The organism is Sporosarcina sp. ZBG7A, assembly GCF_000813425.1.
Taxonomy (GTDB): Bacteria; Bacillota; Bacilli; order Bacillales_A; family Planococcaceae; genus Sporosarcina.
Genome location: NZ_JWIB01000007.1, coordinates 115,343 through 173,013, shown reverse-complemented (window position 1 = coordinate 173,013; position 57,671 = coordinate 115,343). Strand labels below are relative to the sequence as shown.

Sequence of the window (57,671 nt, the reverse complement as noted above, 5' to 3'; positions counted from 1 at the left end):
AGGATTCCAACCTGGTGGCACAATGTTACGGGAAAAAGGACTTCGTGTAGAATCGCTGGCAATTATCGAATCACTTGAAGACCTACAAATCACTTTCAAGGAGGCTGTCGAATAATGAAAACGACGCTTCTAGGAATTCAACATCTGTTAGCAATGTATGCAGGTGCAGTTCTAGTTCCACTAATCGTAGGTGGCGCGATTGGACTTACACCTAAACAGCTTACGTATCTCGTTTCTGTCGATATTTTGATGTGTGGTGTCGCAACCCTTCTACAAATTATGACAAATCGTTATTTCGGTATTGGACTTCCTGTTGTGCTCGGTTGTACGTTCACAGCTGTATACCCTATGATTGATATCGGGACAAAATTTGGATTATCTGCAATTTATGGATCGGTCATTGCATCCGGAGTTATTATTGTGCTCATAAGCGGATTCTTTGGTAAGCTCGTCAAGTTTTTCCCACCAGTCGTAACAGGTTCAGTTGTTACAATTATCGGAATCACACTAATCCCAGTTGCGATTAATAACATGGGTGGTGGTCAGGGGGCAGCTGATTTTGGCTCAACTACTAATATCCTGTTGTCTTTCGGAACACTTGCATTCATCGTTCTCGTATACCGCTTTTCCACAGGTTTTTTACGGGCGATAGCTATCTTAATTGGCCTGGTTGGTGGAACTATCGCAGCAATGTTCATGGGTGTAGTTGACTTCTCAGCTGTGGGTGAAGCATCCATGTTTCACGTAGCGCAACCGTTTTTCATCGCAACACCAACATTCCATTGGCAGCCGATTTTAATCATGACAATTGTTGCGATGGTATCTCTCGTCGAGTCAACAGGAGTATATTTTGCACTCGGGGATATTTGTGAAAAAGACATAAAATCTAAAGATCTTGCAAAAGGGTATCGTTCAGAGGGTCTTGCATCTGTTCTTGGAGGAATCTTCAACGCATTTCCATATACGACTTTTTCTCAAAATGTTGGTCTTATTCAAATGTCCGGTGTGAAATCTAGAAAAGTTCTCGTAATTACAGCAGGCATGCTGATTGGTCTGGGTTTCATGCCGAAAGTCGCTGCACTCGCTACTGTTATTCCTAACGCTGTTCTTGGTGGAGCAATGGTTGCAATGTTCGGAATGGTCGTATCACAAGGGATCAAAATGCTCAGCACTGTTGTTGTTAAATCACAAGATAATGCAATGATTGTTGCCTGTTCAGTCGGAATAGGGCTTGGTGTATCCGTTGTACCGGAATTGTTCGCAAAACTTCCTGAAGGTGTACAACTCCTTACAAGTAACGGAATCGTAGCAGGTAGCATAACGGCGATTGCGCTAAATATTATCTTTAATATGCTACCGAGTCGAAAGCGTAAAGAAGCAGTTGTGTTAACTGAACAAGAAGCATAAAAAAGAGTGGGGGCTAGTTTTTAGCTTCCCACTCTTTTTTGATTCAGTGTCCGAGTCAAATTCGATGTTGGTCGTATTTGTGTAACTCAAGAAGGTTAGTCAGCTCATCAAGAGTTGCATCACTCACATGTGTCTCATAAGCGTGAACAGAATCCATCAACTGGTCGTGTGTGCGTGCTCCAACCAATGTAGTCGCGACAGCATCTTTCTGAAGACAAAAGTGAATCGCAGCCGCATGGAGATTTGTCGCATTTGCTGTCAATTTATGTACAGCCTCACTTAGTGCAGGTTGCTTATAATTAACAAACGAGTCAGTCTGCGCAGCCCGTTGCTCACCCTCAACTGTCAGAAGACCTTTCGCTAATGTCCCTCTCACGATGACAGAAGCATTGTGTTCTTCGATCATTGAAAACCATTCTTCAGGACGCCGATCGAGCATATTGTATTGCATCATCACAGAAACAGCGCTACTGTTCTTCAGAAATCGTTGAATGACATTCGGGCGGATTGATGAGATCCCATATTGGCGGATTATACCCTCGTCTTTTAAGCGTTCAAACGCTTCAATCACTTCTTCAGCATTATCATCCATAGTTCCACCGTGTAACTGATACAGATCGATATAATCCGTACTAAGTCTTCTAAGACTCTCTTTGACACCTTCCATGATGTGTTCTTTTGAAGCATCCCAATGCCATGTTTTTCCGTCTGGGTTCATCTTATTCCCAACCTTTGTGGCTAGGATGATGTCGCCTCTGCGATTGTGGATCGCATGTCCAACAACTTCTTCATTTGCACCACCTTCATACAAATCTGCAGTATCAAAGAATGTGATGCCTGCATCTAAAGCGGCAGCCACGATATCGTCTACTTCGTTGCGATTAGTGGGTAGTGACATGCATCCTAGACCCAGCTCTGAAACAGCTAGACCACTTTTACCAAGTTCTCTTGTATTCATCCAAACACCTCCATTACCCCCATGGTATACTGGACGAAACAAGAAGGAAAGTGGGGAACCTTATGAAGAAATTTGAAGAACGAACATTGTCTAGTGAGACTCTATATACGGGCAAGATTATTGAACTACGTGTAGACGAAGTTGAACTGCCTGACGGCAAACATGCACAGCGAGAGCTGATCAAACACCCCGGAGCAGTTGCGATTATCGCCATTACAGAACAAGGAGAACTCATTCTAGTTGAACAATTCAGGAAAGCCCTTGAACGGTCAATCATTGAAATTCCTGCTGGTAAAATAGAACCGGGAGAAGATCCTGAAAAAACTGCAATCCGTGAGCTTGAAGAAGAAACAGGCTACCGAGCGAACGAATTTACATATATCCAGTCTTTTGCAACTTCTCCGGGATTTGCAGATGAAATCATTCATCTCTATTTAGCGAGATCATTGGAAAAAGTGGATAACCCTGCAGCAGGCGATGAGGACGAGTTCATCAACCTTCTGGAGTGTACGATTGAAGAAGCAGAGGGAATGATGAAAGATGGAAGGATCTATGATGCGAAAACAGCCTTTGCTGTGCTCTATATAAAAGAACTCCTGAAAAATTGAACTAATTATAGCCGGACAAGCATAGAGTAGTACAAACTATTCGGAGGTGCTTGTCTATGGTTCGTTCGTTATCGTTTTTGCAGTTGTTTGTAATTCTCGCCGTAGGTTACATAGGTGGCGTGTTACTCTATCGAGGTATTCCGGATGCTGATTTCTCATTTTTAGTTCAGCTTTATGATAGTCGTGCGGCACAAAACAGCTCCACCTCTTTACTGATTCAACTAGCAACTGTTCTTTCTTTTTACGTAGTGGCGATGATTTTGTCATTATCTAAGAGAACTAGGTGGTTCGTAATGCTAGTCGGGGCGCTGAAGGCGGCTTTATTTGGACTCGCTTCTGCGCATATTCTTGCGGGTGGAGTGAATATGCTCGCTTACTCAGGATGGTGGTTCCCATTTAAATTACTAGGAACGTTTCTTGTTTTATTATTCTGTTGGACCCTTTCACCACCATTTTTCACTCGCAAATCGGTCAAACGTTCTAACAATACCAAACTTCCCCTTATGATTGTTTGTGCAGGATTGGTGCTTTTCTTCGCAGATAAAGCTGTTTACAATCTCTTAGGAGGTTAAAAGCGCTATAGGGCGGTTTCCTTTCTATTGTCATAACGAATGACGATTTGCTATAATAGAATCATTCTTGAGGGGGGCGTCCTATGGAAAGCCGAATTGAACGCATAAAAAAACAATTACATGGGGCCAGCTATAAATTGACGCCTCAACGGGAAGCTACAGTCATGGTGCTTCTGGAAAACGAGGCAGACCATTTAAGCGCAGAAGATGTGTTTCTCCTTGTTAAAGAAAAAGCCCCAGAAATTGGTCTAGCTACTGTTTACAGAACACTAGAATTGTTAACTGAATTGAAAGTCGTAAACAAAATTAATTTTGGAGATGGCGTTGCGCGCTATGATTTACGTAAAGAAGGCGCTGCAAGATTCCACCATCATCTAATATGTATTGAATGCGGAGCAGTCGATGAAATTCAAGAAGATCTTCTCGGTGAGGTAGAAAAAGTCGTTGAAAAACGATTTGGATTTACAGTCAAAGATCATTGGCTCACCTTCCACGGAATTTGCAAACGTTGCAAATCTGAAGGAGATACAAAGGGAAAGTGAGAGGGGGCGGCAGCATGCTGTCCTCTTTTAACGTTTATGTTGGAAAGGGAGGGAAGGAGTCTGTGTCTGCAGCATAGTGCTGTTTTAACAGATATCCGCAGCATATGACAGACTTGCAATTCGCTCTGCAAGATTACTTGCACTTTTTAAAAGTCGAGCGGCAGCTAGCAGATAATACGATCTCTTCTTACAAACGTGACTTAACCGCATATACGAGCTGGCTAGGCACTAATATAGAACCATCAGACACAATCGACCAACAACAAATAACAAGCTACTTATTTCAGTTGAAAGAACAAGGGAAATCTTCAAGAACAATTTCAAGACACATCTCATCCATCCGTTCCTTTCATCAGTTTATGCTAAGGGACAAAGTTACAGACACGGATCCAACGGTTCACTTGGAGTTACCTAAACTGGAAAAGAAATTACCGCGGGTTCTTTCCGTATCTGATATAGACAAGCTCATTAAGGTGGTCGGCACCCTGACACCTCAACGTATTAGGGACACCGCCATCCTTGAATTGTTATACGGAACAGGAATGAGGGTAAGTGAACTAATAGGGATGAATGCAGACGATATCAATTTGACGATGGGATTTGTTCGCGTTTTCGGTAAAGGAAGTAAGGAACGAATTATTCCTTTAGGCAACACAGCAGTGAAAGCGTGTACAAGCTATCTTGAAGACGTAAGACCGGAGTTCGTTTCTTCTATATCAGGGAAAGATGCGCTCTTCTTGAATACCAGAGGAGGACGCTTAACACGTCAAAGCATTTGGAGTCTTTTACAAGAGGTTTCCAAAAATGCGGGATTGACTCAAAAGTTAACGCCACACATGTTGCGCCACTCGTTTGCAACACATCTTGTTGAAAACGGAGCTGATCTAAGGGCTGTACAGGAAATGCTCGGCCATGCTGATATTTCAACGACCCAAATTTACACGCATGTCAGTCGAACACGACTAAAAGACGTATATAGTCAGTTCCATCCAAGAGCATAATCATATTATTTTAGGAGGCAATTCAATTGAGTACACAATCATTTAAAAGAATTCACTTAATCGTTCTAGATTCAGTCGGGATTGGTGAAGCTCCGGACGCCCATTTGTTTGGGGATGAAGGCGCCGACACACTCGGTCATATTGGGGAACATATGGAAAACGGTCTACATATGCCAAACTTAGCACGAATGGGTTTGTCTAATATTAAAAAAATTCAAGGCATTCCTGAAGAACAGTCACCTATCGGATTATACGGTAAAATGCAAGAAGCTTCTGTTGGTAAAGATACGATGACAGGACATTGGGAAATGATGGGTCTTAATATAGATCAACCTTTTAAAGTATATCCAAATGGATTTCCCTCTGAACTAATTGAAGAACTGGAAAAACGAACGGGTCGAAAAGTCATTTGTAACGAACCGGCAAGTGGTACTGCAGTTATTGAAGAGTACGGAAAAGAGCATATGGAAACTGGAGCGCTTATTGTTTATACATCTGCGGATCCAGTCCTTCAAATTGCTGCACATGAAGAAATCATACCGATTGAAGAGCAATATCGTATTTGTGAAATAGCTCGTGAACTTACACTAGAGCCAGAATTTCTAGTCGGTCGTGTCATCGCAAGACCGTTCATCGGAGAGCCGGGAAGCTTTGCCCGTACTACAAATCGTCATGATTATGCGCTTAAACCGTTTTCTCCTACCGTCATGAATGCATTACAAGATAGTGGACGAGATGTAGTAGCTGTAGGGAAAATTTCGGACATTTTTAATAATGAAGGCGTCACAAAAGCTGTCCGCACAAAGAGCAATATGGATGGTGTGGATAAGTTACTCATTGAGATGGACACAGATTTTGAAGGGTTAAGTTTTACAAACCTTGTTGACTTCGACGCGCTGTTCGGTCACCGTCGTGATCCTGAAGGCTACGGACTTGCATTGCAAGAATTTGATGCGCGGATGCCTGAAATAATGAGTCGTTTGAAACCAGATGATTTATTGATCATCACTGCAGATCACGGAAACGATCCAATTCATGAAGGTACGGATCATACACGAGAGTTTGTTCCATTGCTTGTATATTCACCTCGTTTTACAAGTGGGGGCACTCTTCCGCTTCGGAACACGTTTGCAGATATCGGGGCAACGATTGCAGAGAATTTTGAAGCAACAGCACCTGAATTCGGTGAGAGCTTTTTACAATCACTAAACGAAAAGGTACGGTGATAAAATGAGAATGGTCGATGTAATTCAGAAAAAAAGAGATGGCGAGAATTTGTCAGAAGAAGAAATTCGTTTCTTCGTAAATGGATATACGGACGGCTCGATCAGTGATTATCAAGCGAGCGCATTTCTAATGGCGATTTATTTTTCTGATATGGACGCTGAGGAGCAAGGCTATTTAACGATGGCTATGGTGAATTCAGGCGACCAAATCGATTTGTCAGCAATTGAGGGGATTAAAGTCGATAAACATTCTACAGGGGGCGTTGGTGATACAACGACGCTAATTCTTGCGCCGCTTGTAGCCGCGTGCGGAGTACCTGTTGCGAAAATGAGTGGAAGAGGACTTGGGCACACTGGAGGGACTCTCGATAAGTTAGAAGCAATCGAAGGATTTCATGTGGAAATAACGGAAGAACAGTTCGTGAAACAAGTGAACGATTTGAAGTTAGCGGTTATTGGACAAAGCGGTAATTTGACACCAGCCGATAAAAAGCTATACGCATTACGGGATGTTACAGCAACTGTAGACAGCATTCCGCTCATCGCAAGCTCCATTATGAGTAAAAAGATTGCAGCGGGTGCGGATGCGATTGTGTTGGATGTGAAAACTGGTGACGGTGCGTTCATGAAAACTCCTGAAGATGCAGAGGCCCTTGCCGAATCGATGGTAGCGATCGGTAGAGAAGTAGGTCGTAATACGATGGCGGTTATTTCAGATATGAGTCAGCCATTGGGATATGCAATTGGAAATTCATTAGAAGTAAAAGAAGCTATTGATACGCTAAACGGTAATGGACCGGAAGATTTAACGGAATTGTGTCTTGTACTTGGAAGTAAAATGTTAATTGCAGGCGGAAAAGCGAAAGATACAAAAGATGCCCGAAATCAGCTGAATCAGGTCATTAAAGATGGCTCTGCACTGGAGCTGTTCGCTAAGTTTCTTGAAGCGCAAGGCGGTAATCCAGCCATTGTGAAAAATCCTGAACTTTTGCCGAAAGCTTCTTATCAAATTGAAGTGAAATCGACAACTACTGGATTTATAACAAAGATGGAAGCGGATGAAATCGGCGTTGCAGCTATGCTGCTTGGTGCTGGTAGAGCAACGAAAGAAGACGATATCGACTTGGCAGTCGGCATCGTCTTGAAGAAAAAAATAGGGGATGCTGTTAAATCTGGGGAGACGATTGCCGTCATCCACTCGAATACAGAAAACATCTTGCAGACCGAAAGTTTGTTACTTAAGCATATTCACATTTCACAACATGCACCAAAGCGTCCTAAACTGATTCATAAAGTCATGAAATAAGATAAATCATAGGTCAGAAAAGCACCATTCACGATTGTCGTGAATGGTGCTTTTTTTATTGTTGAAAAAAGAATAGTTGTCTAAAGACTGTCAATTTTGGACAGGTTGTATGTAAGTTCTGTTGTCGTTTCATGTAACGTGAACACTAGTTTTGACTAGTTTTGTCACGAAGAAGGGTTCCGCTTTCTCGCTGTTGAATAGTTGGCGAGAAGGAGGGGTTGACGATGACAGATATAGCAATTACAAAAAATGGCATCATAGTTGTGACGTTACGCGGAGAATTAGGAAATCATGAAGCCAATCGCATTCGAACACAAATTTCATCGGAAATCTTTAGTGGAAAAGTACATGGGGTAATTTGGGATCTGACAAATCTTGGTTTTATGGATAGTTCCGGGATTGGGTTGATTTTAGGGAGAATGCGAGATCTTGCACCGCAAAATGGTGAGACGCTCATACTAAATCCCTCAGCTACTATGGAGAAGATTTTTCAATTCTCAGGACTTGGCACAGTGGTGAGGCATTGCAACGTAGAAAAAGCTATAGGTGAAATCGGAGGGGTTTTACATGAACAATGAGATGACATTGTCATTTGTCGCAATCGAAGAAAACGAAGCGTTAGCTAGAATGACGATGACGTGTTTCATAACACCTTTAGATCCGACGATTGAAGAGTTGTCCGAATTTAAAACAATTGTTTCTGAAGCTGTGACCAATGCAATTATTCATGGCTATGACTGCGATGGAAAAAGAAAAGTGACCATTCATGGGAAAATTGAAGACAGTAAAGTGACGATGACAGTTTCGGATGAAGGAAATGGTATTTTCGACGTGGATCAGGCAATGGAACCGATGTTCACTACAAAGCCATTATTAGAAAGATCTGGGATGGGTTTTACAATCATGGAAAGCTTTGCGGACAATTTGTCAGTTGAATCCGCAATTGGACAAGGGACTGTCGTGCGGTTTGAAAAAACATTTTCTCCGGTCACGGAAAAAAGCAGAATGAGGTGACCTATGGAAATGTCTGTTGAAAAAAACGGAGCACTTCTATCCCAAGAGGAAATGCGCATGCTGATTCAACAGTCCCAAGCAGGCGATAAGGAATCCCGCAGACGCATGGTGGAAGGGAATACACGCCTCGTCTGGTCAATTGTTCAGCGGTTCGCTTCGCGTGGTGCAGACTTGGAGGATCTGTTTCAAATCGGCTGTATCGGTCTAATGAAATCGATTGATAAATTTGATTTATCATATGAAGTAAAGTTTTCAACGTATGCAGTGCCAATGATAGTAGGGGAAATACAACGATTTCTACGAGATGATGGAATGGTGAAAGTGAGCCGCTCCATTCGTGAACTCAGTTTTAAAATCAGACATGCGACAGACAGTTATGTGAAGGAGCATGGAACTTCACCTTCCATTTCTGAGCTCGCAAAAACACTCGAAGTCACAATAGATGAGATTATTTTAGCATCTGATGCTCTGAGAGACCCAGCATCTTTACATGAGCAACTGTACGACAGTGATGGAGATAGTTTGACACTGATGGATCAGCTCAAAGATGATCGATCTACCCGACTATTTGACCATATTCCTTTGCGAGATGTTGTTTCAAAACTAAACAAACGAGATCAGACAATTATTTACATGCGATATTATTTAGATTGCACTCAAAGTGACATTGCCGAAAGAATTGGGATTTCTCAAGTTCAAGTGTCACGATTAGAAAAGAAAATTTTAGCCCAGCTGAAAACATGGATGGGTGCAACCGCAGAAGAAACGTTGGATAAAGCGAGGGCTGATCGATAAATGAATTCATTATTTACATCTAAGACTGAAGCACAAGCGTGGTTTGTCGATAAGTTTGGAACTGGAGAAACGTATGATGCCGTAACACGGGAAATTCATTTGTGGGAAATGCCTGTTCTTCTTCTATACATCAATGGTCTTGTTGATGGGCAGACGATTACAACGTTATTAACTGAAATGCAAGATGCAGATAGAGGAAGTGAAGCTTCTCACCATTCAGGTGAGAAGCTGCTTTCCTACTTCCCATATCACGCAGTAGAGCAACCGAAGAGTCGGGACGAGTTTTTAACATCACTTTTGAGTGGACTTGCAGGGTTCGTTTCTGATGATGGTTTCACATTCCTTATCGACATTAGAAGTTATCCAGGTAGACAACCAGAAGAGCCTGATAATGAAAAAGTAATAAGAGGGTCCCGAGACGGGTTCACAGAGAACATTCTTCAAAATACAACTTTGATAAGAAGAAGATTACGTACACCTGAACTTCGATTCGAAATGCATAAAGTTTCTGCAGTAGGAAAAACAGATGTTGCCATTTCCTATATCAAAGGAGCTGCCAATGAAGATATATTAGACGGTATTCGTAAAAGAATGGATGAAATTGAAACAGATGGGCTAACGATGACGGATAAGTCATTGGAAGAATTTCTATTCAAGCAGAGGTTTAATCCGATGCCATTTGTTCGATACACGGAACGACCTGACATTTGTGCAGCTCACCTCTTAGAAGGACATATTGCTCTTGTTGTCGATACATCTCCATCTGCTATCCTCGTGCCGACCACAATTTTTGATCATATGCAACATGCAGAAGAATACAGACAGGCTCCCTTTATAGGGACGTTCGTTCGTATGATTCGCATGGCAGGTGCAATTTTCAGTCTTCTAATGCTTCCCTTTTGGTATTTACTTGCAACAAAAACTCAACACATTCCTCAGTTTCTGCATTACATTGGTCCGGATGATCCCGGGGCTGTTCCATTATTCGTCCAGTTATTACTTGCAGACCTAGGAATAGAAGTGCTGAGGATGGCGGCCATTCATACACCTACTCCGATGACGACTGCCATGGGGCTAGTTGCTGCAATCGTCATTGGACAAGTGGCAATTGATGTTGGCCTATTTACTCCCGAAGTGGTTCTATATGTAGCAGTTAGTGCTATTTTAACATTTGCGATCCCTTCTTATGAATTGAGTATTACAACTAAGATTTTCAGGATTGCCTTGCTTATTGCTGTTGCTGTAGCAGGAGCACCAGGGTTTTTCATTATGCTTGCGGTACTGTTCTACTACCTGAGTTCTATGAAGCCGCTAAATGTTCCGTACTTATGGCCAGCGTTGCCATTTTTCCCGAAAGCGATGCTACGCGTAATCCTCCGTCAGCCGATGACAGCGGATATGCCAAGACCTTTTATTACGCACTCTCCTAAGCGTAATCGTATGCCGTAAACAATTGCCTCACCCTAAAAGTTGTGATAAATTTGTCCATAGACAACTCCTTCTACAATAAAAATCTGTAAGAGGAGATTTATCGCAATTTTTGGAGTGGAGGCGTAACCGATGGACTTATACGGAACTCAAAAGGTGAACGACAAAGGGCACTTAGTCATTGGTGGCACAGATGCGATTGATCTTGCACATGTTTATGGCACACCGCTTGTAGTCTATGATACTGCGTTAGTTCGTAAGCGAGCAGCAGGTTTTCAAAGTACGTTTAAAGCGATGGGGATAGAAGCACAAGTTGCTTATGCAAGCAAAGCGTTTTCTTCGGTTGCCATTTATGAACTCGCCGCACAAGAGGGATTGTCCCTAGATGTTGTTTCAGGCGGAGAATTGTTTACAGCTGCGAAGGCTGACTTTCCTAGAGAGCGTATTCACTTCCATGGAAATAACAAAAGCTATATGGAATTAAACTATGCGTTTGATGAAAAAATAGGTTGTATTGTTGTAGATAACTTTTTAGAGCTGTCCATGGTGAAGGAGATCGCATCTACCCGAAAACAGCAAATGAACATCTTGCTGCGAGTTACGCCGGGTGTAGAAGCTCACACTCATGAATTCATTACGACTGGGCAAGAAGATTCCAAATTCGGATTCGACTTGAAAAACGGACAAGCAGACAAAGCATTTGATCTTGCCTATGAGGCACCATATTTACAATTGCTAGGACTCCATTGTCATATTGGATCTCAAATCTTTGAGACGGATGCATTTACCCATGCAGCAGAAGCATTAATGAAAAAAATGCAAGAGTGGAAAGAAAGCCATTCGTTTGTTTGCACAGTCCTGAACTTAGGTGGAGGATTCGGAATCCGGTATACGGAAGATGATCAGCCGCTCGAACCTTCTCAATATGTAGAAAAAATGGCAGAAGTCGTCCTTGGATTATCAAAAAGTTGGAACTATCCTCTTCCGAAAATTTGGATAGAGCCAGGTCGGTCACTTGTAGGAGATGCAGGGACAACTCTCTACACAGCAGGAAGTGAAAAAGAAGTGCCAGGAATTCGCACATACATTGCAGTCGATGGAGGCATGTCGGATAATATCCGCCCCGCACTCTACGATGCAAACTATTCAGCGGCTGTTGCAAATCGGATGTTGGATCCGCATGATACAACCGTTACGATAGCAGGGAAATGCTGTGAATCAGGGGATAAGCTCATTGTGGATGCAAAACTTGCGGACGTTGCTGAAGGCGATATACTAGCAGTGTTTTGTACAGGAGCGTATACGTATTCGATGGCGGGAAATTACAATAGACTTCCTAGACCTGCTGTAGTTTTTGCAGAAGAGGGACATCACCAACTCGTTATCCGACGAGAGACTTATGAGGACATTACTCGTTTAGACCTCCCCCTTCAGCAGAAGGTGAGGAAAGAATCGTAATGAAAAAGCGTAACCTTTTATTGTTTTTGGGAATTGTCATTATGGCATTAGTTTGGGGAGCGGTATATTGGTATTTAGTTGTACCGATTATTGATCCACGCTAAGACCCAAGTTGATAAATGATCGACAATCCTGTAAAATCGAGCAGATAGTATTATTGAAAGTGAAGGGATACCCATGAAACTTGTTCGTTATAAAAAAGCGTATCACAAAATAGCGATGGGATTTCTTTCATACAGTTCCGGTGACCAGCCTGTCAAACACCTCCAAGAAACCATGGCCCGTTATGAGACAGATGATAACTGGGAAATGTATTTGGTGAAGGAACAAGAAGATCTCATTGGAATTGTCGGTGCAGAAGTTGCAGACCAGTCATTTGTCGTTCAACACCTATCCATCAATCCTTCTTTTAGGGGCGAAGGAATCGGTAAAGAGATGGTTGCCAAACTGCAAGAAGAATTTCCGGACAAAACTCCCTATGGGAATGAATATACGGATGCATTTGTTAGTAAATGTGTTCTGGAAGAAACAAGAGCGGAACGCTAACGTCCGCTCTTCTTCTTTTCGTTGCGAAGTTTTAGAATATCACTTCTGTCACGAAGCATATGTTTATGAATAACGTCATCGCTGCCGGGTGCCAGTAAATATAGGTTTTGTTTGGTTTGGCGGACTAATTCAATTAGTTGCTGAGATTGGATAGTGAGATCCATTGCACGAAACGTATTTCCATTTGAGATTTCAGATTTGGCAGAAGCAACGTCTTGAATAAGTTGGTCAAAATCAACTACTTCCAAATATTCATCGTATTTGGATGGAAGAGAGGTGAATCTCTGATGCGCCTTGGTGATTGTTCGTAAAGCTCCATCCAGATTCCCGCGTCTCCAGTGATACATCCCCGTAGACAGCAAAATATAAGCAGTAAGTGGATGTGCCTTTGAGTATCCAGGAATCGACTTCCAATATTCTTCTAATACTTCATGGCCCTCGAAGTAATCTTGATTGTCATTAAAATATACAAGAAACTCCACGAAGAGCGGATGAAAATAAGGATGCATACAGTCACTCCTATTCTTTAGTCCATCTGCTGTGAGCAGAAAAGGTGAAAAAATGTCTTATAATGTAAAACTAGAAGCATTCGAAGGTCCGCTTGATCTATTGCTGCATTTAATTAACCGATTGGAAATTGATATTTATGACATTCCAATGGCGCAGCTGACAAACCAATACATAGAACACTTGCATGCGATGCGTGTACTCGAACTTGATGAGCTAAGTGAATACTTGGTTCTTGCCGCCACATTGATAGAAATCAAAAGCAAAATGCTACTTCCTGTGCATGAAGGGGAGGTTTTCGATGACGAAGGGCAAGAGTTCGACATGGAAGAGGACCCCCGCGAAGAACTGATTGCACGAATACTTGAATACAAAAAGTACAAAGAAGCAGCTGTGCAACTGAAAGAATCAGCTGACGAACGTGCTGTCCACTATACTAAACCCCCCACTGAAGTGGAAGCATACGGTATCGTGGCTCCAATCGATTCGGGTGATGAACTCAACGTGTTTGATCTTATCGGTGCGTTTCAGCGCATGCTACAGCGTAGGAGATTGAAAGCGCCTATGTCTGCCAGTATAACAAATAATGAAATTTCTGTCGGTGATAAGATGGATGAGATTATGAGTCGAGTAGAACGTAAGGGTGGTACTTGTGATTTTGAAGAGTTGTTTGAAGAAGGAGACATTAGTGGTTTAATCATCACATTTTTGTCAATTCTTGAACTAATGAAACGAAGTGATATTATCGTAGAGCAACATGGGAATTTTGACCGATTACAGATTAGAATGCAATTGGAGGAACAAACGTATGAATGAGGGTGACATCCTAACAGCTACCATAGAAAGTTTCCTTTTCGTTGCAGGCGAAGAAGGACTGACCTTAAAACAGCTTGCTGCACTGACTGTCTGTACAGAAGGTGAAGTGACAGATGCATTAGAACGGTTGCTAGCAGGATACGAAGAACGGAGAACTAGCGGGATTACGCTACGTCAGTACGGAGGGGTCTTTCAGCTTGTTACTAAAGCGGAATACGCAGAGGATGTAAAACGATTGTTTGAAAATCCTCCATCTAAAATGATGACTCAAGCAGCGCTTGAGGTACTGGCGATAATTGCTTACAAACAGCCGGTTACTCGTGTTGAGGTAGATGATGTCCGCGGTGTAAAATCCGAACGAGCTATCCAGACACTTGCTTCCAAAGGGTTCATCATGGAAAAAGGCCGTTTAGAAGCGAGCGGGCGCCCGATTCTATATGCAACAACGGCATATTTTTTAGATCGTTTCGGACTCAATTCTCTTGAAGACTTGCCACCGCTCCTTCAAGAAACAGAGGAAGATGAAGATACAGACTTATTTCTAACCAAGTTTCAAGACATATTAGAAGCCCAAGAAGAAGGAGGAAATAGTTTTTGAAAAAAGTGCTGGCTATACTGATGCTATGTGCTTCAATGGTGCTCATGCCCATTCCAACAGCGACGGCTGCAGTAACTTCATCATGGGTGGTCATTGATGCTGATACAGGAAGAATATTGGATGGAGACAATCCACACGATCAGTTACCGATTGCGAGCTTAACAAAAATTTGGACCGCTCTGACGTTTATTGAATCAGGTGTAGCCGGTGAAGAAATAGAGATTTCACAGCAGGCAGCATCAGCGGAAGGATCGTCGATATACTTAGAGCCGGGCAGCACCGTCCCAACAAAAGATGTACTGCATGGACTCATGCTTCGATCAGGAAATGATGCAGCCATGGCACTAGCTGAGCATGCAGGTGGATCTGAAGAAGGGTTCGTTCATCTTATGAATGAACAAGCAGATCTTTATGGACTAAAGGATACGCACTTTACCAATCCTTCAGGTCTTCATGATGAACAGCATTTGTCGTCTGCTTATGATACTGCGATGATGCTCTATTTTGGGATGAAAAATAAAGAATTTAAAAAGATTGCTTCTACGGAGCAGTACACCAGGACGGGCAAACAACCGGGAGTCTGGGAAAACAAGCATCGGCTTATCACATCAGACACAGACGCGGTGGCAGGTAAAACTGGTTTTACGAAAGCGGCAGGCAGGACGTTGGCCACTTACTTCGAGAAGAATGGGAAGAAAGTGATTGTCGTTACATTAAACAGTGGGAATGATTGGAACATTCATAAATCGCTTTCAGCGAAAGTTTTCCAGGAGTATTCTGTTGTAACTGTTGCTAAGAAAGGTGAGTATTCGGTCTTGCCTGGCGTTACCGCCAAGTTGAAGAAACCTATAAAAGTGTTGCTCAAACCCGAAGAGAAGAGTAAAGTTAGTTCAGTCATGCTAATTCCGCGAGATGAGACGCAATCATCACTAGGACAATGGACAGTCTCCCTGGACCAAGAGCCTTTAGTGACTGTGGAAGTTGAACTAAAACGCAAATGAGATCTTTTGTACGAAAAAGATGACTAAGAAAAGTTGAAACTCTATGAAGCAGAGGACTACTTAAAGCCTCTGTTTTTTCTTTTTTTCTTGAAAAAGGGACGAGCGTTATGGGAAGAGGTCAATTTCCTTTGTTTTAAGCAGGTTTTATGCGGTCTTCTTTTCATTTGCATAAAAATATGACATAATTTTTTAGACTGAAGAATGAGGTGACGGAAATGGAAAGACTACAAAAAGTATTAGCACGAGCTGGTGTTGCATCCCGCCGAAAAGCTGAAGGGTTAATCCTGGAAGGCAAAGTTAAAGTGAATGGATCCGTTGTAACGGAACTTGGAACAAAAGTGACAAATTCAGATAGAGTGGAAGTTGAAGGTATCCAAGTCGTAAAAGAAAACTTCGTTTACTATTTATTGTATAAACCAAGAGGCTACATTTCAACGGTTCACGATGAAAAGGGACGAAAGACAGTACTGGATCTTATGCCAGGCGTTGAACAACGGATTTTCCCTGTGGGACGACTTGATTATGACACGTCAGGTGTAATCATCATGACGAATGACGGTGATTTCTCTTACACAATGACACATCCTAAGTTCGGAATACGGAAGCAATACATTGCAAAAGTGAAAGGGATTCCAACTCGGGAAGCACTCAAGAAGCTCGAGCATGGAATTGAATTAGAAGACGGCTTAACTGCTCCTGCAAACGTTAAGATGCGTTCAATGGATAAGAAAGCGCAAACTGCACTCATTGAAATTACAATTTCTGAAGGCAAAAACCGCCAAGTTCGTCGTATGTTTGACGCTATCGGATGCCCGGTTGTGAAATTACGACGGGAATCATTTGCATCCCTTACCACATTAAGTTTGAATGCAGGTGAAGCGCGTGAGTTGACTACTCATGAGGTAAAACAACTGCGTGTTCTTGCGGAAACCGGTAAAATTGGATAAATTGTGACACAAATGTTTCACAAAACACTCACGAACGAAGCCGATTAGAAAACACATCTTTGTTATAATGAAGGATGCTATGCACGTTTCGAAATACCAAAGTTAGGAGGGAGCGAAGTGGCTAAGATGGACAAAAAGAAGAAGCGCCTATTCATTAGGGGAGCGATCTTACTAGTCTTGGCGGCGGCCATTGTCTTTGCACTTACTTCTAAGAAAGAAACAAAAGTACTTGCTGTCGGAGATAAAGCGCCGAACTTTGAACTACAGGATATGAATGGGAAGAAAGTAAAACTTTCTGATTATGAAGGACAAGGAGTGTTTTTGAATTTCTGGGGTACATGGTGTCCGCCTTGTAAAAAAGAAATGCCGTATATTGAAAAGCATTTCAAGGAGTTCACTAACAAAGGTGTCCAAGTTCTTTCTGTTAATATCGCTGAATCTGAGTTTAAAGTGAATACATTTATAGACCAATACGGACTAACATTCCCTGTTCTGATCGACAAGAACAAAAGTGTGAGCCGAAATAGTTATAATGTAGTCCCATTGCCTACGACAATGCTGATCGATAAAAATGGTGTTATTAAACAAATTGTTACTCGAGAAATGAGCGAAGCTGAAATTGTGTCTCTTATGGAGAGCATTCAACCCGAATAAGGAGCATGGTATCCAATGAGTAAAATTAAATGCCAGTGCGGTCACGAAAATCCTTTCGGAACCGTCCTTTGCGAAAAGTGTGGTCGCCCGCTTACTGATGAAGCGAAAAAAAGTGAAATGGTCGACATGCGTTATGAAGGATCCGCAAGACGTTCGCAAACTTATAAAAAATCAGTCATCGATAAGATTTGGAACTTCTTCTCTAGTGTTAAAATTGGTGTCAGTATAATTATTGCAGTTCTAACGACGTCAGCAATTGGTACAATCTTTCCTCAAAAGTTCTATGTCCCAGTGAGTGGGAATGATCCTTCAGAGTATCTGGAATATTATGAACGCCTTTATGGTACTGTTGGGAAATTGTATTATCAGCTTGGATTTTATGATATGTATAACAGTTGGTGGTTCAAGATTTTAATTGGCATGCTTGGAACGTCAATTATTATTGCCAGCTTGGACCGGGTTATTCCGCTTTACAAATCATTAACAAAACAGCGGACGAAACGTCATCCATCCTTTATGAAGCGTCAGAGGATTTACGGGGAAAGTGATGTCTCTGATTCTGATGAATCTCTTAAAAATGCTGAAAAAGCTCTAAAGGATTTACACTATAAAGTAAAGGTCGAAGATGGTGCAATCCTCGCTGAAAAAAATCGGTTTGGACGTTGGGGCCCATATGTTAACCATACAGGACTTATCATATTTTTATTAGGTGTGTTAATGCGAGGTATACCAGGGTTTTACGTCGACGAAACGATGTGGATCCGCGAAGGGGAAACACGAGAAATTCCTGGAGCACCTGGATACTTGCTTGAAAATGTTGACTTCTCTGTAGAAACGTATTCGCAAGGTGAAGCGGACGAAGTTTTCGGTGAGGCGCTCGAAAAAAATGGTGCAATCGTGAGCGAGTTCAAGTCTGATGTTAAACTCTATAAAGAAAAAGAAGGTTCTCTGCCAGGTTCTTCAGATGTTGAATTCATGAAAGAATATCCTATCATTGTCAACAAACCATTGAAATTTGATGGGTATAGCATTTTCCAAATGGATTACAAAACAGGTGAATTGAAAACAATGACGTTCTCCTTGATGAACAAAAAGACAGAACAGTCTGTTGGAGAATTCACAGTCGATCTTAACGAGCCGGCTAAAGAATACGATCTTGGGAATGGAACTTCAATTGAACTCATGGAATATTTTGCAGATTATGATGGGATTGTCGATGGACAACCTTCATCAAAGTCACCTATTCCGAACAACCCGGCATTTATATTTAATATGAAGACTCCTGAACATCCAGATGGCGAGAAGAGTTTTGTTGCTATTCGTCAGACTCTAGAAGTTGAGCCAAATGATTACGAGGCTAAGTTCCTCTCTGCTGAAACTAGAGATGCATCTGGTCTCACAATCCGTAAAGACAAGACACTTTATATTCTTTTGTTAGGTGGAATCGTCTTTATGATTGGTGTAATCCAAGGGTCATATTGGCAGCATAGAAGAATTTGGATTCAAAAAGGATCGGGTTCTGAGATGATTATTGCAGGACACACCAACAAAAACTGGTATACACTTAAAAAAGATTTGGATAAAGTAAAAGAAGTAGCTACTCTTCCAGCGTATACCGATAAGCAGGACAAAGAAGCTGTCATTGATACGACGGAAGGAGAGACAAAATAATGGATTACGCGGCATTAAGTGCGAATTTACTGCTAGTATCATTTATCGCCTACCTGGTCGGCACCTTCTTTTTCGGAGGGGCAGTCAAGGTTTCTAAAACAGAAAAAACCTACAAAGATAGTATGTGGGGGAAAATCGGGATTGTAGTTACAATCATAGGTTTTGTTTCTCAACTTGGATATTTCATAACCCGCTGGATTGCATCGGGACATGCTCCTGTTAGTAATATGTTTGAATTTACAACTGCGTTCAGTATGATGCTTGTCGGATCATTCATTCTCATTTTCTTTATCTACAAAACACCTTCTCTCGGTTTGTTCGCGCTTCCCATTGCGATTGTCATTATCGCATATGCTAGTATGTTCCCTAGAGAAATCACACCACTAATTCCAGCACTGAAGAGTTATTGGTTAACTGTACACGTTATTACAGCAGCGCTTGGTGAATCTATTCTTGCTATTAGTGCGGTAGCCGGACTGATCTACCTAGCAAAGAACGTAGACTTGACAAAGAAGTCTAAAGAACGATTTTGGCTTGAAGCAGTTATGTTCACTGTTGTTTTAGTTCTTGGATTTGTTGTTTCGTCAACAGCGTTCAGCCTTTCAGGTTATGAAGCAGACTTTACGTATGTCGACAAAAACGGCAAAGCTTCTGAAATGACGTATAACATGCCACCTTTGTTTGGCATGAGTGAGTACGAACAGCTCACAACAGATACAATGAAACCATGGTTCGAAATGCCAGCAATCGTCAATGCGAAAACATTAACTACATTTGTATGGTCGCTATTTACGGGAATCATCCTCTATATACTGATCAGACTCATTTTCCGACGACCAATTGCGGCACTCTTACAGCCATTCGCAAAGAAAGCCAATTCACAACTGATGGATGAAATTGGTTATCGATCGGTGCTCATCGGATTCCCTGTATTCACACTCGGAGCTCTTATTTTTGCAATGATTTGGGCACACGAAGCGTGGTCACGATTCTGGGGCTGGGACCCGAAGGAAGTATGGGCTCTCATCACTTGGCTCTTCTACGCAGCTTTCTTGCACCTTCGTCTATCACAAGGTTGGGAAGGCAAGAAATCAGCATGGCTTGCTGTTGCTGGATTCGTCATTATCATGTTCAATCTAGTAGCCGTCAATCTGATCATCGCTGGTCTACATTCATACGCATAACAAAAACTGTGCAGCAAAATCCGCTGCACAGTCTTTTTACGCTTTAATTCCCTGAAATCCTACACAATGTGCAATGTATTAGAGGCAAATAGGTGTACTAGTTTCTTTTTTCACGCTGGACAAGTACAATGAAAGAAGTAGTTTTGAAAGGAGCAATCGTCAATGGATGAAAACTTAAAATTGCTCGTCGTGGACGACGAAGACCGAATTAGACGGCTTCTTACGATGTATCTCTCTCGTGAGGGATATGAAATGGACGAAGCATGTGATGGTGCAGAAGCGCTTGAAAAAATTGAAGAAAATCATTATGACTGTATCTTACTTGACGTCATGATGCCTGAAAAAGACGGAATGGAAGTTTTGGAAGAACTAAGAATAGCTGAAAACCAAACCCCTATTATTTTATTAACTGCAAAAGGGGAAGAATCTGACCGGGTCACAGGGTTCGAAACAGGAGCGGATGACTATATCGTCAAACCATTCAGTCCCCGTGAAGTGGTACTCCGTGTAAAAGCGCTATTACGACGCGCGGGTTCATTTAACGGATCTCCGAGCGCTGCAACCTCTAAAGACTTAGTCGTATTTCCGCAACTAACAATTGACCACGATGCACATCGAGTCACGGCAGAAGGTAAAGAGGTTAGCTTGACACCAAAAGAGTACGAATTGTTGTATTTCTTGGCGAAAGCGCCAGACAAAGTGTTTGACCGCGAGCAGTTGTTGAAAGAAGTATGGCACTACGAATTTTTTGGTGACCTCAGAACCGTGGATACTCATGTGAAGCGCTTAAGAGAAAAGCTGAACAGAGTTTCTGAACAAGCAGCCAAAATGATTGTAACTGTATGGGGAGTCGGCTATAAGTTTGAGGTACCGACTGAATGAATAGAATATGGAATTCAATCGTCGGGAAGCTATGGGCAACCATATTGCTTCTCGTTTCATTTGTCCTGTTTATTGTCACGGCATTGTTATTAGAGTTCTTTGATAACTTCCATACACGTCAAGCTGAAGAAACACTTGCACGTGAGGCGAAAACAGTTGGGAGTATTATCATTGACCACGAAAACGAATCTGCTATGAAACTCGTCGTCAACGATATTCTGAATAACGGCACTCATGCCATGGTTGTTGGTAACGATGGGCAAGTCGTTTACTCATTCCATGAGGGAGTGGCAAATGTTGAATCGATTGAAGAGAAGATTTTAAGTGATAAGTTATTCAGCGAAAAAAATGAGGACGAGAATTCCTCGAAACAAATGATTCTTCCTTCTTTAACTGAAAAAGAAGTTTCAGAACGCTATATTGTATCATCCACACCGTTGCCAAATGAAGGTGAAGGCTACGTTGTTGTATACCAAAGTTTTGAAGCAATCCATGACACGACCAAATGGACAACGCATATCGTATTACTTTCTGCTTTTATCGCTTTCATATTAACGACATTTTTCGCATTCTTCCTTTCAACACGAATAACCCGACCTTTACGGCAGATGAAGGAAGCTGCTTTCGAGTTATCAAAAGGAAATTTTGACGCCAGAATTCCGGTGAAGCAAAATGATGAAATTGGTCAACTCTCTACAGCGTTTAACCAAATGGGTCGACAGTTGAAGTACAACGTGGAGCTCATTAAACAGGATAAAGAACAATTATCGAGTATTTTAACGTCTATGACAGATGCAGTAATTACGTTCAACCGGGATAACACAATTCTGCTCAGTAATCCCCAAGCAGAGAATGTTTTACAAAAATGGTCATTTATCAATCAAGACTCAAAAGAACTGTTGCCTCCTGAAATCATTCATATGTTGGAGCATGCTGTCATGTTTGCAGAGGAAGTGGATGCTGAATTAGAGCTTGGGAAAAGATTTTTTGTGGTGAAAATTAGTCCCTTATATAGCAAAAATAGCATTCGAGGAGCAGTAGCGGTCCTTCGGGATATGACAGAGCAACACCAGCTTGACAAATTGCGATCTGATTTCATTGCAAATGTATCTCACGAATTAAGAACACCTATCTCCATGCTTCAAGGATATAGCGAGGCGATACTTGACGGGGTTCCTGAAACTGCCGAAGAAAACCATGAAATGGTGAAGATCATTCATGATGAATCTCAGAGAATGGGTCGATTGGTGACAGATTTGCTTGACCTAGCACGGATGGAATCTGGACATATGCGTTTGTACAAATCGGAAATGGCTGTTATTCCATTTTTAGAGCGGATGCGTAACAAATTCATGCAAGTTGCGAAGGACGCAAACGTCGATCTTGAAGTTGAGGCTAATGGATCTGAAATGCTACATTTGCAAGCGGATGAAGATCGAATTGAACAAGTTTTCACCAATTTAATCGACAATGCAATTCGTCATACACCTGACGGAGGGCGTGTAAAACTTTCTGTTGAAAAATATCCTAAATCCGTTGCTATCTCTGTAATTGATACAGGGAGTGGAATTCCTGAAGAAGATTTACCCTTCGTATTTGAACGTTTCTACAAAGCTGACAAGGCTCGAACGCGTGGTAAAAGCGGAACAGGTCTTGGCCTTGCAATTGCGAAAAATATTGCGGATTCTCACGGTGGAAGTATAAGTGCAAGAAGAGGTGAGAAGGAAGGCACGATCTTTACATGTGTGCTACCTCTAGAGTAATTTAACATGTAACTTTAGCAGTATATGGCCGTCAACTTATGTGAACGAGGAGGATTATTGTGGACGACTCCGTATTTCATCATTTATATGAAACGTATCATCATGATGTATTTAACTTTCTGACATACTTGACGAAAAATCGTCTACTTGCAGAAGACTTATCCCATGAAGTCTACGTGAAAGCGATTCGTGCCTATTCCTCGTTTGAGGGACGAAGCAGCGAAAAAACTTGGTTGTTTGCCATCGCTAAGAATGTATCGATCGATTATTTCCGGAAAACGAAAGTACGTAGTAAGCACGACGCTATATTTTTCGACTGGGACAAAGATGACTTAAAATCGACAGACAAGACGCCGGAGCAACAATCGATTGATAATGAACAAATGCGTTCGGTTCTTGAAAAACTGGATTCGTGTACGCTAGATCAGCGTCTTGTCATCATAATGCGCTATTTCAATGACCTGTCGATTTCAGATACAGCTGAAGTGCTTGGATGGTCTGAAGGAAAAGTGAAAACAACGCAACATCGCGCACTGAAAAGCTTAAGGACAAAAGTAACTTTGGCAGGACTAGAGAGGGGGGAGCCGAGTGAATCACGAACAAAAAGATGATGAATTGGAAAAGCTCCTTCACTCTATGCCGAAATTAAAGGATGAGCGATCTGAGGAAGAAGTACTGGAACGTTTGAAGAATGATGAGCGACTTACTAAAAGACCAGCCACGCCGTTGCGCAAGAAAAACCGCGTTGTTCCCTTAATAGTGGCAGTAGCAGCAGTCTTGCTAGTTGCGATACTAATCCCTTCTTTCATGAGCTCTATGGACACTGGGAAGCAATCAGCAGATGAGGCGTCAATCCAAAGTGATTCAGAGGGTGTGCCTGCAGCTGCAAGAGAAGAAAAAGAGATGGAGAACTTTTCAAAAGATGCTAGTTCAAAATCTGCCGTTTCAATGGGAGATGCTACTCAATATGCCGTTTATCCAGCTGATTTGGATGGAGGACGCATATTGCATATAGGGTTACAGGATGCTCAGGCTGTCAGTATTCCAGTGTCTATTCTTTTGTCAAAAGAACAGTTAGAAGCTAAAGGGCTAACGGGAGAGTCGACAGATCTGGAGCTTTACGAGGCATTTACTGGAGAGTTGGATGAGCAAGCGCTAGGTTTTAAACCGATGCACCCAATAGATGCGACATTTTCTGAAAAAGGAAATCAGCTTAGCGTCCTACTTAGTGATACGCATGAGTATGACTCGTCAACTGCTATACAGGAAGTGTTTCTTCACTCCTTGATGCAGACTTTCCCATCATATCGTGATATTCGAATATTAGATGATTCTGGAAAGCCAGCAGAGTTTGATCAAGTAGGTCAGCTTGAGCCGATCGATATACAAGTAGAACTAGCCAATACTCCATACTACGTCTACAAATTAGAAGATGGTCGAAAGGTGCTTTCACCAAACTCCATGTATCAAGCAGAGTCATTTAAAGAAGCCCTTCAACTCATGCGAACAGCACCAAATGGCCAGTATGATCCTGTGATTCCAAAAGAGATGGATTTCACTGTCATAGTAAATGATGGAATTGCTGAAGTTGAATTTAACAACAACTTACAACTAGATTCCTTACCAATGGATGAAGCAAGTCAACTAATTGATGGGCTTGCGTTAACAGCGGCTAGTTTTGATCTTCAGCTAAAAGTAGTCAATGTTGAACCATTGGATTGGAATGGATTGAATTTCAGAGCACCTCTCAAAGAGGTGGTCGGAGCGAATCCGATGCCACTTATTTTGAAGTAACAGTCAATCTGTAAACATACAAGTTTACAGATTGTTTTTTTTTCTATATACTAGTGGTGTAACAAAATATTGATTCATCTTCGGGGCAGGGTGAAATTCCCGACCGGCGGAAATGGAAGCGAAAGCTTTTTAGCCCGCGAGCTTAACAGCTGATTCCAGTGAGATTCTGGAGCCGACAGTATAGTCTGGATGGGAGAAGGTGAAGGCGAAGCCGTCTTTTTGTCTGTTAGGCAACGGCTTATTTAAGTGCGAGCATTCTATTGGGTGCTAGTGTCTTATTTAAACACGTCTACACACTCCCTTTAGCATGAATTTGCTGAAGGGTATTTTTGTGAAGACAGGCGAAAGATTAGGCAGATCCTTTCCTCTTTGTGAAGTGAATCGCAAAAGGAGAGAGTAGTATGAATAGCAAGAAATTACGGGTGATGATTTTAGTCGCCATCCTAGGTAGCATTTCCACAGTACTCATGCAGTTTAACTTCCCGCTACCAGCACTACCAGGTTTTTTGAAGATCGATTTTAGTGAAATACCCGCAGTATTAGCGGTGATGACGCTAGGTCCGGTCGCAGGAATTCTTGTAGAGTTATTGAAGAACGTTCTCTACTGGTTCTTATCAGGAAGTCCGACAGGTGTACCTGTTGGGGAAATAGCTAATTTTGTGACTGGCGTATTGTTCATCATGCCGATCTACTTTATTTTCAACAAATTCCGTACCTCGCGTGGCTTGACTGTGGGACTTATATCAGGCACAATTTCCATGGCAGTTGGCATGAGTCTGTTAAATTATCTAGTCTTCTTGCCGGCATACACGTATTTCTTAAATGCACCGCCAGTAACTGGAGACGGACTTTATACAATGATCGTCTTAGGTATCTTGCCGTTCAACCTAATTAAAGGTGCTATATTAATGGGGATCTCCTTACTGCTATTTAAAAGTATGCAGAACTGGATTTCTCAACAACATCGCAAATTATCGGTTTGAAATAGAAAAACAGGCTACCCGCTAAAATGCGGGTAGCCTGTTTTTAGTCTTCATATTTAAGTGGATCGCCTTCGAATGGATCATCTGCAATTTTGATAGAGTCTGTTGGACATCCGTCAAATGCATCTTCAAGGTCCTCCAGCAGTTCTTCTGGAACTTCAGTATTTCCCGTGTTATCATCGAGGATAACAAACGCAATTCCTTCATCATCATAATCATAAATATCAGGCGCTGCAGCTCCGCAAGCTCCACAAGCGATACATGTGTCCTGATCTACGATAGTAAACTTTCGAGTAGACATGTTCGTTCTCTCCTCTTTTCTTCGCACTAGCAACTAGGTACTTCATCCATTCTAAAACGGTTTTCTACAGTTTTCAACCTTTAACCACTAGAAAGTAGGGATTCTTAGTGAAGTTGAGTTCAATAATTTTAAAGATCGCAGAAAAAATGGATGGGCAAAGGTCTTTAAATGCGAGTTTACATGTCTTACGTGGAAAGCGTTCAGGGCAAACACTCCAAGATATCGATTATTTTTCAATAAAACCATATTTTTCGCTACTCCCGAAACTAGCAGATTCAACTTTTGCAGAAGCTGTCAGGGCCCTTCAACATGAAGGATTGATAAGAGAAAGTGAAGGCATTGTAACAGTCACGGAAAAGGGAAAGCGAACGGAAAAAGAACTACGAGTTTTTCACTTTGATGGCTGGAATTATAGAGGAAGGGAAGAGATTTTCTTTTTGAGATTGGTCTTACTTGTACAAACGCTATCTCAGTTACGAGAATCCCGAAATTCTTTTCATCCAATTACGAATGACCGTAAGATCCAGCAGTTTGTGAAAGAAGTATTAAGAAGTCTTTACGATGCAAGACAGAATAGCGCACGTTATTTAGCAGGTGAGCTGCTACTAGCTTTGGAAATGACCGGTATTTCTGACCTTCAAGCATCCATATTGAGTCACCGCTTAACCGGTGTGGACGCTTCAGGCTGGACGTGGGAGCAACTTGAAGAAGCAACAAGCGAACCTGTCGCCAGTTTACAACTCGAATATTTAGAAGCGCTACACCGATTAATTGCTGTATCTGAAAGTGAAGAGTTTGCTGAAAAACTCCCGATATTACATAAGCTTGCATATGGTATTCGTATTGAAACACCACTAACAGATTCGACCGCGATTACAAAAAAGTTGTTTGACCAAGGAGTGTCTATTGAAGAGATTGCAAGTACACGTCAGTTAAAAGTGAATACCATTGAGGATCATATTTCAGAAATTGCAGCGAATGATAGAGATTTTCCCATTTTACGATTTGTAAAACGTGAAGATCAGCTAGCGGTCAAGATGGAAGTGAAAAACAATGATGTCAAACGCCTACGTCTTCTGAAAGATAAGTTTCCTCATTTATCCTATTTTCAGCTTCGTCTTATTATGAGTACAATGAAAGGAGAACACGTGTAATGGAGCTTCATCATGAACTTAAAGTACGATTTGGATTTGACGAATTTCGACCAGGCCAAGAAAGTGTCATACGCTCAATATTGGGACGAAATGATACACTTGCAATACTGCCAACCGGAATGGGGAAGTCGTTGTGCTATCAGCTGCCTGGTGAGATGCAGGATGGGCTTGTCCTCATCATATCCCCACTCGTTTCTTTGATGGAAGACCAGGTGGCGAGTATTCGCAGGCGTGGCGAAAAGCGCGTTGCGGCAGTTAATTCATTTCTATCATCTGAACAACGAAAATACATATTTGATGAAATTCATAAGATAAAATTTCTATTCATCTCTCCTGAAATGATTAGTCGCCCTGATATGACAAATTTTTTGATGAGATTACCGATTTCAATTCTAGTGGTGGATGAAGCCCATTGTATTTCCCAGTGGGGGTTCGATTTTCGTCCAGATTATTTGCGTCTAGGAGAGTTCATCCACTTAGCTGGAAATCCTCCAGTTTTAGCGTTGACCGCTACTGCTGATGCGAGAGTAGAAGCAGATATCATCCACTACTTACAAATGTCTAAACCGACCGTCATTCGCCAGTCCTTGGATCGACCTAATTTAACGTATGCGGTTCAACAACTGGAAACGGAAGCTGATAAGACTACATGGCTGAAAGAACGATTAATAACGACTAAGGGTCCCGGAATTATTTATGTTGCCTCGAGGAAACGTGCGGAAGAACTGACACGTGTACTTCAGCAAGAAGGAATTACGATTGCTTCGTACCATGCAGGAAAAGAAGCAGGGGACCGTAATATTATTCAGCAACAATTTCTGACTGGGGAAATATCTTGGATTTGTGCAACTAATGCATTTGGAATGGGCGTACATAAAGACGATATCCGGCAAGTTATTCATGACCAAATGCCGGCATCTGCAGCTGCGTATGTTCAAGAAGCGGGCCGTGCGGGTAGAGATGGAGAGAGGTCCAGTGCAATCTTGTTGTATGTTACAGACGACGAGCAGAAAGTTCGTTTCATTGTGCAAAAGGATTTGCCTGATGAACCACAAGTCCATCATTTTATGGCGATGCGGGCTTCTGGTCAGTCGATAGAATCTTCAGCAGAACTTGCGGGGATTTCTGAAACGGGATCCAGAGTTGTTCAGTATTATCTGGAATCACTCACTTTAGAAGATGTTCTTAAAACGTTCACAAAATTAAAGTACGACAAAGAAGAAAAGTTAAGGCAAATGATTGCCTATGTACATGAGAAGACCTGTTTACGAGGGAAGTTACTCTCTTATTTTGATGAGACATTTCAGACGAATCCTGATATGTGCTGTTCCGTATGCGGCACGGCTAATGACGATTGGCTTTTAAGCAACGAGAGTTTAGGAAATCGAAGACGACTCCTACAATGGGAGGAGAGAATTCAACTACTGCTTTGTTAGGAGACCTTATTGCCGTTTACTTTTACGACAAAATTCGTCATAATAAAGATATAGTAATAGGGGATAGGAGAATGCCACTATGACAAAAAGTGACTATAACTCAGAGTTCGAAGAAAATAGAAAAGAGATCGACTTAGGTGAGGATACTAAAGCAGATCTGCCCTCTCGCGTTAAATTACGTCAGAATAAGAATGCGACTCCTAAGCGGAATAAGAAAGAATCTAGCAAAGGTCTCACGCTCATCAATGTTATTCTTGTTCTCTTTACATTAATCCCGATTGGAATATTTGTGTATGTTCTTTCAGATTTGTATAATCCTAAAGACGATACTACCGTCAATATTGATAAATCGGATGTGAAATATGAACTTGGTTCAAGTCAGTCACCGAATTCTTTGAATGATGTGGCGTCCGATTCTAATGAAAAAGAAGATGACGATTCGAAAAAGGATGACACCGCTAAAAAGGATGAGAAAACGGATTCACAGAAGTCCGAAAATAAGCCTGTAGCCACACCAAAACCGGATCCAAAACCAGAAACGAAACCAGACCCAAAACCAGATCCAAAACCAGATCCAAAACCAGAAACAAAACCGGAAGAGAAGCCAGCTGCAAAATCACATACCGTTCAACCGAGCGAAACGCTTTATCGAATTTCGGTCACTTATTATGGTTCGGGTAGTGGGGTTGAGAAAATTAAAGCGGCAAATGGTTTATCATCAAATTCAATCAGCGTTGGACAGACGCTGGTCATTCCTTAATTACAAATTTCGAAAAGGCAAAGTACGCTAACTTTGCCTTTTTCATATGGTAGGTGGATGTATGAAAAATGTTTGGATTGGAATACGTGTGTTATTCACGTGTTTAAGCTTATTGCTTGGATGTATGTTTTATAGTGCACATAAGAATTCTATAAAAACCCACCGCATGAAAGTAAAAAATTCCTCCAAAGCCGACTCACAACTTAATGTATTTTTTATAAGTGATGTGCATCGCAGAAGAATACCTACTAAACTGTTAGACAAAGTCCGATTACGGTCCAGTTCAGTTGATCTAGTTATTATTGGTGGTGATGTGGCTGAGAACGGTGTCCCATCAGAAAGAGTGAAAAGTAATGTGGAAAAGCTATCTACATTAGGACCGGTTTACTACGTATGGGGAAATAATGATAGAGAAATTGGAGAATCCGTCATTCGAGAAATTATAAAGGGCGTCGACGGAACAATACTTGATAACGAAAGTGTTCGCATCCCGGAGCATCCAGATTGGATTATTAGTGGTGCAGATGATCCTTCGAGTGGAAATACAAACTTACAAAAAGCTGTGTCATACACTGAAGAGTATACGTATCAGCTTATTGCAGTTCATAATCCTTCGTTGTTCAAAAAACTTCTCCAGATTTCTAATCCTGAGCTTCTCCTAGGTGGCCATACACATGGAGGACAAATTCGCTTTGGACCTTTTGGAATGCAACCACAGGGAGAATTTAAGGATGAAAAGGAACATGCACAACTGATAAGCAATGGTTTTGGCACAACGTTGGTTCCACTACGTTTTGGGGCTCCCCCTGAAACTCATCTTATTAAAATTGAGTATAAAAAAAGGAGTGAAACAAGTCGACATGCTTAAAACAGATGCCATTATTATAGGAGCAGGTCCTTGTGGACTATCTGCTGCTATTCATTTACAACGTTTAGGTCTTGATGTGTTGCTGATTGAAAAGGGAAGTATTGTAAACTCGATTCACAGCTATCCCACACATCAGACATTTTTCAGTTCAAGTATGAAATTATCAATCGGTAACATTCCATTTATAACTGCGAAAGATAAACCTCAACGTAATGATGCGCTTGTTTACTATCGAACAGTTGCCGAACTTGAACAATTAACGATAAACAGTGGTGAAACAGTTCTATCTGTTGAAAAAACAGGGCAAGTGTTTCATCTCACAACGGATAAGGGTGTGTATGAAGCTTCATACGTTGTAGTTGCTACAGGTTATTACGACCAACCTAATCGCCTTGAAGCTGTCGGTGCCGACTTACCAAATGTTCATCACTATTTTAAGGAAGCGCACCCATACTTCCGAAAGAATGTAGTAGTCATCGGAGGAAAAAACTCTGCAGTAGATGCTGCGCTTGAGCTTGAGCGAGCAGGTGCTAACGTGACAGTTGTTTATCGCGGTGCCTCTTACTCACCTAGTGTGAAGCCCTGGATCTTACCTGGGTTTGAAAGTCTGGTGAATAACGGGAAAATCAGAATGATTTTTCAAGCTACTGTAGAAGAAATTAGGAGAGATGCAGTCCGGATCCGTACCGAGACAGGCGTTGAAGAAATCGAGTCGGATACTGTGTTTGCAATGATTGGTTACCACCCGGACTACAATTTCCTAGGAAGTATAGGAATCGAGTTGGAACAGGAAAGCGGATGCCCATTATATAACGAGGAAACGATGGAAACCTCAGTAGAGGACCTTTACATTGCGGGTGTGATTGCTGCCGGTAATAATGCAAACTCAATCTTTATTGAGAACGGACGGCATCATGGAGAGGCCATTGCTTTATCGATTTCCGAAAAGATGAAAGCAAATTGTTAACAGAATAGGTAATTGTTTCTGTATTTGTGATATAATCACCCTGATTGGGGGTGCGAAGCTTGATAATTTTGTTTACAGTTGCAATCGCTCCGTCACTGGCATTATTTAGTTATCTTTACTTAAGAAAAGAAATTTCAAGGGAACCTTCGCGCACTCTTTTTCAAGCCTTTGTTTACGGAGCAGTCATGACGTTTCCGATTCTGTTCGTTCAACATGTTTTCGTCGAGGAACAGGTCTTTACCAATGAATTTTTACAGAATACTGTATTCACAGGTGCTTTGGAAGAATTTTTTAAATGGCTAATTTTATTAGTCTTTGTTTACAAAAATTTTGAGTTTGAAGATGTGTATGACGGAATTCTTTTCGGAGCCAGTGTATCGCTAGGGTTCGCGACAGTTGAAAATATCCTGTTTTTGTTTACATTTGGGCTGGATACGGCGTTCATTCGTGCGTTATTGCCGGTTTCCAGCCATGCATTGTTCGGTGTTGTTATGGGATACTATTTTGGAAGATCGAAATTCGCAGTGGCGGATAGAAAAAAATGGAACTTATTAATTGCGTTGATTTTTCCATTTGTGTTACATGTTACCTACAATGCAATTTTGGAAATTCATGATCTATGGTTATATTTAATGATTCCATTCATGTTGTTTTTATGGTGGTTCGGACTTACAAGAGTGAAATACGCACATGTTTTTGCAATGAGACAAATTCAAAAAAGAGCACGATGAAAACCATCCATTATTATTGGATGGTTTTTTTGTGTGGAAATGGAACAACGCGTCATAATTCCACCGATTTAGGACAGTCTAAAGGTACAAGAAGAACGACTGGAGGAAACGACATGAACAAAACAATACGCACAATGTTGATTGGATTGCTCTTTTTTGTAGGTATTCAATTGTCACTTTCAACTGACACTCACGCTTTCACGGATCGGGGACTTGCTAAAGGGACTAAAGGAGACGATGTTATTGAACTTCAAGCTAGGCTTCAATATATCGGGTTCTTCAAGGGTAAGATAGACGGAAATTTTGGGTATCAGACGTATTGGGCTTTACGCGAGTTTCAGGAGAAGTATGGGATGCCTATAGATGGTATCGCAGGAACTAAAACGAAGAAAAAGTTAACTTCGGTTTCTTCGTATGACAAGAAATTTGTCATGGACAATATTAAGGCTGGTAAAGAATTTACTCATTATGGAGGCAAGCCGTTGTCGTCTCAAGTTAAAGGGGGGGCTTCTAATTCAAAACCAAGTACCAATACCCAAGTCCCTTCAAAATATAGTGAGGACGATCTTAAGCTATTAGCGAATGCTGTATATGGTGAATCCCGAGGGGAACCTTATGAAGGTCAAGTGGCTGTAGCAGCTGTCATCTTAAATAGAATCGAGCATCCTGACTTTCCGAATACGGTTGGTGGTGTGATTTTTCAACCAGGTGCATTTACAGCTGTTTCAGATGGTCAAATTTGGCTAGAACCTAATGAACGAGCAAAAGAGGCAGTAATAGATGCAATGAATGGATGGGATCCTTCAGAGAACGCAATTTATTACTTTAATCCGATAACTGCTACAAGTAAATGGATCTGGTCACGCCCTCAAATTAAGAAAATAGGGTTGCACATTTTTTGTAACTAACAAGAACTTCTTACTTGTCGTGAAACTATAACTAATACAGAAAGCAGGTGTAGTACATTCTTATGAAAAAATTAGTGTTTCTTGCTGTTTTCGCGATTGTTGCGTTATCTGCGTACTCCTATTCGACAGCTACACAAAATAAGGATTTGCAAAATGCATTGTCTGTGCAATATGCAAAAAATATTTCTGATGCCTCTTCGAAGCTGCAAGACTTAGACGAAGCCGTTAAGAAGACGTTGCTATTCAATCAAGGCAAAGGAGATCTTGAGGCTCGCGAGGATATTTGGCGGTTGTCTTCGGATATTCAACAATCAGTCGCATCACTTCCTCTCGACCAAGGATTTTCGACAACGTGGATGAACTACTTAGGAAGGTTAGGAAAGTTTTCTAAAGAAGGAGATGAAGAGACTGATCCTACAGAATTTCACAAAGTAATGGATCGTGCTTCACAAAATATTCAAAGTCTATCAGACCAATGGTCAGTTGCAACTGCCGATATGGCTAGTGGAAATCTTTCAATGGCTGAATGGCAGGACCGGCTGGACGGAGAGAAAGCTTCTTTCGACTGGAAAGGATTAAGTGCATCCATTCAACAATATACGGAAAGTGATTTCCCACTAACAGCGAGTGAATCCGACGCGTTAAAGAAAAAAGAATTAAAGAATATTAAAGATCCTGCTGTCACCAAAGAAGAAGCGCTAACTAAATTCAAAAAATTATTCCCCGATGTGTCTAACCAAGTTATTGACACAACAGAAAGTAAGCCAGGTGCAGCCTATCCATTTTATCATATCCGTTTTGCAGATAATGACTCGGTAGGATATATTGACATCACTAAAAAGGGAGGACATATTCTTTCCTTCCTAACAGAACGACCTTCGGGTGCGGGTACTATGGAATTAGACAGTGTTCGTAATCGGGTAGAAACATTCTTAAAAGATTCAGGATACACTGATGTAGTGTTTGAAGAAGTAAGAGAAAACGACACAGCTTTTCACTTTGTTTATACGCGAGTGGAGAAAATGCATAAGGCGAAAGTGTTGTCTGATACAATCCAGATAAAAGCAGCAAAAGAAGATGGTCGGATTCTGGGTCTTAATGCTGCGGAGTATATTCGAAAAGAACAGCTTAAAGATCAACCAATGATTACAATAGATTGGAAAACATTTTTTCATAAGAACGTAAAAGTAAATAAACAAGAACTTGTTTATGTCGAAAATGAACATGGTACTCAACGTCTTGCCTACGCCCCGACTGTAACTCTAGAAGAAAACGGTGAAATTGGTACGTATCTCGTCTTAGTGGACACTGAAACAAAAGACGTAATTAGGACGGAGAAACAACCTTAAAATAGTGATTGGAAAATCCCGCCACTCATGTCATAATACTAGTATGAAATCATGACAGGTGGCGGTTTTATGAAGCTTGCATTAGGAACCTCAATCACAATAGACAAAGATTATACCGAAGAAGGCGAGAAATTTAAAAGTCGAGTAGTGGATATGGGGAAAGATTGTGTAATGATCGATTATCCCACCCATCTTGAAACAGGGAGAACTGCATTCTTTATAGACGGTACTCAACTTTTGGTCTCATTCGTCGATGAGTTGAAAATGGCTTATGTCTTTAAGACTGAAGTGATGGGAAGACTGAATCGAGGAATCCCGATGCTTCAGCTGTCGTATCCAGGTGATTTAGAATTGATAAAAATTCAGCGTCGGGAATTTGTACGTGTAGATTCCCCGTTAGATGTAGCTGTAGATAAAGACGGTATCGTTCATCAACTTGTTGCTGAAGATATAAGTGCAGGCGGAATGGCTGTCAATTTGGCGAAATCGAATTTTGAAGAAGATGATATTGTGAGGTTGACTATTGTTCTTCCCTACGCCAATAATTCCATTAAATATGTGCGAGTAAATGCGAGGATTGTCCGGATTTGGGAAAAAGATGGTAGGAGAATTGCGTCCTTGCAGTTCGACCAAATCGATCCGGAATCTCGGCAACAAGTCATTCGTTTATGCTTCGAACGACAATTAAAAAAACGGAATGAATAGGAAAAAGTCTTTAAGAAAAAGACTTTTTCCTTTTCGCTATGGTACAATGTTTGCGAATTGAGTACGGGGGTAATGGAAATGGAAAAAGGAATACAGATTGCAATAGATGGTCCTGCTGCTGCAGGTAAAAGTACAATCGCAAAAATAACAGCAAGTAAGTTGGGATATACCTACATCGATACAGGTGCAATGTACCGAGCTCTAACATATAAGGCATTAAAAGAGCATATAGATGTATATGACGATGATGCACTCTCTAGTTTGCTGGAGCAGATTGTCATTGAGTTAGTACCAACCGAAGAAGGACAAATTGTCCGTGTAGATGGTGAAGATGTTACGGAAGAGATACGTTCACAGGAAGTTACGTCAAATGTATCTGCTACCGCTGCTCAACCACGTGTCAGAGAGATGATGGTAGAAAAGCAACGACTTTTAGCGAATACTAAAGGGGTTGTAATGGATGGTAGAGATATTGGGACAGCAGTATTACCGAATGCTGAACTGAAGATTTTCATGACTGCTTCCGTGGAAGAACGTGCTGAAAGACGTTTTGTGGAGAACACAAAAAGAGGCATCGATCGTTCGATGGAAGAGCTCTGCCAGGACATCTCGAATCGGGACAAGGCGGATACAGAACGTATCGCATCTCCACTGAAGCAAGCGAGTGATGCAATTTTTATCGATACAACATCGATGAGTATTGAACAAGTTGCAGATACGATTATTCATCATGTAGAAAAGAGGAAGCGCCCATGAATTTATATCCTCTTGGAAAAGCACTATGCACTGCCGTATTAAAACCGTTCTATCGAATCAAAGTAATAGGTCAAGAAAATTTTCCGAAAGACCAAGGCGTTCTTTTGTGTACCAATCATATCGATAACTTAGATCCGCCTGTTGTTGGTTTAACAGCTCCGCGTCCTGTACACTTTATGGCGAAAGAAGAGCTGTTCCAACTACCTTTGTTAAAATCGATATTACCTAATGTGAATGCTTTTCCTGTAAAACGCGGGCTGAGTGATCGTCAGGCGATACGTAAAGCGCTTGAATTACTTCGCTCAGGACAAGTAGTTGGAATGTTTCCTGAAGGAACAAGGAGTAAAACTGGGGAAATAGGGAAAGGACTAACTGGGGCAGGTTTTTTTGCACTAAAAGGTGATGCATTAGTTATGCCTTGTGCAATTATCGGCCCTTATCGCCCATTCAAACAGCTGAAAGTAGTTTACGGGGAGCCTATTGATATGACGCCTTACCGTGAACGGAAAGCTTCTGCCGAAGAAGCAACGGAAGTAATTATGACTGCTATTCAAAAGCTAATAGAAAAAAATCGTTGACACACAAGTTCAATTTTTTGTTTTTATGGGTATATTCCAATAGTATAGAACTATGATTATTATGGAGGAGGACTACATATGACTGAAGAGATGAATGTAGAAGCAATGGACGGGTATAACGAAGGAGATCGGGTGACAGGTAAAGTAACAAAGATTGAAGATAAATCTGTCACTGTAGAAATTTCTGGAGCACCATTTGACGGCGTGATTCCAATCAGTGAATTATCTAGTCTTCACATCGAAACAGCATCAGATGCAGTAAAAGAAGGCGATGAACTTGAACTTTCTATCATTAAAGTTGAAGATGATGCCTTCGTGTTATCTAAACGTAAAGTGGATGCTGAAGATGCATGGGATACATTGGAAGAGCAATTCAATAATTCTGTCACAATTACAACAGAAGTGAGAGATGTTGTAAAAGGTGGTTTAGTAGTGGACTTGGGCGTGCGAGGTTTCATCCCTGCATCGTTAGTCGAAGATCACTTTGTCGAATCATTTGAAGACTACAAAGGTCGCTCAATGGAGTTTAAGATTGTAGAAATGGATAAAGAGAAAAATCGTTTAATCCTTTCACATCGTGCGGTTATTCAAGAAGAGAAATCATCTAAAAAAGAAGAAATACTAGAAAACCTTCACGAGGGTCAAGTCCTTGAAGGAACCGTGCAACGTATTGCTTCATTTGGTGCATTTGTAGATTTGGGCGGTGTGGACGGCTTAGTTCACATTTCACAAATCGCTCATGGACATGTTGAAAAAGTTTCAGATGTCCTAAAAGAAGGCGATAAAGTCCAAGTGAAGATTTTGGCTGTGGATCGCGACTCTGAACGAATTAGCTTATCTATCAAGGAAACGCTAGCTGGACCATGGGAAGGTATCGAGGACAAAGCCCCTAAGGGTGCAGTGTTACAGGGAACTGTAAAACGTCTCGTGTCTTACGGAGCTTTTGTCGAAGTATCCCCAGGAGTCGAAGGTCTTGTGCATATTTCAAGAATTTCCCACGACCATATTGGAACACCGAACGAAGTCTTGTCTGAAGGACAAAATGTAGAAGTGAAAGTATTAGACGTCAATCCTAACGACAAACGTCTATCTCTAAGTATTAAAGATCTAACTGATAAAGTAGAGGACACATACGATGGCTACGAAATGCCAGAAGAACCTTCTGGTTTCTCTATCAGTGATGTCATCGGAGATCAGTTAAAAAAGTTCTCTAACTAAAAAGGTTTGCGAACCTGTAACAACTGTATTGAAAGAGATGGCTCTTTTAGGAGCGCCATCTCTTTTTTTTGTGTATAATATGCAGAAGATAGCTTGGAAGGATGAATGACTAATGAGTAAACCAACAGTAGCCATCGTAGGACGTCCGAATGTCGGTAAGTCTACGATTTTTAACAGAATTGTCGGAGAACGAATTTCGATAGTGGAAGATGTCTCCGGTGTGACCCGGGACCGAATTTACAGTGCGGCAGATTGGCTGTCTCACGACTTTAATTTGATTGACACGGGCGGTATTGATATTGGGGATGAACCATTCCTAGTTCAAATTCGTTTGCAGGCAGAAATTGCAATCGAGGAAGCTGATGTAATTATTTTCCTTACAAACGGAAGAGAAGGAGTTACTGATGCAGATGAGCAAGTTGCGAAAATCTTGTATAAGACCAAAAAGCCAGTAGTACTTGCCGTCAATAAGGTGGATAACCCTGAGATGAAGGATATGATTTATGATTTCTATTCACTTGGTTTCGGCGATCCGCATCCTATTTCGGGATCACACGGCTTAGGACTTGGAGATCTTTTGGATACCGTTGCAGAAAGTTTCCCTGATCCATCAGAAGAAGAAATTGAAGAGGATGTTATTCGCTTTTCTTTAATCGGTCGACCGAATGTTGGGAAATCCTCACTAGTCAATGCATTGCTCGGTGAAGACCGTGTTATCGTCAGTGACGTTGCTGGAACTACAACCGATGCGATTGACTCTTCATATGAATATGAAGGACAGAAATTTAAAATTATTGATACAGCAGGAATGCGTAAAAAAGGTAAAGTGTACGAAAATACGGAGAAATACAGTGTGCTCCGTGCACTAAAAGCAATCGATCGTTCTGATGTTGTTCTGATTGTCATTAACGGTGAAGAAGGTATTCGTGAGCAGGATAAACGGATTGCAGGATACGCAGAAGAAGCGGGGAAAGGAATTCTATTTGTCGTCAACAAGTGGGATGCTCTTGAGAAAGATGAAAAGACGATGAATCGTTTTAACGAGGATATTCGTAAAAACTTCTTATTCCTGGATTATGCACCGATTGCTTATGTATCTGCAAAAACAAAACAACGGGTTCGCTCATTGTTTGAGATGATCGTTAATATTAGTGAAAATCATTCGATGCGTATTCAATCCAGCGTACTAAACGAAGTCGTTGAGGATGCAATTGCTAGAAATCCTGCACCGACGGATAAAGGTAAACGACTCCGTATTTATTATTCAACTCAGGTAGCAGTTAGACCTCCTGCTTTTGTAGTATTTGTAAATGATACAGAACTGATGCACTTTTCTTATGAACGATTCCTTCGCAATCGTTTGCGTGAGTCTTTCGGATTTGAAGGGACACCAATTCGGATTATCACTCGGGCTAGAAGTTAACGAAACTGTGGGAAAGGATGAGGAAACGTGATAAAAGTTTCTGTGATTGGTGCAGGAAGCTGGGGTACTGCACTCGCCTTTGTTCTTGCTGAAAATGGACATGACTGTCTAATTTGGGGAAGACGGGAAGAGCAAGCCAATGAAATAAACGAACAGCATACGAATGATTCTTACTTGAAAAATTGTAAGCTACCTGAGTCACTGAAAGCTACTTCGAATCTAAAGCAAGCTGTTGAGCATGCTGACGTTCTAATTGTTGCTGTACCAACAAAAGGAATGCGAGAAATTGGAGCACAATTAAATAGTTTGATACAAAACCCGAAACTCATCGTACATGTATCAAAAGGAATTGAACCAGATACTCTCAAGCGGATAACTGAGATGCTAGCAGAAGAAATACGACCTGAATCACGTAGAGCTTTAGTTGTCCTCTCGGGGCCATCTCATGCTGAAGAAGTCGTATTGCGTCATCCGACGACCGTGACAGTGGCTTCAGAGGATGGTCAAGCAGCAGAAGAGATTCAGACATTATTCATGAACTCGTATTTCCGTGTGTATACAAACGAAGATGTTCTCGGAGTGGAGCTAGGCGGGGCTTTGAAAAATGTCATCGCACTTGCTGCCGGTATTACAGACGGTTTAGAATACGGTGATAACGCAAAAGCAGCACTAATTACTCGAGGCCTCGCAGAGATTACGCGTCTTGGGGTTAAGATGGGTGCTAGTCCACTTACATTTGCAGGACTAGCTGGTATGGGAGATCTAATCGTCACAGCGAACAGTGTCCATTCGCGTAACTGGAAAGCAGGAAACATGCTTGGAAAAGGACATTCACTGGAAGAAGTGACAGAAGGCATGGGAATGGTGATTGAAGGCGTCCGTACAACTAAGGCAGCTCATCAGCTGGCAAAGCAATATGACGTTTCTATGCCGTTAACAGAAGCCTTATATTCTGTCTTATTTGAAGGTCATGAACCGAAGGAAGCGGTAGATTGGTTGATGAATCGAGGAAAAAAGAAGGAAACTGACGATTTTTCTAATTAAAAAAGCGTTCTTTATTTCCTCATGAATACTTGTTGTGACGCCTAAATTTACGACTGGAAGGAATGACGTACTTTGTCCTCATTGGATAAAATGTGGCTATCTTTTTACGCCATGGGTTTCATGATGATCTCAATGGGACTCATTCATGTTAGCCGTACCAAATTAACAAATAAGCTCCTTAAGATAGTGTTTGCAGTCATTGCCTATGGTTTACTGATCTTTTCATTCTTTGCAATGATCTATCTCGTCTTTAACGGACCTACGGGAGGCTCATAACCCCATGAAAAGAATGTTATGTCTTCCTATAATGGCGATAATCTCTGTTCTTTTGTCAGGATGCATGTACCCTCAAGATGAAATGGAAAGCAAGCAGAGGCCGTATGAGGACCAGCTGGAGACTGTTCAAAAAGCTGTAGATACGTACAGAGAACAATCCCAAGGTTTATTGCCGATTAAAACGCGGGATATGGATATTGATCAATATATAAAGTATCCAATCGACTTTACTAAAATTGTTCCATCGCTAACGGAGAAAATCCCTTCAAATGCTTATGAGCAAGGGGGGATTTATCAGTATGTTTTAATGGACGTGGAGGAAAATCCAACCGTTAAACTAGTGGATTTGCGTGTTGCAGAAAGAATTCGGGAACTAATATTACGAAAAACGGTGAATGGTGTACTTCCTTTCAAAGACCCTGTTCAAGAAGGTGCGAACGTCTATGAAGTGGACTTCGAAAAAATGGGACTAAAGGAACCGTTGACTGTAGAGAGTCCATATTCTGATGCTCATTTACCACTCGTTGTCGGTGGAGATGGCAATTTCTATATCGATTATTCAATAGATTTAAATCGTATTTTGGAAAAGGAAAAGCCTGATGTGAAACCGGGTGAGGACATTCGATTCTTGCTTTCAGACAAAAATCCAATACTCCCTGCGTATTCATTACCATATACGGTGAACGATAACAACGAACCGATTTTCATGAAATCGTCTAACTAAACAAAAAACGTTTCGTGCTTTTATGCATGAAACGTTTTTTGTTTTCATAAACTACTATGCGTAGAAAAGGAGGACGATGGAAATGAAAGAAGAACTATATGAAAACTTAGCGAGACGAACAGATGGCGATATTTATATCGGAGTGGTAGGTCCTGTTCGTGTCGGAAAATCCACTTTTGTTAAACGTGTTATGGAAGAAGTAGTTATCCCCAATATGAGTGAGCAGGCAGACCGTACTCGAGCACAGGATGAGCTCCCACAAAGCTCTCCAGGTCCAGTCATTATGACAGCCGAGCCGAAATTTGTCCCTGCACAAGGAACGGCGGTATCGATTGGAGATGGGGAACTCTCTTTTCAAATTCGACTAGCAGACTGTGTGGGGTATGTCATCGATGGAGTGAAAGGGTACGAGGATGAGGATGGACCGAAATACGTCCATACTCCATGGCATAATGAACCGATTCCATTTGAAGAGGCGGCTCGTATCGGGACAGACAAAGTCATTCGAGATCACTCAACAATCGGTATCTTGCTGACTACCGACGGAACAGTCAATAATATTCCGAGATCTTCTGCTGAAGCTGCGGAAACAGAAATTGTATCAAAACTTAAGGAAATTGGTAAGCCGTTTGTCATTGTTCTGAACTCGAAAATGCCGGCACATGAGAAAACGGTTCAACTAAAACAACAATTACAGGAAGAGCATGGCGTTCCTGTCATCGCAATTAGTGCGGATCAGTTGAATGCGCAGGAAATCCAATTGATTTTAAAAGAAGCTCTTTATGAATTCCCAATTACACATATTGATCTTCAAAAGCCAGACTGGATGGATGTACTAGGCTCAGAGCATTATTTGAATTCGAATATTGATGAAATAATCAATGAAGGATTCCTTGAAGCATCCAAGATCCGTAAAGTTCAACAACTAGCGGAGCGGTTGAATGAAGAGGACTATATTAAGCACGCAGAAGTTATTGAGGTAGATGCAGGAAAAGGAAGAGCCATCCTGGACTTGAAAATAGACGAACAAACGTATTTGGGAGTTTGTGAGTCCTACATGGATACTGAGATGAAAACGAAGAAAGACTGGCTGATATTCATCCAAGAAGCGGTTAAAGCGAAAAAGTCTTATGATATGTTCGCTGAGGCGATCGAGACTGCGAAAAAGGATGGATATGGGGTCGCACTGCCAACCATTGCAGATTTTCAGCCGACACAGCCTGAACTTATCAAACAAGACTCTTTTTATGGAGTACGCATGAAAGCGACAGCTCCTGCGCTACATGTTATCCGGATTGACATGGAGGCAGAATTTGCTCCACTCATCGGGTCAGAATTCCATAGTCATCACTTGTTGAAAGAACTGAAAAATGCTTATTTACACGACCGTGAAGCGCTTTGGGAGACTCAATTGTTTGGAACACCTCTACATGAAGTGTTGAAGGAAAGTATCCGATTTAAGACGTCTGCAGTCCCTTCCAGCGCACGTAGAAGACTGCGTGAGACCATTGAAAAAATGGTGAATGAAGGAAATAAAGGTATGGTGACGTTCATCGTCTAATGAGTAAAGATCCGTCTACAGCGGGTCTTTTTTCTGTTTTTGGGTTACGTAAGCAACACCTTGACTACAATATTCTTGCACCCTAGAATTGGTTATGTTACTCTTTTTACAGTGTTAAAGAGGTTAAACAATTGTTTGAGAGGAGGTGAACGAGATGAACAAAACTGAATTGATCAACTCCGTAGCAGAAGAAGCAGGTCTTTCTAAGAAGGATGCAACAAAAGCTGTTGAAACTGTATTCGAAACAATCCAAGACGCTCTTTCAAAGGGTGAGAAGGTACAATTGATTGGCTTCGGTAACTTCGAAGTACGCGAGCGTGCTGCTCGTAAAGGCCGTAATCCACAATCTGGAGAAGAAATTGAAATCGCAGCTAGCAAAGTTCCTGCATTCAAAGCAGGTAAGGCATTGAAAGATGCTGTAAAGTGAGTTCAATTACATAGAAGCCCGTCAGACGTCCATAACGGATAAGCTGGCGGGCTTCTTTCCGTATTACGCGGAAAATACGAGCCATCAACTGTACTGAATGCGAGGAGTATGCTACTATTTTGAAAGACTAGATGTGCATCAGAGGAGGTTCCATCGATGGAAGAAGTGAATTTTGGGAAAATAGAACAGGCGGTCACGATGATCCTCGAAGCGATCGGTGAAGATCCGGAACGTGAAGGATTGTTGGAAACACCAAAGCGCGTTGCAAAAATGTATGCAGAAGTGTTCGCAGGAATGGCGGACGATCCTCGTATGTACTTTGAAACCGTTTTTCATGAACAACATGAAGAAGTCGTCCTTGTAAAGGACATTCCATTTTACTCGATGTGTGAACATCACCTCGTTCCATTTTTTGGTGTTGCCCATATTGCATACATACCCCGTGACGGCGTTGTGGCAGGACTCAGTAAATTAGCAAGAGCTGTTGAAACAACGGCTAAGCGTCCTCAATTGCAAGAACGAATTACGACAACCGTTGCAGAAGTAATGATGGAGATGTTGAAACCACACGGTGTATACGTCATCATCGAAGCAGAACATATGTGCATGACGATGCGAGGTATAAAAAAACCAGGTTCGAAAACAATTACAACAGCGGCTAGAGGAATTTACGAACACGATGATGTCAAACGATCAGAAATTCTTTCGCTTGTAAAGTAAGGTTGTGGTCCTTTGCGGATCGCGGTTTAACTATGATATGATAGGTAAGATATGAAAGACGGGGGAGAGAACTATGACTGCACCAGATTACATCGTCATTAAAGCAAAAGAAGATGGTGTCAGTGTTATCGGGTTAACCCGTGGAAACGACACGAAATTTCATCATACGGAAAAACTTGACTGTGGAGAAGTGATGATTGCCCAGTTTACAGAACACACATCCGCTATGAAAATCCGTGGGAGTGCAGAGATTACAACTGCGCACGGGGTTGTCTCCAGTGAAGAGAGAGCATAACAGCAACCTGCATCGTTCACTTGTTAGATGCCTTGAAATGGAGAAACGGTGATGAATAAACACGAATTGAATTCAATTGTAGAAAAATATATAAGCGACTTGCAATATGCACTCCGTGAACCCATTTTGAAACGGGAAATCGGTCATTTTCCTGTTGACTCCATTAAAGCGTTTTTTCTTTTGCTGCCCATTGTGAACGAAAAAATCAAGGATGACAAACTTAGAAAGATCACTTTGTCTCTTGGAGCAATTCACGCTGCGCTCGATATTCACGATCGCATAGAAAGTACTCATGCGACGTCTGCTGAGCAACAACTTACAGTACTGGCTGGTGATCATTTCAGTGGCATCCACTATCGGATTTTAGCTGAAATTGGTGAGTTCGGATTTATACGCGAATTATCCCAAACAATCGCCCATATAAACGAACAAAAAACATCGTTGCACCATGAAAGACGTACGACTGGTCCGATCTTACTTGAAAGGCTAAAAGTCATCGAGTCAGGGTGCACTGCTACATACTATAAGTCGTATGGTTTTGAAAGCTATCTTGAGCTATCGGAGACTGTACTTACGTTTGTAAGGCTGGATAGGATGGCTAACCCCACAGAGCAACAAGCATTTGCAATTGATGAAACCATTGTTCAACAGGCGATGGATTTACTCTTACCAAAGCTCAATCTAGAGCTTGAGCAAATGAGTTCGTTGCACCCGGTACTTCAACAGGTAATTCATGAGCTTGTGAACCCGTTGAAACCGCTTAGCTGACATTGAAAAGAGGAGATTCCACTTGAGTCAATCTAAAGAACAGAAAGTACATTCTGTATTCGAATCGATATCAACTGATTATGACAAGATGAATTCTGTCATTAGTTTTAACTTGCACAAAAAATGGCGTGCTGACATTATGAAGCGCATGAATGTAAAAGCAGGATCTAAGGCTTTAGACGTCTGTTGTGGGACGGCTGACTGGACCATCTCTTTAGCACAAACCATTGGGAGTGAAGGAGATGTGACAGGTCTTGATTTTAGCGAAGCAATGCTCTCTTCAGCTGCGCCTAAAACTGACAAGTATCCTAACATTACTCTGATTCAAGGGAATGCGATGGACCTACCATTTGAAGATAATACATTTGACTATGTGACAATCGGTTTCGGCTTACGGAATGTACCCAATTATGAAACCGCGTTGAGAGAAATGTACCGAGTCGTTAAACCTGGTGGGATCGTTGCGTGCTTGGAAACGTCTCAATCAGAAATTCCTGGATATCGTCAATTATTCAGATTGTACTTTAATTACATTATGCCGGTATTCGGAAAGTTGTTCGCGAAAAGTTATAAAGAGTATTCTTGGCTTCAAGAATCTGCTGACGAGTTTCCGGGTCGTGAGGAATTAGCTCAGCTATTTAAGTCTGCTGGATTTACTCAAGTCGATTATCGTCCATATAGTGGCGGGGTAGCTGCCGGACATATCGCGATCAAATAATAAGCAGGCGGGAGAAGGGAATCATTTTGGAAAAGTTGAAGGCGATGGCATTATATACCGATTTCCGAAAGGAACTCATTTATATCGAGAAAGAGCTTGAGAATGCCGTTCAATCGGATTCTCCGCTTATTCAGCAAGCATCCATTCATTTGCTGAGAGCTGGAGGGAAGAGGATCCGTCCAATTTTCGTATTTCTTTCTTCCAAGTTCGGGGATTATTCGATGGAAACAACCGCAAAAGTAGCGGTTTCCTTAGAGCTAGTCCACATGGCTTCTCTCGTTCATGACGATGTCATTGATGATTCAAATATGAGAAGAGGGCGCAAAACCGTTAAAGCAAAGTGGGATAATCGAGTTGCGATGTACACTGGCGACTTCATTTTTTCGCGCGCGTTAACTTCAATTGGTGAAATTGAAATGACTTCCGTGCATAAATTGCTAGCAGATACAATGCTCGAAATCTGTAAAGGTGAGATTATTCAATTTGACTACCAAAGAAGAACGGACCAATCATTTCGAGATTATTTGCGTCGCATCAAGCGGAAAACAGCGCTTCTCCTATCATCTAGCTGTGAGCTAGGTGCATTAATCTCTAATGCGGATGATGAAGTTGTGCGTCGATTGAGGAACTTTGGATATTATGCTGGAATGGCGTTTCAAATTGTCGACGACATATTAGACTTAACATCTTCGGACAAGCAATTAGGAAAACCCGCTGGTTCTGATCTTCTTAATGGACATCTGACGTTACCTATTTTGTATATCCGAAACGAACCTTCGTTCCAACCTTATTTAACAAAGGCATTTGATGGAACGTTGTCAGAAAAGGAACGTACAGAAATGTTGCGCTATATAAGAGAGAGTGGAGCCATTGAAAAAGCTCATGAGGTAAGTGACCTATATCTAGAAAAAGCGACAGCTGAGATACGGATGTTACCGGATAGCGATGCGAAAAAAGCGTTTGAACAAGTAGCTGATTTTCTTGCTAAACGAACATTTTAAATTCTCGCAGAAAAAGAAAAAATTGAAAGATCGTTTCACCTTTGGTACGATCAGTAGGGGTAATCCCGATTTGTCACTATGAAGGAGTGTAATTGAATTATGGAAAAAACATTTTTAATGGTAAAACCTGACGGCGTTCAACGTGGTCTAATTGGTGAAATCGTAAACCGTTTCGAAAGCAAAGGATATCAGCTAGTTGGAGGGAAATTGATGACAATTTCTCAAGAACTTGCAGAGCAGCACTACGGTGAGCACAAAGAGCGCCCATTCTTCGGCGAACTTGTTGACTTCATTACATCTGGTCCTGTATTCGCAATGGTATGGGAAGGCGAAAACGTTATCTCTACAGCACGCCTTATGATGGGTGCTACTAACCCTAAAGAATCAGCTCCAGGAACAATCCGCGGTGATTTCGCGGTTACTGTTGCAAAGAACATCATCCACGGTTCAGATTCACCAGAATCTGCAGAGCGTGAAATCGGTTTGTTCTTTAAAGAAGAAGAACTTTCTTCTTACGAAAAAGTAGTAAACAGCTGGATCAACTAATACAAAGCAAAAACAGCCTAGCGGGTTCCGCCGGCTGTTTTTGTTATACATAATTGCTGGATGGATGGAGGTAAACAATTGTCCGATTACACGAAATTTATCGCCAGTGTAAAACAAAAAACAGGAATTGACCTATCTCTTTATAAAGAAGCGCAAATGAAAAGACGTCTAACATCGCTTTATGAAAAACGAGGATGTAAAAATTTCACCGAGTACTTTGAGTTAATCCGCAATGATCGTTCCATGATGGATGAATTCCTGGACCGAATGACGATAAATGTATCTGAATTTTACAGGAACTCGCAACGATGGGAAGTGTTAGACACAAAAATCCTCCCACAACTTATACAGAAGACTAAAAAGTTGAAGTGTTGGAGTGCTGCATGTTCTACAGGAGAGGAACCGTATTCGATGGCGATGGTTCTGTCCAATCACCTTCCGTTAAGAGAAATTACGATTTCAGCGACTGACTTGGATAATGGAGTGCTTGAAAAAGCTAAGGTAGGTCTTTATCCGGAACGTTCTTTGAAAGAAGTGCCTCCTAATGTCAAGAAAAAGTATTTTAAGCAAGAAGGCCAGTTTTTCCAGGTTACTGACGAAGTGAAAAAAACTGTGGTATTTAAACAACATAATTTGCTCGATGATGCGTATGGTAATGACTTTGACCTAATCGTCTGCAGAAATGTCATGATTTACTTTACAGAAGAAGCCAAAGATCAAATTTACACGAACTTCGCAAAAGCGTTGAAACCTGGAGGTATTCTTTTTGTAGGGAGCACTGAACAGATATTCAGTCCCGAACGCTATGGTCTTGAATCTGAAGATACCTTCTTTTATAAGAAAATATGAAAAATCCGGACATTTCCGGGTTTTTTTGTTTAAACAAGTAGTCAATATTGCTGTAGTTTGGTAAAGTGCTAACAATGGTTCATTTCAGCAAGTATCAAAAGGGGGATATGGAAATGAGGATATTAACAGCGGGAGAATCACACGGTCCAGAGTTGACCACGATTATTGAAGGATTACCGGCGCAATTACCATTGACAGCTGAAATGATAACAAGAGAACTTTCACGCCGCCAAGGTGGACATGGAAGAGGTCGCAGAATGCAGATTGAAAAAGATCAGGTAGTTATTTCATCTGGTGTCCGCCATGGGAAAACACTTGGTTCACCTGTGACATTAACAGTCGTCAACGATGATTGGAAGCATTGGACATCTATTATGGGTGTTGAACCTCTTCCAGAGAACGTTAGACCCGAGGATATTAAACGTCAGATTACGCGGCCAAGACCTGGTCATGCAGACTTAGTAGGGGGCATTAAATACGGGCATCGAGATCTTAGAAACGTACTAGAGCGCTCATCTGCACGTGAAACAACGATGCGAGTAGCTGCAGGTGCTGTGGCAAAACAATTTTTACGAGAACTCGGTATCAATACGATTGCGCATGTTGTCGAAATCGGAGGTATTGTCGCTGATTCCGCTTCAACTGCTGAGCTTACGATGGAAGAGATTCGTGCACAAGTGGAAGCCGATCCTGTATATTGTGCGGATTCCGAAGTGTCACAAGCCATGGTAGAAGCAATCGATGACGCAAAAGGTCGTGGAGACACTTTGGGTGGGGTAGTGGAAGTTGTAATTGAAGGATGCCCACCTGGTATGGGAAGTTACGCTCAGTTTGACCGGAAGTTAGACGGTCGTCTTGCAGCGGCTATGATGTCCATTAATGCGTTCAAAGGTGTAGAATTCGGGATTGGCTTTGAAATGGCAAAGCGTTTCGGGAGTGAAGTACATGACGAAATCGTATGGTCCGAAGAGAGAGGCTATTTCAGAAAATCGAATCGTCTTGGAGGGTTAGAAGGTGGTATGTCGACGGGAATGCCGATTGTCATTAGAGGAGTCATGAAACCGATTCCGACGTTGTATAAACCGTTAGAAAGTGTCGATATCGACACGAAGGAGCCATTTACAGCAACCATCGAGCGGTCTGATCCATGTGCAGTACCTGCTGCATCCGTCGTTGCGGAACACGTAATTGCCACTGAATTAGCTAAAGTGATTATCGAAGAATTTCGTTCGTTTGAAATGGATGGACTGAAAGCTGACCTAGAGCAATACCGTCTTTACGCAAAGGAGTTTTAAGCGATGGAACAACTCACCGTCAAAACAAAAAACACTTCATACGACGTTCACATTAGCGAAGAGGTATACGAGCTCTTTGCCACGGAGTACAAAGAGTTACTGCATAATGCAGATAAAGTCGGGGTTTTTGCAGATGCGACAGCTGCCTCATATCACTTGGATAAACTTGAACAAGCATTAAAAGCAGCCGGGATTGACTATGAGCTGCATATCCTTCCAGCGGGAGAAGAGAGTAAAACCCCAATAAGTTTCATGAGTTGCCACTCGTTTTTGCTGCAGCATAATTTCACTAGACAATCTGTATTAATTGCATTCGGTGGAGGAGCTTGTGGTGACTTGACTGGATTTGTCGCTGCAACCTTTATGAGGGGGATTCCATTCCTCCAATGCCCGACAACGATACTTGCTCATGATAGTGCTGTAGGCGGTAAAACTGCTATTAACATGCCAGAAGGTAAAAATATGGTCGGGGCATTTCATCAGCCGGCTGGTGTTCTATTCCAGCCTGATCTATTTACGACCCTACCAAAACGGGAAATACGCTCTGGCATGGCTGAGCTCCTAAAACATGCATTGATATCAGATGCTGACTGGACGGAGTCATTGCTTTTGAATTCTGACTTCCCGCACTTTTCTGCGGACGTGTTAACATCTGAGCTTATAAAAGGGATTCAAGTTAAAGCTGATATTGTTTCACAAGACGAATTTGAACAAGATATGCGTAAGTTTTTGAACTTCGGTCATACTCTAGGTCATGCCGTAGAAGCATATTTTGGATTTGGTAAAGTCAGTCATGGGGAGTGTGTCATGATCGGTATGGCGTATAGTCTTTTGTTAAGTGAAACCTATGGCGATATCACACCGGAATTCACACACAGGTTTATTCGCTTTGCTGATCATGGTGGATATCCAATACAGGCAATTTTGGAAGTTGAATTCAGTGCACTGTTACCTTTCATGAAAAAGGATAAAAAAGTGTCCTCAGGAGAATTGGTCTTTGTTTTACTCAAGAGTCTTGGAAATCCATTTGCTCAAAAAGTTTCTGAAGAACAATGTGAACACTCATTTTATGAACTGATTTCGCGTATAAAGGGGGAAGTGCAAACATGACAGTAAGAGGCGTAAGGGGTGCGACAACCGTAAGTCAGGATGACCAACAAGCTGTTTTAGAAGCAACCGAGCTATTAGTTCAAACAATGGCTAATGAAAATAATTTAGAGGCCGAAGACATCGTTTCTGTGCTAATCTCTACAACTGTCGACGTACAATCCGCATTTCCTGCAAAAGCGGTACGTACAATAGAAGGTTGGACATATGTTCCTGTGATGTGTATGCATGAAATGGACGTATCTGGGGGGATGCCACTGTGTATACGTGTACTCATGCATGTCAACACAGAGGTTGCGCAGCAAGATATCATTCATATCTATCAAAATGATGCAGTGAAACTTAGACCCGATCTTAAGAAATAGGTCATCATACAGGAGGAGATCGCACATGAATTGGAAACCAGCACTAGCAACTATGAAGCCGTATAAACCAGGTAGATCTATTGAAGAGGTACAAAAGGAATTCGGCTTAGAAGAACTTGTAAAGCTAGCTTCTAACGAAAATCCTTATGGTTGTGCTCCTTCGGTACGTAAACTTTTAGCGAATCCAGAGATTCAGATTGAAATGTATCCTGAGACCGGTGCTCCTCCACTCAAAACGAAACTTGCAGAAAAATTAGGAGTGGATGAATCTAATGTCATCCTAGGAAATGGATCAGATGATCTTATTACGATTATTTGTCGTACACTCTTAACAAGTGAGTCGAATACGGTAATGCCAACACCATCATTTCCGCAATATGGACACAATGCAAGAATTGAAGGAGCGGAAGTACGTGAAGTTCCGTTAGTGGGTGGTCAACACGATCTTAAACAATTCTTACAAGAAATCGATTCGGCAACATCGGTTATCTGGATCTGTAGCCCAAACAATCCTACAGGTGACTTGATCCCATCTAATAGCTTGAAAAAGTTTTTAGATGAAGTGCCTAGAACGATCTTGACTGTTTTGGATGAAGCATACTTTGAATACATAACTGAGGAGAGTTATGAGGATCCGATTCAATGGCTATCTGAATACCCGAATCTCATGATTTTGCGGACATTCTCGAAAGCATACGGTCTCGCCTCCTTCCGTGTTGGATATGGAATCGCTTCTTCTGAAGTTATTACTGAGCTCAACAAAGTTAGAAATCCATTTAATACAAGTTCTCTATCTCTCCTTGTTGCTGAAAAAGCTTTGGAAGACCAGACTTTCATTGATGAATGTCGTCTTGAAAATGCGAAACAGCGAAAGCGTTTTGAAGAATTTGCAAGGGAGAATGATTTGGCCATTAATCCATCTGAAGCGAACTTTGTCCTAATTGAAGTCCCTATAAATGCAAATGAAGCATCAAATCAGTTAATGCAACTTGGCTATATCGTACGAAGTGGAGATCTACTTGGAACGCCTAATCGAATTCGTGTGACTATCGGTTCTGAAGAGCAAAATACTGGTTTTTTCAAAGCGTTCGAAACACTATTGACAAACAGAGGTTAAACCTATGACAACTAACGTATCTATCATTGGACTAGGGCTGATCGGTGGTTCCCTAGCATTAGCGTTGAAACGAAATCCTGATGTCGTAATTACGGGATTTGATCGTTCCTATAAATCGGCGGATGAAGCTTATCGAAGAGGTATAATTGACTCCGTCGCACCTTCAGTCAAAGCGGCAGCAAAAGAAGCAGATTTCCTCATATTTGCTGTGCCTGTTGCGGCAACTGCGCAACTATTACAGGAAGCAGTATCGTGGGAGATGAAACCAACTGTAATTGTAAGTGATACTGGAAGCACCAAACAACCGATCATGAATGCTGCAAGTGGTTTGATCGACAAAGGAATTACCTTTATTGGAGGACATCCGATGGCGGGGTCACATAAAAGTGGAATTTCGGCAGCTATCGAGCATCTATTTGAAAACGCCTATTATGTGCTAACTCCTGTAGAAAGTTGTCATTCAGGTGATCTCGAACGCATGAAAACACTGTTAACAGTGACACAAGGGAAATTAGCCGTGCTAGGTGCATCTGAGCATGATCAGATGACTGCAGTAGTTAGTCACTTCCCTCATATTATCGCATCCTCTCTCGTGAACCTGCTTTCTTACCAAGAACAACAACAGCCCTTTGTGCGAAGACTTGCTGCTGGTGGTTTCCGAGATCTTACACGGATTGCATCGGCGGATCCGGTTATGTGGCGGGATATCACTGTTCAGAACAAAGAAGAGTTAGTAGGTCAGTTAGATAGATGGCTGTCTGAAATGCATACGGTACGAGAAATGCTAACTGACAATGACCCAAGTACGATTCAACAATTTTTCGATCAAGCGAAACAGTTTCGCGACAATCTTCCTTCGGTTACAAAGGACGAAGCTCAAGGCGCTCTGTATATGCAGTTCGACCTTCATATAGATGTCCCCGATCATCCGGGAGTGATTTCTGAAATCACACGTATTTTGGCTGTGAAAGAGATTAGTTTGACTAATATTCGTATCGTTGAAACTCGGACTGATGTATATGGAATTCTCGTCATCAGCTTCCGTTCTGCAGCGGAACGGAATAATGCTGCACAAGTGCTTGAGAAAGAAACTGAGTACTCTATGCAAATACTTTGACGGAGGCGCTTTTTATGGAGAAAATAGATAAGATTACAGCTTCCTTTGAAGGAGGCTCATTGAATGGTACTTTACAAGTTCCAGGTGATAAATCGATTTCGCATCGCGCCGTCATGCTCGGTGCTATTGCAAAGGGTACAACGAATATAAGTGGTTTTCTTGCCGGCGAAGATTGTCTTTCAACAATCCGTATTTTCTCCCAGCTCGGAGTGAATATTGAGAGAAGTGGAACAAATGTAACCGTTAAAAGTCCAGGAATCACGGCGTGGAAAAATCCGGATGAAGCATTGGACGCTGGAAATTCCGGGACCACAGCTAGATTATTGCTAGGAATTCTCGCAGGATCGAAGGTAACTGCTGAAATTACAGGTGATCGTTACTTATGTAAGCGACCGATGCGTCGTGTCACAACACCATTGACTGAAATGGACGCTAAATTTGAGAGTGATCATGTAGCAGGAACGTTACCGTTAACGGTGAAAGGTTCTCCTCTCAAAGCCATGTCTTATGAAATGCCTATTGCCAGTGCACAAGTGAAATCCGCTCTATTATTTGCAGGTTTTTCAGCAGATGGGACGACAGTTGTTACTGAAAAAGCTATCTCACGTGACCATACTGAACGTATGCTTCAACAGTTTGGAGCGAAAGTCCAAACAGAAGGAACCTCAGTGTCAATTGTTGGTGGACAGTCCTTACAAGCGTGTGATGTGAAAGTGCCTGGCGACATTTCTTCTGCTGCCTTTTTTATGTGTGCAGCGGCAATGGTTCCGGGAAGTTCCATTACTTTTAAAGATGTCGGACTCAATCCCACTCGCACGGGGATTGTAGATGTATTGAAAGAGATGGGAGCTAAAGTATCTATTGAGCATGAGGTTGAAGTGGAAGGTGAACCCTATGGAGAGCTCACAGTAGAAACTTCCGACTTACGTGCGATTGAAATTAGTGGTTCTCTAATACCGAGATTGATTGACGAGTTACCTGTAATTGCATTACTTGCAACTCAAGCAAAAGGGACCACGATTATTAAGGACGCTGAGGAACTTCGGGTGAAAGAGACGGACAGGATCGAAGCGGTTTGCTCTGAACTACAAAAGCTAGGTGCATCCATCGAACCGACGCCTGACGGGATGCGTGTTACAGGTCCAACAAAACTAAATGGTGCAACACTTAGCTCTCACGGTGATCATCGATTAGGAATGATGGCTGCCATTGCATCATTAGTGACTGAAGGGCCTGTACAGATTGAAGATGCTTCCTGTATTAATGTTTCCTATCCTGGGTTTTTCGAACATCTTAATTCGTTGACTCGATCGAAACACTAATGGACTTATTGTATACAACGTGTTAAAAAAGGAGAAACTATGGAGCAGGTACAACAGTTAGAAAACATGATTATGAATGGCGAGTTGCAAGCTATTGAAAAAACGGTTGAGCAACTCTCGAAAAGCACTGAGTTTGATGCGGTTTATGACAGTGCAACTCTTCTAATGGAGTACGGTCTCGTTCCTCAAGCGGATCAGTTATATGATGCTTTACTCGCCCACATGCCGGATGCAGGTCAACTGAAAATCGATCGAGCAGAAGCAATGATGGCGTTGGGAAGAGAAGACGAGGCGCTGTTACTCTTGACGGATATACAGAAAGAAGAAGAAGAGTATCTGCAAGCACTTTTATTGCTAGCCGATTATTATCAAACGGTTGGAATGGCAGAAGTTGCATTATCTAAAATTGATGAAGCAGCAGAGCTTGCACCAGAAGAGCCGGTCATCCGTTTTGCGAAAGCAGAACTTCTGCTGGAGAGTGGTAAATATTCAGAAGCTGTTCGTCTTTACTTGAAACTGAGAGAACGGGGAGTCGATGAAGTTGGTGGCACATCCCTTGAATCGCGGATTGCAGAAGCATACAGTGCCGGTGGTGCGTATGAAGAAGCAGTTCCTTATTACGAGTCTCTACTAAAGCATGGGAATGTACATCCCGACACGCTTTTCGGTGCAGCATATAGCCAATACCAAAGTGGAAATTCTCAACCAGCGCTGAATCATTTAGATCAGTTAATTGAAATGGATCCTGACTATTTTTCTGCATATATGCTGGCGGGGCAGGCAAGTCTATTACTAGATGAAAGTGAAAAAGCGTTCTCTTTCTTTAAAGAAGGGATACGAAGAGACGAATTCGACAAAGAGCTGCATCTTGCGGCGGGTAAAATTGCACTGAAGCTAGGTCTACCTGAAGATGCAGAGCGCTATTTGGGAGATGCACTAGCTTTAGATCCCGAGTACGTAGAAGCTCGCATTTCACTAGCTTCTTTGTTCGAACAACGAGAACAACACGATAACCTACTGGAACTTCTTCAAGATGCATCTGAAGAACAGTTGGAAATCCCTTTACTTGCTGCATTCAAAGCATATGCTGAGGAGAATCTAGAACGTTATGCGGAGGCATACGATTCTTACGTTCAGGCATACACTGGCATGAAGGAAGATCCGGAATTTCTAGAAAGATACGCTAAGTTTCTACTAGAAGAAGGGAAACGACCGGAAGCGATGAACATTGTAAAGGAACTGGTGAAGCTTGTACCGGATCATCCTGAATGGACATCATTTCTAGAGGATCAGGAAGAAGAGGAGGCGTAAGATGGAAGCCATGATTCCTGTCGCTGCCAAAAAGGATTTCATTAGGTGGTTTTTAAAGCGCTATCGTTTAAAGCGCCGGGAATGTGTCTGGATTTTGAATTACTTATTAAGCCATGAGAAGATTTTGAGAAATGTTCATTTTACAAACGACGCACATTTTTGTCCGCGAGCGATGGTGATTTCGACAACTGACTCGAATGGTGTGCCTTTCAGATTTTACAAAGGGAGTCTAATGACAACAGATGCGGAGAAATCGTTTCATGATTTGCGTTTGCATCCGGATGAAAAAATGTTCATTCAGCTTAACTTCCTAAAGAGCAACAGCTCGCCACATTATGCGAGTGTGCTTGAAGAGAATCCGTATTTTCCAATGGATCAGCAAGTCAGTGAGCGGGATCGACAGATTGCAAAACAGTTGTTACATGAAAGTGTAACAACGATGACTAAAGAAACATTGATGAAGTATGTAGATGAAGCCCTTGATGCAAATGATGAGAAACAATTTTTGGCTTTATCAGCGATGTTGAACGAGTTGAAAGTATTTGAAGAGCGGTGACTCCATCAATGTGATGGAGTCATTCTTCACTAGGAAAGGTTGGATACAATGAATTGGAATGCTTCAGATATGAATCTGTTTTTGCAACAAAAAGAATACATAGATACGTTGGTCGTCCCTCTTATAAAAGTTGAAACAGTTGAAGAGAGGATGAAAGCAAGCGCATCCTCAACAGACTTTTTAATGAACTTAGTAGACTATATTGAATTACAGTTTAAAGGGAGAATCATGGTAGCACCCCCTTTTGCTTACACACCTTCAATGGACATTCAGCAATTCGGTGGAATGCTTTCAACAGACTTAACAAAATCCCCATTTAAACACGTTTTTTATGTTACAACGGATTCTGCATGGACAAGCATTGACATTCAAGAAAAAGTGTTATGGTTGCCTTCCATTCCGATTGAAAATATGGATGATCGGTTAAAACAATCCATTTTGGAAGACCAATTAAAGCAGCTACTGCCGCGGTTTACGGAAGAATGGATAAAATAGGCGATTAATAGAAGGATTTGTGAATTGTAACTGAGAAAAATTCATTATTTGTTCACAAACAGAAAACGCATTTAAATGCAACGTTGAATTTCAAGTGGTGGTAGGATATTATAGATATGTCCTAGTATTAACAATTAGCAAAAGTATGTCCGTTGGACTGACTTTGGAGTAAGAGGAGGGAAATGAATGAGCAGCAAAGTGTCTAGACGCCAATTCCTTAACTACACATTGATGGGTGTCGGTGGATTCATGGTTTCAGCAGCAGCAATGCCGATGATTCGCTTTGCAATTGACCCGGTATTAGCATCAGCGGATGGTGGAGATTATATCCCTACTGAACAAAAAGCGGATGATGTGACTGAAACGCCAGTTCGTGTCGATTATACGATCAAAGACCGTAAAGATGCTTGGTACAAATCAGACGTTTCAAACACTGCTTGGGTCTATAGAGATGGCGATAAAATTATCGCACTATCCCCTGTTTGTAAACACCTAGGCTGTACTGTGAACTGGGCAGGCGACGATACGCATCCTAATCAGTATTTCTGTCCATGCCATGCAGGTCGTTATGAAAAAAATGGTAAAAACGTAGCTGGAACTCCACCATTGGGTCCACTTGACCAGTATGAAGTGGAAGTTATTGACGGTTATGTCCACCTCGGTAAAACAATGCCGAACACATTAGTCTAATTAGTCAGGGGGTACAATCAAATTGATGAACAAAATTTATGATTGGGTCGATGAACGGCTTGATATCACTCCTATTTGGCGCGATATCGCTGATCATGAAGTACCTGAACACGTAAACCCCGCACATCATTTTTCTGCATTCATCTATTGTTTCGGAGGATTGACATTCTTCGTCACGGTAATCCAAATCTTATCTGGTATGTTCCTAACGATGTATTACACTCCAGATATTGAAAATGCTTGGAAATCCGTTTATTATCTTCAAAATGAAGTTGCATACGGAGAAATCGTGCGTGGTATGCACCACTGGGGAGCCTCTCTCGTAATTGTAATGATGTTCCTACATACATTACGTGTATTCTTCACAGGTGCCTATAAAAAGCCTCGTGAATTGAACTGGGTTGTCGGCGTACTATTGTTCGTTGTCATCTTAGGTCTTGGATTCACTGGATACTTATTGCCATGGGATATGAAAGCACTATTTGCTACAAAAGTAGGAATTGAGATTGCAGCTTCTGTTCCGTTTATAGGTGAGTGGATTAAGATCCTTCT

At 41.7% G+C, this 57,671-nt stretch carries 65 protein-coding genes and 1 riboswitch (2 of these 66 running past the window's edge); of the genes, 62 read left to right on the top strand and 3 right to left on the bottom strand.

Annotation, left to right across the window (positions count from 1 at the left end):
* Both RL70_RS02350 and RL70_RS02345 read left to right on the top strand, forming a co-directional pair.
* A protein-coding gene (locus RL70_RS02350) for a xanthine phosphoribosyltransferase (protein WP_039041820.1) crosses the window boundary here: on the top strand, positions 1-115 show its 3' portion. It extends 467 nt beyond the left edge of the window; 115 of the gene's 582 nt are visible here — the last part of the coding sequence; its start codon lies beyond the left edge, outside the window; its stop codon occupies positions 113-115.
* On the top strand, positions 115-1,407 hold the full coding sequence (locus RL70_RS02345) for a nucleobase:cation symporter-2 family protein (protein WP_039041819.1): 1,293 nt from the start codon (positions 115-117) through the stop codon (positions 1,405-1,407). Before RL70_RS02350 ends, RL70_RS02345 begins: the two co-directional genes overlap by 1 nt.
* A 55-nt stretch (positions 1,408-1,462) precedes the next feature.
* Here the strand turns inward: RL70_RS02345 and RL70_RS02340 are convergent, their stop codons facing one another.
* The gene (locus tag RL70_RS02340; RefSeq protein WP_039041818.1) at positions 1,463-2,365 is read right to left on the bottom strand and encodes an aldo/keto reductase; all 903 of its coding nucleotides are present in this window, start codon (positions 2,363-2,365) and stop codon (positions 1,463-1,465) included.
* Between the two features lie 62 nt (positions 2,366-2,427).
* Here RL70_RS02340 and RL70_RS02335 point away from each other — a divergent pair, with 62 nt between their 5' ends.
* The 12 genes from RL70_RS02335 to RL70_RS02280 all read left to right on the top strand — a co-directional run bounded on the left by RL70_RS02335 (position 2,428) and on the right by RL70_RS02280 (position 12,861).
* Positions 2,428-2,973, top strand: coding sequence for an NUDIX hydrolase (locus RL70_RS02335; RefSeq protein ID WP_039041817.1), 546 nt, complete (start codon positions 2,428-2,430; stop codon positions 2,971-2,973).
* A 56-nt stretch (positions 2,974-3,029) separates the two neighbouring features.
* A complete protein-coding gene (locus tag RL70_RS02330) occupies positions 3,030-3,545 on the top strand; it encodes a hypothetical protein (protein WP_039041816.1) in 516 nt (171 codons plus the stop codon).
* A gap of 83 nt (positions 3,546-3,628) precedes the next feature.
* Entirely contained in the window at positions 3,629-4,087 is a 459-nt protein-coding gene (locus RL70_RS02325) for a Fur family transcriptional regulator (protein WP_025784947.1), read from the top strand.
* Positions 4,088-4,191: 104 nt separating this feature from the next.
* Entirely contained in the window at positions 4,192-5,088 is an 897-nt protein-coding gene (xerD, locus tag RL70_RS02320) for a site-specific tyrosine recombinase XerD (protein WP_039041815.1), read from the top strand.
* Positions 5,089-5,114: 26 nt separating this feature from the next.
* Positions 5,115-6,314 carry a phosphopentomutase gene (gene deoB, locus RL70_RS02315; protein WP_039041814.1) on the top strand — a complete coding sequence of 400 codons (1,200 nt, stop codon included), beginning with the start codon at positions 5,115-5,117 and terminating at the stop codon, positions 6,312-6,314.
* Between the two features lie 4 nt (positions 6,315-6,318).
* Positions 6,319-7,620 (top strand): pyrimidine-nucleoside phosphorylase, encoded by a 1,302-nt coding sequence (locus RL70_RS02310; RefSeq protein ID WP_039041813.1) that lies wholly within the window; start codon positions 6,319-6,321, stop codon positions 7,618-7,620.
* Between the two features lie 224 nt (positions 7,621-7,844).
* Positions 7,845-8,198, top strand: a complete 354-nt coding sequence (locus RL70_RS02305) for an anti-sigma factor antagonist (protein ID WP_039041812.1) — start codon at positions 7,845-7,847, stop codon at positions 8,196-8,198.
* Positions 8,188-8,634, top strand: coding sequence for an anti-sigma F factor (spoIIAB, locus tag RL70_RS02300; protein ID WP_039041811.1), 447 nt, complete (start codon positions 8,188-8,190; stop codon positions 8,632-8,634). Before RL70_RS02305 ends, spoIIAB begins: the two co-directional genes overlap by 11 nt.
* Positions 8,635-8,637: 3 nt before the next feature.
* Positions 8,638-9,429 (top strand): SigF/SigG family RNA polymerase sporulation sigma factor, encoded by a 792-nt coding sequence (locus tag RL70_RS02295; protein WP_025784941.1) that lies wholly within the window; start codon positions 8,638-8,640, stop codon positions 9,427-9,429.
* Positions 9,430-10,878: a spore germination protein gene (locus tag RL70_RS02290; protein WP_039041810.1), complete on the top strand. Its 1,449-nt coding sequence runs from the start codon at positions 9,430-9,432 to the stop codon at positions 10,876-10,878.
* Between the two features lie 111 nt (positions 10,879-10,989).
* Positions 10,990-12,315 (top strand): diaminopimelate decarboxylase, encoded by a 1,326-nt coding sequence (gene lysA / locus RL70_RS02285; RefSeq protein ID WP_039041809.1) that lies wholly within the window; start codon positions 10,990-10,992, stop codon positions 12,313-12,315.
* Between the two features lie 177 nt (positions 12,316-12,492).
* Positions 12,493-12,861: a GNAT family N-acetyltransferase gene (locus RL70_RS02280; RefSeq protein ID WP_039041808.1), complete on the top strand. Its 369-nt coding sequence runs from the start codon at positions 12,493-12,495 to the stop codon at positions 12,859-12,861.
* On the opposite strand, the gene RL70_RS02275 is transcribed toward RL70_RS02280, so the two are convergent.
* A complete protein-coding gene (locus RL70_RS02275) occupies positions 12,858-13,370 on the bottom strand; it encodes a DUF309 domain-containing protein (protein WP_039041807.1) in 513 nt (170 codons plus the stop codon). The genes RL70_RS02280 and RL70_RS02275 overlap by 4 nt on opposite strands.
* A gap of 52 nt (positions 13,371-13,422) precedes the next feature.
* On the opposite strand from RL70_RS02275, the gene RL70_RS02270 reads away from it, so the two are divergent.
* The 12 genes from RL70_RS02270 to RL70_RS02215 all read left to right on the top strand — a co-directional run bounded on the left by RL70_RS02270 (position 13,423) and on the right by RL70_RS02215 (position 25,661).
* The gene (locus RL70_RS02270) at positions 13,423-14,184 is read left to right on the top strand and encodes a segregation/condensation protein A (protein ID WP_039041806.1); all 762 of its coding nucleotides are present in this window, start codon (positions 13,423-13,425) and stop codon (positions 14,182-14,184) included.
* Positions 14,177-14,782 (top strand): SMC-Scp complex subunit ScpB, encoded by a 606-nt coding sequence (gene scpB / locus RL70_RS02265; protein WP_039041805.1) that lies wholly within the window; start codon positions 14,177-14,179, stop codon positions 14,780-14,782. The genes RL70_RS02270 and scpB overlap by 8 nt, the downstream gene beginning before the upstream one ends.
* A 5-nt stretch (positions 14,783-14,787) precedes the next feature.
* Positions 14,788-15,783: a D-alanyl-D-alanine carboxypeptidase family protein gene (locus tag RL70_RS02260; RefSeq protein WP_231567217.1), complete on the top strand. Its 996-nt coding sequence runs from the start codon at positions 14,788-14,790 to the stop codon at positions 15,781-15,783.
* A gap of 215 nt (positions 15,784-15,998) precedes the next feature.
* Positions 15,999-16,730 (top strand): pseudouridine synthase, encoded by a 732-nt coding sequence (locus tag RL70_RS02255; RefSeq protein WP_039041804.1) that lies wholly within the window; start codon positions 15,999-16,001, stop codon positions 16,728-16,730.
* Between the two features lie 126 nt (positions 16,731-16,856).
* Positions 16,857-17,384, top strand: a complete 528-nt coding sequence (gene resA, locus RL70_RS02250) for a thiol-disulfide oxidoreductase ResA (RefSeq protein ID WP_039041837.1) — start codon at positions 16,857-16,859, stop codon at positions 17,382-17,384.
* A gap of 15 nt (positions 17,385-17,399) precedes the next feature.
* The gene (locus RL70_RS02245) at positions 17,400-19,055 is read left to right on the top strand and encodes a cytochrome c biogenesis protein ResB (protein ID WP_039041803.1); all 1,656 of its coding nucleotides are present in this window, start codon (positions 17,400-17,402) and stop codon (positions 19,053-19,055) included.
* Entirely contained in the window at positions 19,055-20,239 is a 1,185-nt protein-coding gene (ccsB, locus tag RL70_RS02240) for a c-type cytochrome biogenesis protein CcsB (RefSeq protein WP_039041802.1), read from the top strand. The genes RL70_RS02245 and ccsB overlap by 1 nt, the downstream gene beginning before the upstream one ends.
* 162 nt (positions 20,240-20,401) lie before the next feature.
* A complete protein-coding gene (locus tag RL70_RS02235) occupies positions 20,402-21,121 on the top strand; it encodes a response regulator transcription factor (protein WP_025784926.1) in 720 nt (239 codons plus the stop codon).
* On the top strand, positions 21,118-22,884 hold the full coding sequence (locus RL70_RS02230) for an ATP-binding protein (RefSeq protein WP_039041801.1): 1,767 nt from the start codon (positions 21,118-21,120) through the stop codon (positions 22,882-22,884). Before RL70_RS02235 ends, RL70_RS02230 begins: the two co-directional genes overlap by 4 nt.
* Positions 22,885-22,943: 59 nt before the next feature.
* Positions 22,944-23,495 carry a sigma-70 family RNA polymerase sigma factor gene (locus RL70_RS02225; RefSeq protein ID WP_039041800.1) on the top strand — a complete coding sequence of 184 codons (552 nt, stop codon included), beginning with the start codon at positions 22,944-22,946 and terminating at the stop codon, positions 23,493-23,495.
* Positions 23,473-24,678 carry a hypothetical protein gene (locus RL70_RS02220; protein WP_039041799.1) on the top strand — a complete coding sequence of 402 codons (1,206 nt, stop codon included), beginning with the start codon at positions 23,473-23,475 and terminating at the stop codon, positions 24,676-24,678. The genes RL70_RS02225 and RL70_RS02220 overlap by 23 nt, the downstream gene beginning before the upstream one ends.
* A 72-nt stretch (positions 24,679-24,750) precedes the next feature.
* Positions 24,751-24,883, top strand: a riboswitch (FMN riboswitch).
* A gap of 196 nt (positions 24,884-25,079) precedes the next feature.
* Entirely contained in the window at positions 25,080-25,661 is a 582-nt protein-coding gene (locus tag RL70_RS02215; RefSeq protein ID WP_025784918.1) for an ECF transporter S component, read from the top strand.
* Positions 25,662-25,704: 43 nt separating this feature from the next.
* Here the strand turns inward: RL70_RS02215 and RL70_RS02210 are convergent, their stop codons facing one another.
* On the bottom strand, positions 25,705-25,962 hold the full coding sequence (locus tag RL70_RS02210) for a ferredoxin (protein WP_025784917.1): 258 nt from the start codon (positions 25,960-25,962) through the stop codon (positions 25,705-25,707).
* 107 nt (positions 25,963-26,069) lie between these two features.
* On the opposite strand from RL70_RS02210, the gene RL70_RS02205 reads away from it, so the two are divergent.
* The 36 genes from RL70_RS02205 to qcrB form a co-directional block, all read left to right on the top strand.
* Complete coding sequence (locus RL70_RS02205; protein ID WP_039041798.1) at positions 26,070-27,116, top strand: helix-turn-helix domain-containing protein; 1,047 nt, start codon at positions 26,070-26,072, stop codon at positions 27,114-27,116.
* On the top strand, positions 27,116-28,552 hold the full coding sequence (locus RL70_RS02200) for an ATP-dependent DNA helicase RecQ (RefSeq protein WP_039041797.1): 1,437 nt from the start codon (positions 27,116-27,118) through the stop codon (positions 28,550-28,552). The genes RL70_RS02205 and RL70_RS02200 overlap by 1 nt, the downstream gene beginning before the upstream one ends.
* Before the next feature lie 79 nt (positions 28,553-28,631).
* Entirely contained in the window at positions 28,632-29,312 is a 681-nt protein-coding gene (locus RL70_RS02195; protein WP_039041796.1) for a LysM peptidoglycan-binding domain-containing protein, read from the top strand.
* Between the two features lie 61 nt (positions 29,313-29,373).
* Positions 29,374-30,180 (top strand): metallophosphoesterase, encoded by an 807-nt coding sequence (locus tag RL70_RS02190; protein ID WP_039041795.1) that lies wholly within the window; start codon positions 29,374-29,376, stop codon positions 30,178-30,180.
* Positions 30,173-31,147 carry a YpdA family putative bacillithiol disulfide reductase gene (locus tag RL70_RS02185; RefSeq protein WP_039041794.1) on the top strand — a complete coding sequence of 325 codons (975 nt, stop codon included), beginning with the start codon at positions 30,173-30,175 and terminating at the stop codon, positions 31,145-31,147. Before RL70_RS02190 ends, RL70_RS02185 begins: the two co-directional genes overlap by 8 nt.
* 59 nt (positions 31,148-31,206) lie before the next feature.
* Complete coding sequence (prsW, locus tag RL70_RS02180; protein ID WP_039041793.1) at positions 31,207-31,878, top strand: glutamic-type intramembrane protease PrsW; 672 nt, start codon at positions 31,207-31,209, stop codon at positions 31,876-31,878.
* Positions 31,879-31,991: 113 nt separating this feature from the next.
* Entirely contained in the window at positions 31,992-32,786 is a 795-nt protein-coding gene (gene sleB, locus RL70_RS02175) for a spore cortex-lytic enzyme (RefSeq protein ID WP_039041792.1), read from the top strand.
* Between the two features lie 62 nt (positions 32,787-32,848).
* Positions 32,849-34,135 (top strand): PepSY1/2 domain-containing protein, encoded by a 1,287-nt coding sequence (locus tag RL70_RS02170; RefSeq protein WP_039041791.1) that lies wholly within the window; start codon positions 32,849-32,851, stop codon positions 34,133-34,135.
* Between the two features lie 69 nt (positions 34,136-34,204).
* Positions 34,205-34,840 (top strand): flagellar brake protein, encoded by a 636-nt coding sequence (locus tag RL70_RS02165; protein ID WP_039041790.1) that lies wholly within the window; start codon positions 34,205-34,207, stop codon positions 34,838-34,840.
* 78 nt (positions 34,841-34,918) lie between these two features.
* The gene (gene cmk / locus RL70_RS02160) at positions 34,919-35,596 is read left to right on the top strand and encodes a (d)CMP kinase (RefSeq protein ID WP_039041789.1); all 678 of its coding nucleotides are present in this window, start codon (positions 34,919-34,921) and stop codon (positions 35,594-35,596) included.
* Positions 35,593-36,174, top strand: coding sequence for a 1-acyl-sn-glycerol-3-phosphate acyltransferase (locus tag RL70_RS02155; protein WP_039041788.1), 582 nt, complete (start codon positions 35,593-35,595; stop codon positions 36,172-36,174). The genes cmk and RL70_RS02155 overlap by 4 nt, the downstream gene beginning before the upstream one ends.
* A 78-nt stretch (positions 36,175-36,252) precedes the next feature.
* Positions 36,253-37,392, top strand: a complete 1,140-nt coding sequence (gene rpsA, locus RL70_RS02150) for a 30S ribosomal protein S1 (protein ID WP_039041787.1) — start codon at positions 36,253-36,255, stop codon at positions 37,390-37,392.
* Positions 37,393-37,504: 112 nt separating this feature from the next.
* Positions 37,505-38,815, top strand: coding sequence for a ribosome biogenesis GTPase Der (gene der / locus RL70_RS02145; protein WP_039041786.1), 1,311 nt, complete (start codon positions 37,505-37,507; stop codon positions 38,813-38,815).
* Positions 38,816-38,842: 27 nt separating this feature from the next.
* Positions 38,843-39,859: an NAD(P)H-dependent glycerol-3-phosphate dehydrogenase gene (locus RL70_RS02140; protein WP_039041785.1), complete on the top strand. Its 1,017-nt coding sequence runs from the start codon at positions 38,843-38,845 to the stop codon at positions 39,857-39,859.
* A gap of 90 nt (positions 39,860-39,949) precedes the next feature.
* A complete protein-coding gene (locus RL70_RS02135) occupies positions 39,950-40,135 on the top strand; it encodes a DUF2768 domain-containing protein (RefSeq protein ID WP_255352950.1) in 186 nt (61 codons plus the stop codon).
* 4 nt (positions 40,136-40,139) lie between these two features.
* A complete protein-coding gene (locus RL70_RS02130) occupies positions 40,140-40,859 on the top strand; it encodes a hypothetical protein (RefSeq protein WP_039041783.1) in 720 nt (239 codons plus the stop codon).
* An 82-nt stretch (positions 40,860-40,941) separates the two neighbouring features.
* Positions 40,942-42,420 (top strand): stage IV sporulation protein A, encoded by a 1,479-nt coding sequence (gene spoIVA, locus RL70_RS02125; protein ID WP_052245729.1) that lies wholly within the window; start codon positions 40,942-40,944, stop codon positions 42,418-42,420.
* Positions 42,421-42,574: 154 nt separating this feature from the next.
* Positions 42,575-42,847: an HU family DNA-binding protein gene (locus tag RL70_RS02120; RefSeq protein ID WP_039041781.1), complete on the top strand. Its 273-nt coding sequence runs from the start codon at positions 42,575-42,577 to the stop codon at positions 42,845-42,847.
* Between the two features lie 156 nt (positions 42,848-43,003).
* Positions 43,004-43,567 (top strand): GTP cyclohydrolase I FolE, encoded by a 564-nt coding sequence (gene folE, locus RL70_RS02115; protein ID WP_025784890.1) that lies wholly within the window; start codon positions 43,004-43,006, stop codon positions 43,565-43,567.
* Between the two features lie 73 nt (positions 43,568-43,640).
* Positions 43,641-43,862, top strand: coding sequence for a trp RNA-binding attenuation protein MtrB (gene mtrB / locus RL70_RS02110; protein ID WP_025784889.1), 222 nt, complete (start codon positions 43,641-43,643; stop codon positions 43,860-43,862).
* A 51-nt stretch (positions 43,863-43,913) separates the two neighbouring features.
* Complete coding sequence (locus tag RL70_RS02105; protein ID WP_039041780.1) at positions 43,914-44,630, top strand: heptaprenyl diphosphate synthase component 1; 717 nt, start codon at positions 43,914-43,916, stop codon at positions 44,628-44,630.
* Between the two features lie 22 nt (positions 44,631-44,652).
* Complete coding sequence (locus RL70_RS02100; protein WP_039041779.1) at positions 44,653-45,348, top strand: demethylmenaquinone methyltransferase; 696 nt, start codon at positions 44,653-44,655, stop codon at positions 45,346-45,348.
* Positions 45,349-45,374: 26 nt separating this feature from the next.
* Positions 45,375-46,349 carry a polyprenyl synthetase family protein gene (locus RL70_RS02095; RefSeq protein ID WP_039041778.1) on the top strand — a complete coding sequence of 325 codons (975 nt, stop codon included), beginning with the start codon at positions 45,375-45,377 and terminating at the stop codon, positions 46,347-46,349.
* 99 nt (positions 46,350-46,448) lie between these two features.
* Entirely contained in the window at positions 46,449-46,895 is a 447-nt protein-coding gene (ndk, locus tag RL70_RS02090) for a nucleoside-diphosphate kinase (protein ID WP_025784884.1), read from the top strand.
* A gap of 78 nt (positions 46,896-46,973) precedes the next feature.
* A complete protein-coding gene (locus RL70_RS02085) occupies positions 46,974-47,744 on the top strand; it encodes a protein-glutamate O-methyltransferase CheR (RefSeq protein ID WP_039041777.1) in 771 nt (256 codons plus the stop codon).
* A 113-nt stretch (positions 47,745-47,857) separates the two neighbouring features.
* Positions 47,858-49,039 carry a chorismate synthase gene (aroC, locus tag RL70_RS02080; protein WP_039041776.1) on the top strand — a complete coding sequence of 394 codons (1,182 nt, stop codon included), beginning with the start codon at positions 47,858-47,860 and terminating at the stop codon, positions 49,037-49,039.
* A gap of 3 nt (positions 49,040-49,042) precedes the next feature.
* The gene (gene aroB, locus RL70_RS02075; protein ID WP_039041775.1) at positions 49,043-50,149 is read left to right on the top strand and encodes a 3-dehydroquinate synthase; all 1,107 of its coding nucleotides are present in this window, start codon (positions 49,043-49,045) and stop codon (positions 50,147-50,149) included.
* Positions 50,146-50,511: a chorismate mutase gene (gene aroH, locus RL70_RS02070; RefSeq protein WP_039041774.1), complete on the top strand. Its 366-nt coding sequence runs from the start codon at positions 50,146-50,148 to the stop codon at positions 50,509-50,511. Before aroB ends, aroH begins: the two co-directional genes overlap by 4 nt.
* A gap of 25 nt (positions 50,512-50,536) precedes the next feature.
* Entirely contained in the window at positions 50,537-51,628 is a 1,092-nt protein-coding gene (gene hisC / locus RL70_RS02065) for a histidinol-phosphate transaminase (RefSeq protein ID WP_039041773.1), read from the top strand.
* 4 nt (positions 51,629-51,632) lie between these two features.
* Positions 51,633-52,745: a prephenate dehydrogenase gene (locus RL70_RS02060; protein WP_039041772.1), complete on the top strand. Its 1,113-nt coding sequence runs from the start codon at positions 51,633-51,635 to the stop codon at positions 52,743-52,745.
* Between the two features lie 14 nt (positions 52,746-52,759).
* On the top strand, positions 52,760-54,067 hold the full coding sequence (aroA, locus tag RL70_RS02055) for a 3-phosphoshikimate 1-carboxyvinyltransferase (RefSeq protein ID WP_052245728.1): 1,308 nt from the start codon (positions 52,760-52,762) through the stop codon (positions 54,065-54,067).
* Positions 54,068-54,106: 39 nt separating this feature from the next.
* Complete coding sequence (locus RL70_RS02050; protein WP_039041771.1) at positions 54,107-55,378, top strand: tetratricopeptide repeat protein; 1,272 nt, start codon at positions 54,107-54,109, stop codon at positions 55,376-55,378.
* 1 nt (position 55,379) lies between these two features.
* Positions 55,380-55,934 (top strand): ReoY family proteolytic degradation factor, encoded by a 555-nt coding sequence (locus RL70_RS02045; protein WP_039041770.1) that lies wholly within the window; start codon positions 55,380-55,382, stop codon positions 55,932-55,934.
* A gap of 48 nt (positions 55,935-55,982) precedes the next feature.
* Positions 55,983-56,429 carry a DUF2487 family protein gene (locus RL70_RS02040; protein ID WP_039041769.1) on the top strand — a complete coding sequence of 149 codons (447 nt, stop codon included), beginning with the start codon at positions 55,983-55,985 and terminating at the stop codon, positions 56,427-56,429.
* 186 nt (positions 56,430-56,615) lie between these two features.
* The gene (locus RL70_RS02035) at positions 56,616-57,119 is read left to right on the top strand and encodes a ubiquinol-cytochrome c reductase iron-sulfur subunit (RefSeq protein WP_039041768.1); all 504 of its coding nucleotides are present in this window, start codon (positions 56,616-56,618) and stop codon (positions 57,117-57,119) included.
* 22 nt (positions 57,120-57,141) lie between these two features.
* On the top strand, positions 57,142-57,671 hold the 5' portion of the coding sequence (qcrB, locus tag RL70_RS02030) for a menaquinol-cytochrome c reductase cytochrome b subunit (RefSeq protein WP_039041767.1). 145 nt of this gene lie beyond the right edge of the window; only the first 530 of its 675 coding nucleotides appear in the window; its start codon is at positions 57,142-57,144; its stop codon lies off the right edge, out of view.

Excerpts from the sequence above, each read along its gene's own strand:
- cmk (WP_039041789.1), top strand. The coding sequence starts at position 34,919 with ATGGAAAAAGGAATACAGATTGCAATAGATGGTCCTGCTGCTGCAGGT.
- lysA (WP_039041809.1), top strand. The coding sequence starts at position 10,990 with ATGGACTTATACGGAACTCAAAAGGTGAACGACAAAGGGCACTTAGTC.
- RL70_RS02035 (WP_039041768.1), top strand. The coding sequence starts at position 56,616 with ATGAGCAGCAAAGTGTCTAGACGCCAATTCCTTAACTACACATTGATG.
- RL70_RS02280 (WP_039041808.1), top strand. The coding sequence starts at position 12,493 with ATGAAACTTGTTCGTTATAAAAAAGCGTATCACAAAATAGCGATGGGA.
- RL70_RS02330 (WP_039041816.1), top strand. The coding sequence starts at position 3,030 with ATGGTTCGTTCGTTATCGTTTTTGCAGTTGTTTGTAATTCTCGCCGTA.
- RL70_RS02200 (WP_039041797.1), top strand. The coding sequence starts at position 27,116 with ATGGAGCTTCATCATGAACTTAAAGTACGATTTGGATTTGACGAATTT.
- RL70_RS02050 (WP_039041771.1), top strand. The coding sequence starts at position 54,107 with ATGGAGCAGGTACAACAGTTAGAAAACATGATTATGAATGGCGAGTTG.
- mtrB (WP_025784889.1), top strand. The coding sequence starts at position 43,641 with ATGACTGCACCAGATTACATCGTCATTAAAGCAAAAGAAGATGGTGTC.
- sleB (WP_039041792.1), top strand. The coding sequence starts at position 31,992 with ATGAACAAAACAATACGCACAATGTTGATTGGATTGCTCTTTTTTGTA.
- aroA (WP_052245728.1), top strand. The coding sequence starts at position 52,760 with ATGGAGAAAATAGATAAGATTACAGCTTCCTTTGAAGGAGGCTCATTG.
- RL70_RS02295 (WP_025784941.1), top strand. The coding sequence starts at position 8,638 with ATGGAAATGTCTGTTGAAAAAAACGGAGCACTTCTATCCCAAGAGGAA.
- RL70_RS02335 (WP_039041817.1), top strand. The coding sequence starts at position 2,428 with ATGAAGAAATTTGAAGAACGAACATTGTCTAGTGAGACTCTATATACG.
- RL70_RS02215 (WP_025784918.1), top strand. The coding sequence starts at position 25,080 with ATGAATAGCAAGAAATTACGGGTGATGATTTTAGTCGCCATCCTAGGT.
- spoIIAB (WP_039041811.1), top strand. The coding sequence starts at position 8,188 with ATGAACAATGAGATGACATTGTCATTTGTCGCAATCGAAGAAAACGAA.
- RL70_RS02310 (WP_039041813.1), top strand. The coding sequence starts at position 6,319 with ATGAGAATGGTCGATGTAATTCAGAAAAAAAGAGATGGCGAGAATTTG.
- RL70_RS02235 (WP_025784926.1), top strand. The coding sequence starts at position 20,402 with ATGGATGAAAACTTAAAATTGCTCGTCGTGGACGACGAAGACCGAATT.
- hisC (WP_039041773.1), top strand. The coding sequence starts at position 50,537 with ATGAATTGGAAACCAGCACTAGCAACTATGAAGCCGTATAAACCAGGT.
- RL70_RS02270 (WP_039041806.1), top strand. The coding sequence starts at position 13,423 with ATGTCTTATAATGTAAAACTAGAAGCATTCGAAGGTCCGCTTGATCTA.
- RL70_RS02045 (WP_039041770.1), top strand. The coding sequence starts at position 55,380 with ATGGAAGCCATGATTCCTGTCGCTGCCAAAAAGGATTTCATTAGGTGG.
- spoIVA (WP_052245729.1), top strand. The coding sequence starts at position 40,942 with ATGAAAGAAGAACTATATGAAAACTTAGCGAGACGAACAGATGGCGAT.
- RL70_RS02290 (WP_039041810.1), top strand. The coding sequence starts at position 9,430 with ATGAATTCATTATTTACATCTAAGACTGAAGCACAAGCGTGGTTTGTC.
- RL70_RS02340 (WP_039041818.1), bottom strand. The coding sequence starts at position 2,365 with ATGAATACAAGAGAACTTGGTAAAAGTGGTCTAGCTGTTTCAGAGCTG.
- RL70_RS02060 (WP_039041772.1), top strand. The coding sequence starts at position 51,633 with ATGACAACTAACGTATCTATCATTGGACTAGGGCTGATCGGTGGTTCC.
- ndk (WP_025784884.1), top strand. The coding sequence starts at position 46,449 with ATGGAAAAAACATTTTTAATGGTAAAACCTGACGGCGTTCAACGTGGT.
- ccsB (WP_039041802.1), top strand. The coding sequence starts at position 19,055 with ATGGATTACGCGGCATTAAGTGCGAATTTACTGCTAGTATCATTTATC.
- RL70_RS02105 (WP_039041780.1), top strand. The coding sequence starts at position 43,914 with ATGAATAAACACGAATTGAATTCAATTGTAGAAAAATATATAAGCGAC.
- RL70_RS02185 (WP_039041794.1), top strand. The coding sequence starts at position 30,173 with ATGCTTAAAACAGATGCCATTATTATAGGAGCAGGTCCTTGTGGACTA.
- RL70_RS02170 (WP_039041791.1), top strand. The coding sequence starts at position 32,849 with ATGAAAAAATTAGTGTTTCTTGCTGTTTTCGCGATTGTTGCGTTATCT.
- RL70_RS02130 (WP_039041783.1), top strand. The coding sequence starts at position 40,140 with ATGAAAAGAATGTTATGTCTTCCTATAATGGCGATAATCTCTGTTCTT.
- xerD (WP_039041815.1), top strand. The coding sequence starts at position 4,192 with ATGACAGACTTGCAATTCGCTCTGCAAGATTACTTGCACTTTTTAAAA.
- rpsA (WP_039041787.1), top strand. The coding sequence starts at position 36,253 with ATGACTGAAGAGATGAATGTAGAAGCAATGGACGGGTATAACGAAGGA.
- aroH (WP_039041774.1), top strand. The coding sequence starts at position 50,146 with ATGACAGTAAGAGGCGTAAGGGGTGCGACAACCGTAAGTCAGGATGAC.
- RL70_RS02255 (WP_039041804.1), top strand. The coding sequence starts at position 15,999 with ATGGAAAGACTACAAAAAGTATTAGCACGAGCTGGTGTTGCATCCCGC.
- RL70_RS02120 (WP_039041781.1), top strand. The coding sequence starts at position 42,575 with ATGAACAAAACTGAATTGATCAACTCCGTAGCAGAAGAAGCAGGTCTT.
- RL70_RS02165 (WP_039041790.1), top strand. The coding sequence starts at position 34,205 with ATGAAGCTTGCATTAGGAACCTCAATCACAATAGACAAAGATTATACC.
- RL70_RS02155 (WP_039041788.1), top strand. The coding sequence starts at position 35,593 with ATGAATTTATATCCTCTTGGAAAAGCACTATGCACTGCCGTATTAAAA.
- RL70_RS02195 (WP_039041796.1), top strand. The coding sequence starts at position 28,632 with ATGACAAAAAGTGACTATAACTCAGAGTTCGAAGAAAATAGAAAAGAG.
- scpB (WP_039041805.1), top strand. The coding sequence starts at position 14,177 with ATGAATGAGGGTGACATCCTAACAGCTACCATAGAAAGTTTCCTTTTC.
- RL70_RS02040 (WP_039041769.1), top strand. The coding sequence starts at position 55,983 with ATGAATTGGAATGCTTCAGATATGAATCTGTTTTTGCAACAAAAAGAA.
- aroB (WP_039041775.1), top strand. The coding sequence starts at position 49,043 with ATGGAACAACTCACCGTCAAAACAAAAAACACTTCATACGACGTTCAC.
- RL70_RS02245 (WP_039041803.1), top strand. The coding sequence starts at position 17,400 with ATGAGTAAAATTAAATGCCAGTGCGGTCACGAAAATCCTTTCGGAACC.
- RL70_RS02190 (WP_039041795.1), top strand. The coding sequence starts at position 29,374 with ATGAAAAATGTTTGGATTGGAATACGTGTGTTATTCACGTGTTTAAGC.
- RL70_RS02345 (WP_039041819.1), top strand. The coding sequence starts at position 115 with ATGAAAACGACGCTTCTAGGAATTCAACATCTGTTAGCAATGTATGCA.
- RL70_RS02325 (WP_025784947.1), top strand. The coding sequence starts at position 3,629 with ATGGAAAGCCGAATTGAACGCATAAAAAAACAATTACATGGGGCCAGC.
- RL70_RS02275 (WP_039041807.1), bottom strand. The coding sequence starts at position 13,370 with ATGCATCCTTATTTTCATCCGCTCTTCGTGGAGTTTCTTGTATATTTT.
- RL70_RS02230 (WP_039041801.1), top strand. The coding sequence starts at position 21,118 with ATGAATAGAATATGGAATTCAATCGTCGGGAAGCTATGGGCAACCATA.
- der (WP_039041786.1), top strand. The coding sequence starts at position 37,505 with ATGAGTAAACCAACAGTAGCCATCGTAGGACGTCCGAATGTCGGTAAG.
- folE (WP_025784890.1), top strand. The coding sequence starts at position 43,004 with ATGGAAGAAGTGAATTTTGGGAAAATAGAACAGGCGGTCACGATGATC.
- aroC (WP_039041776.1), top strand. The coding sequence starts at position 47,858 with ATGAGGATATTAACAGCGGGAGAATCACACGGTCCAGAGTTGACCACG.
- RL70_RS02210 (WP_025784917.1), bottom strand. The coding sequence starts at position 25,962 with ATGTCTACTCGAAAGTTTACTATCGTAGATCAGGACACATGTATCGCT.
- RL70_RS02135 (WP_255352950.1), top strand. The coding sequence starts at position 39,950 with ATGTGGCTATCTTTTTACGCCATGGGTTTCATGATGATCTCAATGGGA.
- resA (WP_039041837.1), top strand. The coding sequence starts at position 16,857 with ATGGACAAAAAGAAGAAGCGCCTATTCATTAGGGGAGCGATCTTACTA.
- RL70_RS02305 (WP_039041812.1), top strand. The coding sequence starts at position 7,845 with ATGACAGATATAGCAATTACAAAAAATGGCATCATAGTTGTGACGTTA.